This is a genomic window from Lachnobacterium bovis DSM 14045, from assembly GCF_900107245.1.
Lineage (GTDB): Bacteria > Bacillota > Clostridia > Lachnospirales > Lachnospiraceae > Roseburia > Roseburia bovis.
In genome coordinates this window covers 1-57671 of the sequence record NZ_FNPG01000010.1, presented here as the reverse complement: position 1 = coordinate 57671, position 57671 = coordinate 1, and the positions used below count along the sequence as shown (strand labels likewise).

Genomic DNA, 57671 nt, shown 5'->3' with positions numbered 1-57671 from the left:
CAGAAAATAGGTGTTTTTGCTGGTAGAGCAACGTTGTTGATTGCTTCAGCGCAAGAAGCGGCAGTATTATCTGTAGGAATATAAAGAATATCTGAGTTGTCGCAAGCAGTCTTAGCTACTGATGCAACATCATTTGAATCATTAAATAAATAATCCTTTGTTACGTATCCATATTTTTCGATATATTTTTTGAATTCTTTAGCCTGGTATGAAGAATTGGCTTCAGAAGAACAATAAAGAATACCGATTGTTTTGGCTTTTGGGAATAATTCTTTCACACAATCAGCCTGATCCTTGATAGGAGCAAGATCTGAAGTACCAGAAATATTTTTGTTGGTTGTACCAGTCCATTTAGAAGAGTCAATTCCTAAAGCAGTTGCGTAATCTGTAACAGAAGTACCTAAAATAGGAATATCTTTAGTAGATGCTGAAGCAGCCTGTAAAGCAGGTGTAGCATTTGCTAGAATTAAATCATATTTATTAGTAGTGAATGTTGTAGTGATAGATGTACATACTGCAGCATCACCCTGAGCATTTTGTTCATCAAAAGTAACATCTTTTCCCAATTTTTTTGTCAAATAATCCTTAAACCCTTTTGTGGCTTTATCAAGTGCTGGATGTTTCACGAATTGACAAATACCAATTTTGTATTTTGCATTGTTGTTAAAAGATTGTTTTTGAGATGAACCATTTTTTAGACTACATCCTCCAAAAAGTGAACAACTAAGCGTCAAAGCGGAAACAATAGCGATTGATTTAGATAGTTTTTTTATATTCATAAGCTCCTCCTTTTTGCACTTGAAAGCAGTTGCACATCAACGCTTTAAAGTGACGATTTTTTCTTATATTATATGAAAAAAAGTTATAAAAGTCAATGTTGTGTTGTAAACATTAGAAATATGTGGTAATATTCTTATTACTATGAAAAAAACAATAATTAAAGATAAAATGAAGAATCAAGTGACATTTCAAAATCTAAAAGAGTCGATTCTAGACCTTTTGTATCCCCTACGTTGTCCAATTTGTGATGAAATAATTGTTCAGGAAAGTATTTTTCCAGGTTCAAATCGAATAAAAATCCATGAAAAGTGTATGAATAAAATCCAGACAATAGATGAGCCAATGTGTATAAAGTGTGGTCATCAATTATTAGAAGAAGGAGAAGAATACTGTTCAGATTGTAAGAAAAGCCCACATAATTATGAACAAGGCAAAGCATTGTTTGTCTATAAAAGTGAAATGATAAAAAGTATATATTCTTTCAAATATTCTAATAAAAGAGAATATGCCAAATTTTATGCAGAGTATACCTATAAAAAATACAATCAATGGATAAAAAGAATACAACCTGACGTTATAATACCTGTTCCTATGCATAAAAAAAAGAAAAAAAAGAGAGGATACAATCAAAGTGAAGTGTATGCTAAAGAACTATCTTATTTAACAGGCATCCCTGTAGATACAAAATGTCTTAAAAGAATCGTAAATACGAAGCCATTAAAGGAGCTGACAACACAGCAGAGAAAAAATGTCTTAAAAAAAAGCTTTTGTTCTGAAAATTTAATCAACAAGTATAAAAAAATATTATTGGTTGACGATATATATACCACAGGAAGCACATTAGATGCGATTTCTGAAGAATTAAAATTAAAAGGTATAGCAGAAGTGTATTGTATTTCAATTTGTACCGGAAAAGGATACTAGGTGATTATATGGAGATTATAAACTGTAGAGAGTGCGGTAGGTTATTTAATTATTTGTCAGGACCAAGGATTTGTGACGACTGTAAGAAAAAAATTGAAGAAAAATTTCAGGAGGTTAAGGATTACCTTGAAAAGAATCCAAATGCTTCAGTTGATAAGATTGCAACAGAAAATGATGTTACAGTTAAACAAATTAAGCAGTGGATTCGTGAAGAAAGACTTATTTTATCATCGCCAAGTCCAGATGGTATATTATGCGAAAAGTGTGGTAAACCAATTTGCACAGGTAAGTTGTGCGATGATTGTAAAAAAGAAGTTGCAAATGGTTTTCAGGAAGCGTTTAAAAAGCCAGAGGTTGCTGCTGAACCAAAGAGGAAAAAGGATAATAAAAATAGGATGCGTTTCCTCGATAACAAATAAGAAGAAAGGCCCCTTGATTAGTTGGTATATGTACCGACCTCCAATTGTTAGATATAAAGACTTTCTAACTTTTGGGGGTATGCACATTAAAAAGAACTGGTTGGGGGGTTTTTTATGTGTGTTTGAAAGGTTTGTTTTTTGGTGAAAGTTCTGTGAACAAATTCAGTTAGTGTTTTAAATTTTAATTTACTGTGTTATAATAATCTGAAGTGTGGAATAATATAAAAGGTGGAGCTATGATTAACGAAGAAAGAGTAAGAGAGTTGTATCATGTTGCTAAATATGATATGACAGAAGGTAGTAAAAATAGCCAAATGGGGCATTTTTATAGAAGTGATTACATATGGAAAGAATTAATAAAGAGTTTTTTTACAGGAACACTTTCTTTTGTAATTATGATTATTTTGACAGGAATTTATTTTTCAAAAAGAATAATTAAGTTTTTTAGTTCTTTTGATTTGGAACATATAAGTATAATTATGGTAATAATGTATGGAATTTTTATGATTATTTATTTTTTGGTTACGTATGTGTTATATTATCATCGATATACACAAGGAAGACGTCAGTTAAAAGAGTTATATGAACATGTAAAAAGAGCTAATAAATTGTATGAAGACGAAGAATAAACAGCTAGGAGGCTTTATGAAATTACTTGAGATAAGAGATGGTATAATCCGTTTATGTGAGAAACATGATTTTTTTCTAAGAATGTTTGTTAAGTTTATCTTAGCATTTGTCGTGTTTGTTACTATTAATAATTATATTGGTTATTGTGAAAAAATAAGCACAATACCGGTTGCTATAATTTTAGCATTTGTATGTAGTTTACTACCAAGAGATACCATAATGTGGTGCGCAATGGTTATTACGTTAATAGATATGTATGAATTATCAATTGAGGTCGCAGTAATAACAGTACTTCTTTTTGTACTATTTATTATGTTGTATTATAGATTTGCACCTAAAGATGGAATATTGGTTGTGATTTCTTCAATTGCTATCAGATATAAAATGGGATATTTAGTTCCAGTTGGTACAGGTTTGTTAAGAAATATTTTCTCAGTTATTGGTGTGACAATCGGAACTTTGATATTTTATTTTTTAGATGGAGTGCGTAACAATGCCACAAGTCTAAAAAATGTTATTTTGGCTGATTCTGAAGAAAGTTCAACAAAATTGACAATTGCACTTGATCAGATTTTTGGAAATAGAGAACTTGCAGTAGTTTTAGCAGTTACAGTATTTGCTACAATAGTAGTGTGCGTCATTAGAAGAAAATCAATTGATCATTCATGGGAGATTGCAATTGTTGCTGGAGCTTTGACACAAGTAATAGGATATATATGTGGCTATATGCTTATTGGAATGCTGGATAAAGCGGTGGAAGTCGTTGTAGGTTGTGTTGCAGCTACAATTTTTGGATTTATTTTGAAATTTTTCTTTATGAATTTAGATTATTCACGTACAGAAAATGTACAATTTGAGGATGATAGCTATTATTATTATGTAAAAGCTATCCCTAAAAAAATGATAAAACAAGAAGAAAAAACAGTAAAACATTTTGGAAATACTACAAATATTGGAAAAGATTTAACAGAATTAACAAAGAAAGATAGTAAATAATCAGGAGGAAAGGTGAAAGTATATGCAGGATTTTTGGGCAAGCATGGAAGCTTTTAAAGAACGTATATCTTTATACTTGAATTTACCAAGTTTTCAAATGTCAGTGATAGATATAATTGAAATATTAATTATTTCAGTTCTTATTTATCATGTGCTTATCTGGATTAAAAATACAAGAGCTTGGAATCTGTTTAAGGGTATAATTATAATTTTATTGTTTGTAGTAGTTGCTGCTGCTTTTCAAATGAATACTATACTTTGGATAGCTGAGAATACATTCAATGTTGGTGTTGTTGCCCTTGTAATCATCTTTCAGCCCGAGCTTAGAAAGGCCTTAGAAAATCTAGGACAGAAGAATATATTTGCACCTTTTTTTATTGGAAATAAAGATGTATCAGAAAAGTTTTCTGATAAAACAATAGAGGAAATGATTAAAGCATGTTATGCAATGGGTAAAGTTAAAACGGGTGCTTTAATTGTAATAGAGGATGAAATCGAACTAGAAGAGTATGTCAGAACAGGAATTGATGTTGACGGAATTGTAACGCGTCAGTTGCTTATTAATATCTTTGAAAAAAACACACCACTTCATGATGGAGCTATTATTATTCGAGGAAACAGAATAGTATCAGCAACATGTTATTTGCCGTTGTCGGATAGTCCTTCTCTAAGTAAGGAACTTGGAACTAGGCATCGTGCAGCAGTTGGAATCAGTGAAGTAAGTGATTCGATGACATTAATAGTTTCTGAAGAGACAGGAAAAGTATCATTTGCTTTAAGAGGACAGATATACAGAGACGTTGATGAAGATTATCTTCGTCAAAAACTCAAATATGTTCAAAATAGATCACATGAAGCTACTAAATTTGAGATATTAAAGAGGAGGTTAATAGATGCTAGAAAAAATTCTAAGAAAAATAACTAATAACCTCGGTTTTAAAATTTTAGCTGTTTTGTTTTCGTTTGCTTTGTGGATGATAGTATATAACATTAATGATCCTATCAAAATCAGAACATATACAGTTAATATAGAGATGAAAAATACAGATTTTATAACGAATATGGGAAAATGGGCAGAAGTAAAAAACGATTCAAAAACTGTTACATTTTCTGTTACAGCTAAAAAGACAGTTTTAGATAAAATAAGAGATGATGATTTTGTTGCGACTGCTGACTATTCGGAAGCAATGATGAGTGAAGATGGAAAGACTGCAGCAGTTCCAATAAATATTGAAAGTAAAAGATATAATAATCAGCTTAAATATAGTTCACAGGTGAGATATTTAAATCTTGCATTAGAAAAATTAAAATCAAAACAATTTGTCATTACTGCAAATACAACAGGTACTGTTGCGCAGGGGTGTGCACTAGGTGATGTAAGAGTTGAAACACCTACAGTTTTGAAGGTTTTGGGACCAAGTTCTGAAGTGAAAAAGGTACATTCAGTTGTTGCAACAATTGATGTTGGCAATATGAAGATAGATATTGCAGATAGTGTTAAACCGAAATTGTATGATGCTTCAGGCAAAGAAATAAAATCGGATAAATTAACATTGAGCAATAATCAGGTCGTTATTAAGGCTGAAATATTAAAAACCAAAAAGGTAAACGTTCAGATGTCTAATTCAAAAGTGACAAATGGGCAAGGAACAGAAGTTAGTCTTGTTCCTGAACCAAAAGTTGTTACAGTAAAGGGACGTGATGAACAACTAAAAGGTATAGAGAATGTAGTAATACCTTCTAATTCATTAAATATTACAAATGTTACCTCTGTTGAGGATACTTATGTTGATATAAAGGATTTATTGCCAGAAGGCATAAGTTTGGTAAGTACAAAAGAGTCAAAAATTGCAGTACATATGTACCCAAGTGGACAGGAAAATCAATCTGTAACCTTGACAGTTCCAACAAGTAATATTAAAATAAACGGGTTAGATACGAGCAAATATCAAGCAAGTTTTACAACTTCAAATGCTGTTACTAGAGTGACGGCTAGTCCAGATTTGATTTCACAATTAAATGCTGATAGCATAACTGCTTCCGTTGACTTAACTGGAATGGGTGCAGGAACACACAATGTTAAAGTGAAATTTAATATGGACTCATCTCAATATGAATATTCAGAGGTTAATTTGCAGGTTGTTATTAAATCAGTAAATCAAAATCAAACAAATAACAATTCATCGACGAGTGCCTCAGATGCAGGTAATGAGAATGCTTCTAATAACACGAATTAAAAATGTTACACAAAAGTTTAAAAATAATTAAAAATAGTGTATAATATTTTAGTAAAAATACTGACAACGGTGTTGCTTGCTTTATGAGACAAGACAAGGGGGTTATTATGGTTTCACGAAAAGTACAAATTAAAAATCCTACTGGGTTACATTTAAGACCGGCAGGTGAACTTTGCAAGGAGGCAATGTTGTTTAAAAGTAAAATAACATTTGAACATGATAATACAATTTCAAATGCGAAAAGTGTTTTGAGTGTATTAGGTGCATGTATTAAATGCGGCGATGTCATTACTTTTAAATGCGAAGGAGAAGACGAGCAGGAAGCTTTAAAAGCAATTATTAAACTTGCTGAGAATGGCTTTGGGGAATAAGAAACAGTTAGTGGAGTAAGATGGAAAAATGAAAAGACAACGTTACAAACATTTACTAAACTTTGCTGCAAACTTGATTTCGCTTATAGTTTACGGCATTTTGTTTGCAATATTATGGTATAATTATTACGCAAATTGGAACATTGGAGTATCTGGTATTGCACCATATTTTAGACGAGGAAACTGGGCAGTTATTGGTATGTATTTATTGTTCATTTTCTTTTTTACAAAGGTATTTGGAGGATATAGGATTGGATATTTAAGATTAACAGATATTATTTTATCCAATGTATTAGCATTATTACTTGGTAACATAGTGGCTTTTTTTGAATTATGTTTGATTTGCAGAGATTATGTAAAACCATGGCCACTTGTGGATGTTATGTTGATAGAGATGGGCTTTATTGTTCTATGGAATTATTTCATTAGAGAAGCGTATAAAGCATTGTATCCACCACGTCAGATGATTGTGGTATATGGTACATATCCACCAGATGAGTTGATTGGCAAAATCAACACTAGAAAAGATAAATATGATATATGCGCAACAATAAGTTGCGCGGTTGGTAAAGATAAATTATTTGAAAGAATCAGTGAATATCAAGGTGTAGTTTTATGTGATTTACCAGCAGAAACAAGAAATGATGTTATGAAGTATTGTTATCAGAATAGTATACGAGTTTATTGTACTCCAAAGATTTCGGATATTTTATTTAGAGCTTCAGATAATATTCATTTATTTGATACACCGTTATATTTGTTACGTAATCAGGGATTATCGATTACTCAGAGATTCTTCAAAAGATTTTTAGATATTGTACTATCTTTAATCGGAATTGTGTTAGCATCACCATTTATGTTGTTGATAGCAGTGTGTATTAAATTGTATGATTGGGGTCCAATTTTGTATACTCAAGAGCGTTTAACAAGAGATCATACACCATTTAAGATTTATAAATTCAGAAGTATGACAACAGATTCAGAGAAGAAAGGCGCAAGACTTGCTGCAAAAGGAGATGCAAGAATTACTCCAATTGGAAATATAATTCGAAATATACATTTTGACGAGTTACCACAGTTGTTCAATATTTTAAAAGGTGATATGTCGTTGGTTGGACCAAGACCAGAAAGACAGGTTATCGCAGAACAATATATGGAAGAGATTCCGGAATTTGCTTTTAGAACAAAGGTTAAGGCAGGTTTGACAGGATATGCTCAGGTGTGGGGTAAATATAACACAACTCCATATGACAAATTAAAGATGGATATTACATACATTGAAAATTATTCACTATGGTTAGACATAAAGATTTTACTTCTTACTTTTAAAATTCTTTTTGTAAAAGAAAATACAGAAGGTGTAGAACAGAGTCAAACAACAGCCATGAAAAAGCATTAATAAAGTGCCCATGAGTAATTCATGGGCATTTTTTATGAAACAAAACATATATAAAAACACATAAAAGCATTAAAAACACGTATTATGAAAAGCATCAACTATAGAATTACATGAAAGGAAAAATAAGGTACGATGGGAATATCAATTCTTATGTCGGTTTATGCAAAAGAAAAACCTAGTTATTTTAAAGAGGCTCTTTTGAGCGTAATAAATCAAACACTGCAACCAGATGAAATAGTGTTAATAAAAGACGGTCCATTAACTGATGAATTAGAAGATGTTATATTAGATTGCTTAGAAATATATCCTAATATCAGAACGCATCAATTCCAAGAGAACGTTCAGCTGGGACGTGCATTGCAAAAAGGCGTTGAAATGTGTTCAAATGAACTCGTAGCAAGAATGGATACTGATGACATTGCCAAAAAGAATAGATTGCAACTACAATTTGAATTTTTAAGCCAAAATAAAGACGTAGCTGTATGTGGTGGTGCGATACAAGAATTCTATGATGATGGTTCATATAAAAGTGTGAAGAAAATGCCACAAGGTTTTCAGAATGTGAGAAAATATGGCAAGTATAGAAATCCAGTTAATCATATGACAGTAATGTTTAGGAAAGAAGCAATTTTAGAAGCTGGCAATTACAGACATTATCCCAAATTAGAGGATTATGATTTATGGATAAGAACAATGGCTAAAGGATATAAATTAGACAATTTGTCAGATATTCTTGTGGAAGCAAGAACCAATGAAGATTTCTATTCTAGACGTGGCGGGGCAGGTTATGGCCGAAGGTACTTAAAGTTGCGTAAGATGGAACATACACTAAAGATAACGAATTTATTTGAATATATATTAAGTTGTGTTTTGACGATTGGGATGGTGTATTCGCCTTCAAAGATTAGAAAAGTATTTTATCGAAAAGCATTAAGAAGCAAAGGAGATAATTAAAATGGATAAGATTCTTACAATTGTTATTCCTGCATACAACGTAGAAAAATACATAGAAAAATGTTTAGATTCATTTATAGCTGAATCAGTTTTAGATGATATAGAAGTTTTGATTGTAAACGATGGATCAAAAGATTCAACAGCAGATAAAGCAAAAAAATATGAAATCAAATATCCAAATACATTTAGAGTAATTGATAAAGAAAATGGAGGACATGGTTCTACCATCAATAGAGGAATAAAAGAGGCACGAGGCAAGTATTTTAAAGTTGTTGACGGAGATGATTGGGTAAATACAGAAGAATTTCCAGATTTTATAGAAACTCTAAAGAAAGTTGATAGTGATATAGTTGCTTCAAATTATTACTGTATTGAAGATAAAACAGAAAAAATATTAGAAAAAAGATATTCAGCATTAGATACAAATCATTACGGTAGAACATGGAAATTTATAGAAGCTGTTCGAGAACCAATTATCAAGATTCATTCTCTTACAGTAAGAACATCAATTTTAAAAGAAAACAATGTAGAAGTCGATGAACATTGTTTTTATGAAGATGCAGAATATATTTTATATCCAATACCATATTGTACAAACGTTTATTATGATAATCATTTTATTTACATGTATAGACTTGGACGAAATGGTCAAAGTGTTGATATAAAATCAATGCAAAAACGACGTGGAGAGCATGAAAAAGTATTAAATTCATTATTCGCTTTTTCACAAAAAAATAGTGATATAGATGTTTACAAAAAAAGATACATCGATACAGGAATTGCATTATCTGCACAAAATCAGTTCCAAATTTATTTGAGTATGGGTAATAAAAATGGAATAAAACAGGAAATGATAGATTTTGATAAAAAAATGAAGGAAAATTATCCAGGAGTTTACAATGCTGTCACAAAAAAAAGTATTTGGGCTTTGAGAAAGTCTGATTACAAAATTTTTGGGCTCGGATCGTTAATATATAGAATATTGAAATAAACACATAGTAATAGACTGTAAATATTCAAAAAAACACAAAATAAATAGACGGTTTAATGTCGCAAATACGTTAGATTTGTGTTATATTATTATCATGTGAAAGTTGAGGTTAGAGAAAATTATGGATAAATTATTATCAATTGTTATACCAACATATAATGCAGAAAAATTTTTAGACAAGGGTCTATCAACATTTATTTTAGATGACGAAGACAAAATGAATAAGTTAGAAGTGCTTATCGTAAACGATGGCACACCTGATAACAGTGTTGCTGTTGCACAGAAATTTGTTGATAAGTATCCAGACACTTTTAAAATTATCAATAAAGAAAATGGTGGACATGGTTCTGCTATTAATGAAGGTGTTAAACACGTTACTGCAAAATTTTTTAAATGTGTTGATGCGGATGATTGGGTTATTACTAAAAATTTAGAAAAACTAATGGATGCCTTAGAAAAATCTGATGCAGATGTTGTATTATCAAGTTATGTTGATTATGATATTTCAACTAAAAAATATACAAAAAGAGATATAGTAAATCGTGACCCTAATAAGGACAGAATTTATACATTAAAAGAAATCATGGATATTTGGCCAGATATTTTTAATGGTGTTCAGTATCACGGTATCTTATACAAAACAGATTTTTATACAAGCCAGAATTATGAATTATCTGAAGGTATTTTCTATGAAGATCAAGAATATGCCACAATGCCAGCATGTATGGCAAAGACTGTACAGTTAGTTGAAGAAGAAGTATATGTTTATAGAGTAGGAGATGTAAATCAAAGTATTGCTGCGGAAAATCAGTTAAAGAGATTGCCACATTTCCATCAGGTAATAGACAGTATGCTTCGCTATGAAGAGAAGCTTGCACAGTGTCCTGATCCAGAAGGTGCTAAATTATTCTGGGCTAAGAAAACATCTATGTTTATTGGAAGTTACTATCAGGTCGCTTTAATTAAGAGTCCTGATAAGAAGAAATATAGAAGAGTTGTAGAACAGACTAATAATAAGATTCAGGCAAAGAGTCCATATATGTATGGCTGTGTAAAAAATAAATATAAAGTATTTACACTTTTTAACAAAATGCATATGAGTGATGAATTCTATAATAGCAAATTCTCTAAATTTCTATTTGATATTAAACGAATTTGGAAGTTAGATAAAAAAGTATATTATTAGAGGTAAAGATTAATGGAGACTAAAAAGAGACATGATTATTGGGAGATAGGTTTTTTACTTGTGTATGGACTTATTTTGTTACATGATTTCTTGGATACTACCATGTTTATTGATAAATGGCCACCCAAATTTGGATTAATTTTTTATGGTCTGATAGCATTGTATACGACTATGAAATTATTTTTTCAGAGAAAATATATTTCAAAGAGTGATGCAATAAAATATGGTATAATTTTTGTGATTTTTACAGCGGCCGGATTGATAAGCGGTTACTCGGTGTTGATTGAGATTGCTTTTCTAATGATAGGCGCATCTAAGAGTAATATAGACAAAATTTTAAGAGTTTATTTTTGGGTTGGAACAGCAGTGGTAGGCGCAGCATTTGTTGCAAGTATTACAGGCTTTATACCAAATCTTGTTTATGAGCTTTTAGAAAAAGGAACAAGAAGATCGTTTGGAATAATATATCCAACGGACTTTTCGGCGCATGTATTGTTCCTTGTAGTTGTGGGATGTTGTATCCAAAATAGAATTGTAACGACTATAGATATATTTTTAACGCTTATGTTTGCAAGATTTATTCTTGTCGAAAGTGTGGCATATACTAATTATGCATGCATGTTATTGTTTGCATGTATATTAATTTTTGTAAAAATATATGAATTATCAGATAAATACAAAAATATGAACGAAGGATCAATGACTTATAGAGAATTTTTTGATATAAGAAAATTTCCACTATTTAAATTAGTGGCATTGGTACCGATTGCACTTAGTGCCTTGATAATAATGATGTCGATTAAATTTAATCCAAAGATTTCAGGCTGGGCAAGCCTTGACAAAAAATTAAGTTCAAGATTAACATATTCATCACAAGGAATTAAGAAATATAAAATAAGTTTATTTGGTAAATTTATTAAAGAGTGGGGCTTTGGTAAATCAACGGTTTATCACAAAAATTATTTCTTCTTAGATGACTCATATATAAGGATATTGCTTATGTATGGCGCGATAATGTTAATTACGATTTTGGCACTATGGGTTATTATTGCTAAAAAATCATTAGAGGCTAAGAGATTAGTTCTTCTAGGAGCAATAGTGGTCGTTGCGTTGTCTTGTTTTATGGAACATCATATGTTAGAGATGGCGTATAATCCATTGTTGATATTGGTTTTTGCAGATTTTAAATGTGATACTAGGAAAGAAAGTGTTTTTCTAGTTAAAACAGATAGCGGAAACATAATATAAAAAACGGAAAGGTTTAAGGAGGAAATTATGTATCGCAAGAAAAATATGAACTGGATGAAACACTGGGATTTCGAAATCCTAGATATTATATTCATGGAAATTGCATTCTTTTTATCATATTCTATTAGACATAAAGAGAGTTTATTGCAGGGCGAACATATGTATACAAGACTTGCTATAATTCTTGTGGCATTAGATATTGTTGTAGTCTTTTTCTCACAGAATTATAAGCATATTATTCAAAGAGATGCCTTTACAGAGATTTTGTATACTATAGAACATGTTACTATTATTCAGTTGCTTCTTTTGTTGTATGAATATGTTTTAAAAGAATCATACCTTTTATCAAGAACAGTATTCTTGTTAAGCTGGGGTGTTTCGATCGTTGCATGTAGTTTTGGAAGAATTATTTGGAAACAAATAGTTAGAAAGATTCTTACTAAAGAAAAAAATCAGTCAAATATGCTCATTATTTCAACACCAGAGCATGTGGATAGTTGTTTAAAAGGTGTTTTAAATAAAAAATTTAGACAATTTAAGATATCAAGTATTTCATTTTTAGAAGATGATAATAATGCTCCAAACGAAGTTATGGGCATTAAAACACTTAAAGGTAAAGAAAAATTAGTAGAATACATTAAGAAAGATGTCGTAGATGAGGTTTATATCGATACAAGCGGAGAAAATTATGCTATCGACGATTTAATTACTACATTCCTCAGTATGGGTGTTACTGTGCACGTTGGAATGGGATTTTTACCAGATGATCTTCCAAATGAATTCGTAGAAAACATAGGTGATCAGCATGTGATTACAACTGCTGTTAATGCAGCAACAGGCTGGCAGATTGCACTAAAAAGATTAATCGATATTACTGGAGCGTTAGTTGGCTTACTTATTACAGGAATTGCACTTATTTTTGTTGGACCAGCTATCAAAATTGCATCTCCAGGTCCTATTTTCTTTAAACAAAAGAGGGTAGGAAAAAACGGTCGTATTTTTTATATGTATAAATTCAGATCAATGTATTTAGACGCTGAAGAAAGAAAAAAAGAATTAATGGCTCAAAACGAAATGAGTGGATTAATGTTTAAAATGGAAAATGACCCAAGAATTATAGGTTCAGAAAAAGGACCAGGAAAAGGAATCGGTAACTTTATTCGTAAAACAAGTATCGATGAATTACCACAGTTTTGGAATATTTTATTAGGTGATATGAGTTTAGTAGGCACTAGACCACCAACAGCTAATGAGTACGAAGAATATGATTTACATCATAAAATCAGACTTAGTATGAAACCTGGACTTACTGGAATGTGGCAGGTAAGTGGTAGAAGTGATATTACCGACTTCGATGAAGTAGTTCGATTAGATACTAAATATATTGAAAACTGGTCACTTTTATTAGATATAAAGATTCTGTTCAAGACATTCAAAGTTGTTTTTGAAAAAGAAGGATCAAAATAAATAAATCAGAGGAAAAAAATGAAAACATTAACTTTATCAATTGTAGTATACAAAAATTATGGTGAGGTTGTTGAAGCAATAGAATCGCTAGAAAAATACACTAGCGGTTCTATTGATAAGACGGTATACATCATAGATAATACAGATTGTTCGACAGACGAAGAATTTGCAAAAAGAGAAGAATTTAAGAAACAGCTTAAGAGATTTGAAGACGTTCAATTTAGAACAAACAACACAAATCAAGGCTTTGGTAAAGGACATAATATGATACTCGATGAAATAGATTCTAAGTATCATGCTATCGTTAATCCAGATATTTTATTCAAAGAAGATGCTTTTAAAGAGATTATTACTTTTATGGATGAAAATCAGAAAGTAGGAATGGTTATACCAAGACTTGAAGATGAAAAAGGTAATCTTCAGGCAGTTTATAGAACAGAGCTTACAATTTTTGATATGTTTATCAGAATGTTTATGAAAAACAAATTCAAAAAGAGACAGGCAAAACATACTATGCAAGATATGGATTACACAAAAGTTTTTGATGTTCCGTTTGGTCAGGGAAGTTTTTTGGTTATAAGAACAGATTTGTATAGAGAACTTGAAGGCTTTGATGATAGATTCTTTATGTATTTAGAAGATGCAGATTTATGTAAGAGAGTGAATAAAGTATCTAAACTTGTGTATTATCCAGGAGCTACAGTAATCCATAAATGGGAAAAAGGTTCACATAAGAATAAAAAATTATTCAAAATCCATGTGCAATCAATGTTTAAATACTTTTTTAAGTGGGGTTTTAAATTATTCTAGTTAAAAAGATACAGTATGAGTTAGATTAGCGAGGTTATTATGGTATCAGTATGTATGGCCGCTTATAATGGCGAAAGATATATAAAAAAACAAATAGAATCAATTATGGACAATTTAACACAAGAAGACGAATTGATAATATCGGATGATTTTTCAACAGATAACACAAGAAAAATAATCGACGACTTATCAAAAGAGTATTCTAATATCAGATTGATAGATGGTCCTAAGGCAGGCGTAAAGAAGAATTTTGAAAATGCACTATCAAATGCTAAAGGTGACTATCTTTTTTTGTGTGATCAGGATGATATTTGGGAGCCAACAAAAGTAAAAGATGTTTTAGAAGTGTTTAATAAAACTAATGCATCAGTAGTAGTTCATGATGCTGAAGTTTTCAATGAAAAAAACGAAGTTACAATACCTTCTTTTATTGAATATAGAGGCTCAAAGAATGGTGCTTTAAAGAATATTGTAAAAAATTCATATATCGGTTGCTGTATGGCGTTCAAAAAAGAGCTTTTAGAGTATGCACTTCCTATTCCAAATTACATTGAAATGCATGATCAGTGGATTGGAGTACTAGGAGATATGCATGGTGGTTCGTATTTTTATAAAAAAGTATTATTCCATTACAGAAGACATGGTGATAACGTATCATCAATGAGCCATTATGGAGTAGGCAAAATGATAAAAAATCGAGTATTTTTCATTTGGGCTATCTTAGGAAGAAGTATTAGAGGAAAAAGAAAGAATAAATAGCTTATCAGAAAAGATAAAAATAATATGTTACTAAAAAATGATTTCATAGGAAACAGAGGTGAAAGAATGACAGTTGCTGGTATTACTTTATTTAATCCGGAAAAAGGTAGATTAAAAGAAAATATAGAAGCTGTAATTAACCAAGTTGATGCAGTTGTATGTATTGATAATGGATCAAATAATATAGATGAAATAGAAAATGATCTTTTAAAAAAATATAATAAATTGTCATTAGTAAAAAACAATAAAAACGTTGGTATAGCTAGAGCTCTTAACCAGATGTTTGAATTTGCAAAAGACAATAATTATGAATATGTTTTAACCTTAGATCAAGATTCAGTCGTACCGGAAAATCTAATGTCAGAATATCTAAAATATATGACATCTTTAGATAAAGTTGGTTCACTTAGTCCACTTATTTTGGACAGAAATTATGCAGAAGTTGATGGATATAAAGGTGATATTGATGTATTAGATAAATGTATAACATCGGCTTCTTTAACATCAGTTAAAACATGGGAAGAAGTTGGTGGTTTTTATGAGCCACTGTTTATTGATTTAGTAGACCATGATTTTTGTGCAAAATTAGTAGAACACGGTTATAAGATTTATAGAATTAATACAGTACATTTGATGCATGAGATTGGCCATGGCAAAACAAAAAATGTCTTTGGTAAGAAATTTACTGTATTAAATCATTCAGCTTTTAGAAAATACTATATCGTTAGAAACAGAATAATTTATATGTATATGCATAGAAATTCCATTGATTTAAAAGAAGAAAAAGGTAAATACTATAAGTTTTTCATAAAAACAATTGTATGTGAAGATAAAAAAATTAAAAAATTATCGGCTATGATCAGGGGAGTTAAAGACGGTAAAGCTTTTGTGAAAAGTCTTAGACAGCAAGAGAAAGGAGAATAATATTGGGGAAAATAATTGAATGGTTATTCTATGTATTACTGTTTTCCTTTGTGCTACCATCGGGATCAATTATAGGAATTCCTGTGAAAATTTTATTAGTATTGGCAATTTTCGGATGTATATTTGTTGAAATGCTAAGACAAAATAAAATCGTAGTGGATCGGTATACAATAAGATTAATCGAAATAGTAGTAATTATGATTTTGTGGGGAATATTAAGTGTTGCTGGAGGATTTACACCAGGTTTAAAGACATTCCTTAAATCATTCTTTTCATTAATAAGTGTAATTATAATTACATTAATATGCATTCAAAATAAATGGGTTGATATAGACAAAGCAATTAAAGTTTTGTGGATGGCAGTTATTTTTTATGTAGGACTAAAAATACTTATTGAGATGGCTCTTATAGTTCATGTTATTTCATATGATGCAGTAGGAGTAATTTTTGAAAAATTATTAAATGCAGAGTGGATGAGTCTTGAATTTAGAATGGGACCAATAACATGCTATAGAATTACAACTTCAAACGATACAATACCGTTGATTTTGATGAGTATTGAGTTGGCATGTGGAAAGAAAACAATAATCAGAAAATTCTCGTTAATCGGCGTGATGGCTGTTTACTCCATGATTGTATATTCAAGAGTTGTTATTGTTCAGTTCCTTGCAATGGCATTAATAGGAATTTTCTATTATTTCAAAAAAGAAGGATTAACATATAAAAATATGTTGATTATTCTATCAGGAATTGTATGTCTGCTTTTGGCGGTAGCATTTTTATTCCTTTACAAAGATGGAAAGATAATAGATAACGTATCAGGTGCATTAGAATATAGATTCTCAGGAACACAAGTTGAGGCATCTGATGGTGTTAGAAATGATCAGTTTGAGCACTTATATGAAGGATTCTTAGAATCTCCATTTGTAGGACATGGATTAGGGTCTTATGTTAAAGATTTTATTCGTTCAGAATCAAATCCTCATAGTTATGAGCTAGAATATCTGTCATACATGTATCAATTTGGTGTAATCGGATTTTTCTTGATAATATGTGGAATGATATATACATTCTATGAGATAAGTGTTAAATGGTGTAAAGACAGAATAGCACAAATTATATTACTATTGAATTTTGTGATTTGGCTAATTAAACCATTTTTCAATCCTGGATTTATGTCAAGTAGTTCAGGAATGACAATAGTATCATTTGCGCTTTTGGCACTATATTATACCAAGTTGAAAGAAAATAGCATGTTGAAGGAGATTTAATCTAAATGAAATATTACGTAATTAGCATATGTAATTATGGAATAATCAGTAATTACATGCTAGATGACCTAAAAAAATTAGATAATGTTGAATTTTTATATGAAACTAATCTTAGTGCAACAAAAAGTAATAGATATGTCAGAAAGATTGATTCAATCATAAAAAACTTATATTACAAAGTTATCTATAAAAAGAAAATGATAAATGCAATCATTAAAGATAATACGTGTAGTAACGATGAAAAGACAGTATTGTTTACGAATGAGGCTTTGCAAAAGATAAGTGTAACTGAGTTAAATTTGTTAAAGCAAAACAATATAAAAGTTGTTATGCTATTGATTGATCCGATGTCAGCTAACTATCCAAGTGTGGCGGTTGCTAAATCCTTAATGCAACAGTTTAAATTTGACGAGATTATAACATTTGATCCCAAAGATGCTAAAGAGTATGGGTTCAGATATCAAAATACACTATATTCAACTTTTGAATTCGATTCAAAAAATGATGCGACAAATGATTTGTTTTATTTAGGATGTGTAAAAGACAGATTTGAAATGATGCTAGACTTAAAGAAGATGATTAACGATAATCATGTCAATTCAGATGTGAAATTGTTAGGATTAAGTCAGGATCAAATCAATAAGATAGGTGCTGAGTATTCTATGAATACATATTTACCATATGATGAGATGTTAAGTAGAATGCAGTCTTCTAAGTGTATTTTGGATATAACACAAAAAGGACAAAGTGGAGTAACTCTAAGATATTATGAAGCAATAGTATATAACAAAAAATTACTTACAAACAATGAGAATATCAAAGAGCTTCCGTTTTATGATGAACGTTATATGAAATTCTATTCAGATTTAAGCGATATCGATTGGAATTGGGTAAAAAATGAAGACAAGCCAAACTATAGATATAATAATGAATACAGTCCTATTCATATATTAGAAACATTGGAGGCAAATAATGAAAAAGAAATCAGTTAAAATAAATGCTTTAATGAATACGATTCTTTCGATGTCTGCATTTATTTTTCCATTGATAACATTTCCGTACATAGCGGATACACTAGGTGTAAGAATGAATGGAAAAATCAATTCAATTTCGACAATCGTTACATATTTTTCGATGTTTGCACAATTAGGTATTCCAACGTATGGCGTTAGAATTTGTGCACAAAACAGAAATAATAAAGAAGAATTGACTAGAATTACGCAGGAAATCTTATTTATTAACTTAGTAACTGCAGTTTTAGCATATGTTATACTCGCAGGAACAACAATTTTTGTGCCGGAACTTAGAAACGATAAATTGCTTATTGTAATAATGAGTTCAATAATTGTTTTAAATGCAATTGGTGTGGAATGGTTATATAAAGCATTAGAAGAATACACTTATATTACAAAGAGGTCGATATTCTTCAAATTTGTTTCAATTATTCTAATGTTCCTTTTGGTTCATACACCAAAAGATTATATGTGGTATGGTGCAATTTTAATTTTTGCATCATCTGCATCAAACATAATGAATTTCATTAATTTGAGAAAGTATGTTTACTTAAAGCCAGTTGGGAATTATAATTTTAAGAGACATTATAAACCGATTTTTATATTTTTTGCATTAACAGTAGCTACAACAATTTATACTAACCTTGATATTGTTATGCTTAGATTTATGAAAGGTGAAGATGCCGTAAGTTATTACAGTACAGCCGTTAAGATAAAAATAATTCTTGTAAGTATTGTAACATCAGTAAGTGCAGTATTATTACCTAAGGCTTCAATTTTTGTAAAAGAAAAGAAAATGAAGGAATTCTATGAAATAATTGAAAAAGTACTTAATTTTTCTTTTTTAATAGCATTACCAGTAGTTATTTTCTTCTCATATTTTTCAAGAGAAGGTATATACTTCATTGCAAATTACAAATTCGCTGATGCGGTAATGCCAATGGTTACGATTATGCCAAGTATAGTATTTATTGCTTTTACAGCGGTTATTGGTTATCAGTTGCTTGTTCCATTGGGCAAAGAAAAAAATGTATTGTATTCATCAATCGCGGGAGCTTTGGTAGATTTGATTTTGAATATGATTTTCATTCCAAAGTTAGGACCAACAGGTGCTTCAATAGGTACATTAGCAGCAGAAATTGCAGTATTTATAGTACAGTTTGGAGCTATGACAGAAGTAAATATTATGCTTTTCAAAAAAATAAGTTATGGTAAGATAATACTTGCAAATGTATTGGCGTTTGTAGCAGTATTTTCAGTAAAAAATATACCATTAGATATAAAAAGTAGAGTTCAGGATTTTATATTAATGGCAATTGCTGCAGCAATATTTTTTGGGGTATATGGTATTGTTTTACTTGTTACAAAAGAAAAACTTACCAAAGAATTAACAACTCAATTATGGGGTATGATACGTAGGAGGAAAAGATGAAAAAAGAAGTAGTAGTAAATGTTAAAGATATGCTTATGCGAATAGCATTAAAATGGAGAACAATTATTGTTTGTGCAATAATTGGTGTGCTTTTATTAGATGGTGTAGGAATTTATAAATCATACAAAGAAGTAAAAAGTGCCAAAGAGATGCAGAAAATTGCTCAAAAAGGTGGCAAAATTTCGTATGATGATGTAACAGCAAACTTAACAGAAGCTGAAAAGAAAGATGCTGAATGCAGATTTAATGCATACAAAATGTATTTAAACAGATATAAAAGATATGTTGATTATTCTAACAAATCTATTTTAATGAATTTAGATCCCAATCAGGTATATCAGCATAAGTTTGCCTATAAAGTATCTCAGCCACTAGAAAAGGCTGATGTTGAGGCTACAATTAAAAACATTTTATCAGATAACGATATTTACGAATCATTTGTAAAAGAATATAAATACAAAGATTCAAAAGAATACATTTCAGAATTAGTAAGAGTTGGAAATCAACCTAAAAAAGTTACAAAAGGTGACAAAGTAGAAGTTAACGTTAATAATGATAATTCAAAATTAATTCAGATAACAGTAGTAGCTTCAACTGATAAGCAGGTAGAAGATTTAGCACAAATCGTAGAAGATAAGTTAAAAAACAGCTCAGAAAAAATCAAAAACCAAAACGATGGAGCAACTATAACAAAGGTAACAGATAAGTTAATTAAGACTGTAGACGATGAGATTTTAGCTCAGCAGGAAAACGTTGCAGAAAAAGTAGATAAGATTAATACATCAATTGTTAATAATTTAAATAATTTAGATGAAGCAGGAAGAGAATATTATAAAGCAATGGTAAAAAATCTTTCTTTAGACGAGAAAGATGATTTAGTTTACATTGATACAACAGATGGTACTCTTTCAGCAAACAAACAGAAAAATAAAAAAGTGGATGTAGAAATACCTTCAATTCGTTTAGTTAGCAAAAAGATGATAGTTCTTGGAGCAGCTGTTGGTATTTTCTTAAGCTTAATAGTTTTAGCTTTAAGATATTTATTGGATAAAACTCTAAAAAATGAAACAGAATTAAGAGATTCATTTGGTATTCCTGTTTTTGGAGTATTAAGTATTAATGAGAAGAAAATTGGAAAAATTGATAATAGAATTATGGAACTTTTTGGAAGAAAAATGTTACCACAACAAGAAGTTCTTAAAAATATAAATCAAAAATGTGTTGCATTAACTAAAGCAAAAGGTTTAGGTTCCATAATATTTATTAATGATAATGAAAATGTAAAAATGCAAGATATTATTTCTAAGGATTTATTTAAAGGTGCAGAAGTAAAATTCATGAATAATAATGAATTTATTGATGAAGTAGCAGCTTCAGAAGTTCCTTTAAACGTTGTAGTTACTGAAGAAGTAAATAAAACAGCATATGTTGACATTGATGAACAGATTGATTTCTTTGAACAATTAAATGTTAATGTATTAGGTAGCATAGTTCTTGAATAGTTAATGCCTCAGAGGGAGGTCGTATGACTCATAAGATTATTACTAGTTTAAAAGAGAGGAGGAAGATGCTATTATTTGGTATTGCGATAGCTATACTTGTTGTTGTAGCAGCAGGTATAGTGTTGTCCAATACTAAAAAGACACAATGTACAGCACAAGTTGATGACCCACAGTATGGTATCGAGCAGGCTAAGAACAGTCTTGCTAAAAAGCAGGCAAATTCTAACAATAAGATAGTATTTGACAGTTTTAACAACAAGAATACAGCTAACAAGCCTTGTAAAAGCTTAAAAAAAGGTGTCGATGTTTCCGTTTATCAAGGAGAAATCGATTGGAAGAAGGCTAAGGCATCAGGCGTTGAATTTGCTTTTATCAGGGTAGGTTATCGTGGAAAGACAGCACAAGGTGTTCTAGGAGAAGATAAGAATTTTAGAAAAAACATACAGGGCGCAATTGATGCACATATTCCTGTAGGTGTATATATTTTCTCACAGGCTATTACTCAACCAGAAGCTGTTGATGAAGCTGAATATGTACTAAAGAGAATAGCTAATTATAATATAACATTACCAGTTGTAATTGACTACGAATATGCAGCAAATAATACTGGTAGATTATATGAAGCTAAGTTATCTAAAGAACAAGCAACTGATGTTTGTAATGCTTTCTGTGAAAAGGTTGAGAGTTTAGGATATACTGGAATGGTTTATGCTAATTCTTCAATGCTAAAAAATCAGCTAAACGCTTCTAGCTTAGCAAAAAAGCATAGAATTTGGTTAGCAAATTACGTGAACAAAACTACATATGATGGAGAATATGATTTCTGGCAATGTAGTTCAACAGGTAATGCAAAAAGCTATGGTATGAGTTCTACGTATGTTGACTTGGATTACTGGTTTGATGACGGCTTAAAAGTAAGACGTGATTATTCATTGGTTTTCGATGCACAATATTATGCAAATAAATACGCGGACTTAAGAAATGCTTTTGGATATGATTATATAGCATTGTACAGACATTTCTTGAATAACGGAATGGCGGAAGGACGTCAGGGTAATGCAATTTTTGATCCAAAATTCTACAGAGATAAATACTATGACTTATTAGCCAATTTTGGAATAGACTATACAAAATATTATGAACACTTTATAGATTTTGGAATGAGAGAAGGACGCCAAGGCTCAGCAGAATTTAGCGTCATTTCTTATAAAAATGCAAACCTTGATTTAAGAAATGCTTTTGGTAAAGATATTGAAAAGTACTATAGACATTACCTTTCAATAGGATGTCATGAAGATTCAAGAAAGAATACCTTAGTTGGTTATGAGAATCAATTAGTGGGAGCTGTTACAACATTTAATGGTAATGATTATTCTAGAGTATATGATTTTAATTATTATAAAGAGCATAATTCTTTAATTAAATCAAAATACAGTCTAGATGATATAGGTGCTCTTGAATACTTTGTTACAACAGGTATGGCAAATGGAGACCAGGCAAAAGATAGCTTTGATCCAGTGTCATATAAGAATAGATGGCGTGATTTAAGAGTGGCTTATAAAAACGATTATAAGCAATACTATACACATTATATTTATTGTGGATTTGATGAAAAGAGAGAAGCGGTTGGATATAGGGACAAAGTAGTAGATGCGACAACAGTGTATAAAGGAGTAGATTACTCTAAAGTATATGATTTCAATTACTATATTACAAAATATCCAGATATAAAAGCTGCATTTAACTTAGACGAGGATAAAACAATTGAACACTTTGTTAATAACGGAATGTCAGAAGGACGTCAGGCTATTGAATCGTTTAATGTTAAGTCATATAGAAACAGATATGCAGATTTAAGAAATGCATTTGGTGATAAATTAAAAGAATACTATATGCATTATATAAATTCTGGTGCTAAAGAACAGCGCGTAGGAATTGGCTTTGAAAATGAAGTAGTTGATTATGCAACTGTTTTAGATGGCGTAGACTATAGTTCGGTATATGATTACAATTACTATGTTGCAAACAACCCTGATATTGCGAAAGCTTATGAAAATAAGAGTGATAAAGAAGTACTTAGTCATTTCGTAAATTGTGGAATGAAAGAATGCAGACAAGCAAAGAAAGATTTTAATGTTATCTCTTATAAGAACAGATATGCAGATTTAAGAATAGCATTTCATAATGATTATGTTAAATACTTCAAACATTATATGGAATCAGGAAAGAAAGAAAACCGTTTGACAACAGGTTTTGAAAAACAAGTAATTGAACCTGTCACAGTATTAAATGGAGTAGATTATTCAAAAGTATATAATTATGATTATTATATGCAGAATAATCCTGATGTAAAAGCTGCATTTGGATTTGATGATATTGGAGCTTTAGAGCATTTTGTTAATAATGGTATGAATGAAGGCAGACGAGCATGTGAAAACTTTGATGTTAACGCTTACAAAGCTGCTCATCCAGAATTATATGTAAAATGTGGAGATGTTTTAAAGAATTATTTCATGGAATACATGAATAGCTAAAAAGCATAGTAAAAATAATAAATTAATAAACAAAAAAACAATTAAGAAAAGATGACTCTTCAGTGTGGAGAGCCATCTTTTTGTCGATATAAGGATAGTATAAAATGTGTTTTTTTTGTGAATATTAACCAATCGTAATGACAAAAAAATACATAAATGTTATTATATAAAGTGAGATAGAGTCCTATTTACTAGGATTCTTGACAAAAACTTAATACTTCATCCACGCAGCAGGGGATAGCTAAAAACTATACGAAAGAAGGGAATGATGAAAAAAATGAAAAAAAGATTATTAAAAGTAAGTTCTTTACTTTTAACATTGTCTCTTGGTGCAACATTTGCATGGTATGAGAATTCAGACAGCAATGTGAATAGTGGACAGTTAAAGAAGCAAGTTAAAGAACAAGCGGCTAATTTTGTGACAACGAATAATGAGGCATATAAGGATATAAAAAAGGCAGCAGATGATGAATCATCTGAACCCCCAATTGCCAATATGAATATGGGCACAAAAGTAGACAATTCAAACAAAGAAGTTAGTAATAATGCTAACAATAATGCTACAAGCAGCGTTACTAACAAAGTGACAAATAACGTTGTTACGATGGATGAAGATGGAAATACTATAACAACAAATAGCATCGAGGAGGCATTAAAGGATGCTGATCAGAATTTAGATAAATATACTCTAAATCCTAATGAAAGCAAACTTCAAACCTTCAAGAAAACTTATCAAGCTAACAAAAACATAGTAATAGTCTTAGATCCAGGTCATGATGCTGTTCATGGAGGAACAGGCGCAGGCGGCGTACCTGAAGCTGAAATCAACTTAGATATTGCATTAGCTTGTCGTGATGAGTTAAGAAAGTATTCAGGAGTAACGGTCTATATGACAAGAGAGACGGCAGCATGTCCTCATCCAGGTACTTCTTCAGGTGATGATAATTATAGAAGAGTACAGTATGCAAAGAGAGTTGGAGCAACAGCATATATTGCATTACATTGTAATATGTCATCAAATACTAATGCCAATGGAGCTGAGGTCTATTGCCCAAATAGAGGATTAAATCCGACAATTGGACAAATTGGATATGACTTAGCCAGATATTCAGTACAGGAATTAGCAGCATTAGGACTTCGTAATGGTGGAGTTCATACTAGAGATTCAGAGACAAATACAAGATACGCAGATGGCTCACTAGCTGATTATTATGCTGTTATTAAAAACAGTAAGTTAAATGGTTTTCCAGGAATTATCATTGAACATGGATATCAATCAAACGCATACGATATGAATAATTTCTTAAGACCAAAATCAGGTAGAACAAGAGTAGGTATAGCTGATGCAACTGCAATTGCTAAGTATTATGGTTTGACTAAAGGTTTAACATATGACGGAGTTGATATGAAACCTGTATTCAACAAAGACTATTATGCACAGCATAATCCAGATGTTGCTAAGGCACTTGGAAATGATGAAATGGCATTATTTAGACATTTCATTGATAATGGAATGAAAGAAAGAAGACAGGCCAGTGCTAACTTTGATGTTAAATCATATGTTAACGAATATTGCGATTTGAGAAATTCATTTGGGCAAGATTGGAGCAAGTATTACAAGCATTTTGCTCAATTCGGAAGTCGTGAAGGTAGACATGGTACTGGATGCAGTACTAGAAAAGGATATGTAACTGTCTATAATGGTAAGGATTATTCAAAAGTATACAATGGCGCATATTACGCAGATCATAATTCAGATCTTAAGAGTGCATTTGGCACAGATGATTTGAAGCTGATTGAACATTTCGTTAATAATGGAATGAAAGAAGGAAGACGCGCAAGCGAGAACTTCGATGTTCATTCATATAAGAATGCAAACTCTGATTTAAGAGATAGTTTCGGAGATGATTGGACAAAATACTTTGAACATTATTGTAGAATAGGATACAAAGAAGGAAGAACAGCAAAAGACTGTGATAAGGTTTTAAGAACTACAACATATAATGGAGTAGATTATTCTAGAGTCTATAACTATGATTACTATGTAAGTAAATATCCAGATTTAAAACGCGCCTTTGGTGATGATGACCTTAAGACATTACAGCATTTTGTTAATTATGGAATTAATGAGAAGCGTCAGGCAAGTGATAATTTTGATATTCAATCATATATTAATGCCAATAAGGACCTTAGATTAGCGTTTAGAAAAGATTGGAAAGCATATGTAAAACATTATATGAGCAATGGTTATAAAGAAGGAAGAACTACTACAAATTGTAGTGAAGTAAAAGATCCAATTACAACATATAATGGAGTAGATTATTCTAAAGTTTATAGTTTTAAAGATTACACTTCATTATATCCTGATATTCAAAGAGCATTTGGAAATGATGATGTTGGAGCAATCGAGCACTTTGTAAACAATGGTATGAATGAAAGACGTCAGGCAATTTCTACATTTGATGTTGTATCATACAAGAATGCAAATGCTGATTTAAGAGCAGCATTTGGAAATGATATGAAGAAGTACTATATGCATTATATTAATAATGGATATAAAGAGAATAGAAAGACAACAGATTGCAAAACAGTTCAGAATCCTGTAACTGTATACAAAGGAGTCGACTATTCTGCAGTTTACGATTATGACTATTATGTGACAAATAATAAGGATGTAATGAATGCATTTGGCGGAGATGACCTATTAACTCTTGAACATTTTGTAAAATGCGGAATGAGAGAGGGACGTCAGGCTAGTGCAACATTTAACGTTCACACTTATGCAAACAATTATGCTGATTTAAGAGCAGCATTTGGTAATGATTTAACTAAATATTATATGCACTACATAAACAATGGAAAAAACGAAAATAGAAAGGGAGTATAAATACTTTGAAGAATTTTAAAAGAAAACTATTTAGTATTTTACTAGTCTTTACTTGTTTAGTTTCAGCTATGTTTATGAACGGCTCAACCGAAGTAGTTAAGGCCAATTTATCAGACAACCTATATCCGATAATGGGAAGTTCAAGTGTTACAATTAATCAGATGATTAATTATTATGAAAAACATGCGAAGTACCCAGCAGATTATCAGAGATCGGATGCACCAACTATTTATCATTTTTGTAAGATTTATATGGAAGAATGTGATGCTGAAGGCGTAAAGACAGAAGTTGCTTTCGCACAAGCAATGAATGAAACAGGATTCTTAAGATATGGTGGAGATGTTCATCGTGATCAATATAATTTTGCAGGAATAGGTGCAACAGGTGGTGGAAACCCAGGAAACAGATTCAGTAGTGTAAGGGAAGGTGTAAGAGCTCAAGTTCAGCATCTTAAGGCTTATGCTTCTACTCAAAGGATTAGAAATCCAAAGGTTGATCCAAGATATGATTATGTATATTCAAAAGATAAACCTAAAGCTCCATACGTGCAATGGTTAGGAATTCAAGAAAACCCATATCATCAAGGATGGGCAGCAGCATCAAGATATGGATATACATTAGTTGATCGTTATATAGCAGAGATGCTAGGAATATCTACATTTAGTACTTGGTATAATGGTTTGAATTATGCAGCAGTATATGAACCAGGTTACTATAAGATTCATAACCCAGATGCATCAAGAGCATTTGGTGGCAATTCAGATTCACTTATCAGACATTTCATTAATAATGGAATGAGTGAGGGAAGACAAGCAAATGCTTCATTTGATGTAAAGGCGTATATGAATCGATACGTGGATTTAAGAAATGCATTTGGCGATGATTTAAAGAGTTATTATATGCATTATATTAATTCAGGTAAAAAAGAAAACAGAAATGCTCTTGATTGTCCTACAAGACAGGGCGGAGGAGTGACAAAATACGCTGGAAAAGACTATTCAGCTGTATATAATTATGAGTACTATATTCAAAATAATCCGGATGTTAAGAATGCCTTCAAAGATGATGACATTGCAGTATTAAAACATTTTATTAATAATGGAATGAAAGAAGGCAGAAAAGCAAGTCCTAATTTTGATTTAGTCTCATATAAAAATGCAAATGCTGATTTAAGAGTAGCATTTCAAAATGATAAACAAAAGTATTACTTACATTACATTTCATACGGAAGAAGAGAAGGTAGAAAAACAACAGGAGTAACAACATTACTTAATCCTGTAACAAAGTATGAAGGTAAAGATTATTCAGCGGTTTATAATTATGATTATTATATAAGTCATAATCCAGATGTAGCAAAAGCATTTCCAAATGATGATGTTTCTGTACTAAAACATTTCATCAATTATGGAATGAGTGAAGGACGTCAGGCAAGCGAAAGTTTTGATTTGGCCTCATATAAAAATGCTTATAGAGATTTAAGAAATGCATTTGGTAATGATAAGAAAAAATATTATATGCATTATATCAATAACGGAAAGAGTGAAGGTAGAAAAGCAACAGGAGTAACAAGCTTACAGGATGGAGTTACTACTCTTGATGGAGTTGATTATTCATTGATTTACAATTATGACTATTATGTAAGTCAAAATCCAGATGTAGCAAAAGCGTTTCCAAATGATGATGAAGCAGTGCTTAGACACTTTGTAAACAACGGAATGAAAGAAGGAAGAGCTTCAAGTGAATCCTTTAACCTTAGCGTTTATAAAGAGAATAATGAAGATTTAAGAGCTGCTTTTGGAGATGACGATGCTCAGTATTATATGCATTATTTGAGATTTGGTCATAATGAAAACAGAAAATGTGTTTAGTTTTAAGCTGACAAAATGAGTAAATTAAGTAATATGGCTAAATAATAAAGTTTAACATAAATACCGACTTTTACAGTTAGATTACAATTCTAATTAGTGGGGGTCGGTATTTTTTTATTCGAGTTGTAAAGGCTTATATACGCTAACGTCTTCATATAATTTTATTGATAATGCAATAAAGTTGTTAAAAATGAATATAAAATACGATATACTAATATAGGTGATTAATTTGTAAGTAAAAAGACAAGGAGTGGCAAAATGAAAAATGTAATGGAACTTTTTGGAAAAAAGCTAGGTATGCTTTTATTTGCATTTTTTATGCTGTTATTTATTGGATGTGGAGTAAATGCCAATAAAGTTATGGCTGCAGAAAATGAAAGCGGATACAAGCAACCTACATTTGAAAAAGTAGACAACTTAAAGGATTACCTTGCTCCAGAGGATAAAGATGAAAATGGATATGGAGATTTTGGAGCACACTACTATGCAGATCCTTATTGGTCAAAGTTTGGTACTAGAACGTATTATAACAAACTTAATTCAGAAGAAAGAAAGCTATATGACGGTTTATATCAAAAATGTGATGAAGTCTTAAATAGTGCCAATAATTGTGTTGTAGTTGGAAGAAGTTATAGTGTTGGATTAGTATCCTATGATGCAAGTAAAGTTAGTGAAAGCAGAGCACAGGATATAGCGGTTATTTTTACGCTGGATAATCCACAGTTTTTCTTTTTAAATAATAGCTATACGTATGGAGATTATGGTGGAAATACTAAAATAATAACGCCAAATGTCTACAGTGATTTTGCAAATGGTCAAGTTAGAAACAATGCCAAGCAGGCCTTTAAAGCGCAGTTAGATAGTTGGTATTCAATAGCAAAGGCGTATCCAACCAAAATACAAAAATTAAGAAAACTAGAGACTTTGATTGATGAAAGCGTAACATATGTCAACACTGATAAAGATCAGAGCGCGTATAGTGCAGTCGTAGAAAAAAGATCAGTATGCTCAGGTTACTCAAAAGCGTTCGAGATGTTAAGTAATGCTATGGGAATAGAGTCCGTATGTTTGACAAGTAGTACACATCAGTGGGCAGTAGTTAATATGACCATGGGATGGTATGATGTAGACGTAACTTGGGATGATGATAGCAGAAATGACAATGTGGCAAGTTCAGCATCATATTTCTTGGTGCCAGCTATTGGAGGAAGAGAACACAGCGTACAAAGTATGTGGAATGGATTAGCACCAACAAGAAATGGATCGTCTGTATTTTATGCACCAGTGTATTCGTTTAGTTCATACGAAAGATATAATGTTGATGTAGCTAATGCGTATGGATGGAATGAAGGTGCAGTATTAGATCATTTTTTGTTTAACGGAATGAATGAACAAAGAATGGGTGAAGCATCATTTGACGTAAAAATATACAGACAAAATTATTCAGATTTAAGAAAAGCATTTGGAAATAATTATCCATTATACTATGAACATTTCTTATGCTTCGGAAGACGAGAAGGTCGTAATGCTACTTCTTTGATACCGAGAGAAAAGGTTACTAGTGTAGGTGGAGTTGATTATTCAGCTGTATATAATCCAGATTATTATCTTAATAATAATCCAGATTTGAGGAGAGCTTTTGGAGATGACGATATTGCACTTTTAAATCATTTTGTTGCATTTGGAATGAGAGAAGGAAGACAGGCAAAAATAGATTTTAATGTAATTTCGTATAAAAATGAATATCCAGATTTAAGAAGAGCATTTAAAAACGATTTGCCAAGATATTATAAGCACTATATAAGCAACGGAAAACGAGAAAATCGTCACACAACTGGAAAAGAAGATAGAATTGTTGGTGGAATGACAGTTCTAGATGGCAGAGATTATAGTGCTGTATATGATGTTAATGAATATCGAAATAAATATGAGGATTTAAGAAAAGCATTTGGATATGACGATGAGGCTCTTCTTAGACATTTTGTTGATTTCGGAATGAAAGAAGGTCGTCAGGCAAAATCAACATTTAACGTTGAGATTTACAAAGATAACTACGAAGATTTAAGACGAGCATTTAGAAATAATAATAAAGAGTATTATCTTCATTACCTAAATTTTGGAATTAAAGAAGGAAGAATTGCACGTAGAAAAATATAATTCTTTTATAAAAATCATAAAGAATTAATATCAATAATATAAAGAAATATAAAATCTCTATCTATTTTATAAACAAATGGATAGAGATTTTTTTAAATAATTAATAACGTATAAAGGCATCCTTAATTCTATATAAAGTTTATAAATACAGTAATTAAAAAAACTTATGATTCGATATAGAGAGTGAATTCAATGTTACATAAATAAGTTATATAAATTTATAACTTTATGTTTTTTTAAACTAAGGAGGAATAATATGATTAATAGGACGTTTAAGAAAAAAGTTTTTGGGGTGGTTATGGCGATGAGCCTTGTTGTACCTGTAGTTGCTCCATCTGTAGCAGTTAAAGCTGATGACACAAGTATATCGACAGCTGTTGTAAAACATCAAACAGTTTATGCAGGAGTAGATTATTCGCCAGTATATGATTATAGTTATTATACGAAAAACAATGTCGACGTTGCTATGGCATTCCCAGGAGACGAAGAAAAAGTTCTAAAACACTTTGTAGAGTTTGGTATGAGTGAAGGACGCCAAGCAAATACAGATTTCGTTGTTACAGGATATAAAAACAGATATGGTGATTTAAGAGCTGCATTCGGAAATGATTTAGAAAAATACTATAGACATTATCTAGACTATGGTGTAGATGAGAAACGTGATGGAAGTGCATGTGATACCGTTCAGAATCCTATAACAAAATACAAAGGAATCGATTATAAATTAGTATATAATTATGCTACTTATAAAGGCAACTATGAGGATTTGGCTAAAGCATTTAAAGATGATGATGTTGCATATCTAAAACATTTTGTAGAGTTTGGTATGAATGAAGGAAGAGATGCAATAGCAACAGCAACATTTAGCATTAAATCTTACAAGAATGCAAATGATGATTTAAGAAAAGCTTTTGGTAATAATTTGAAACAATACTATATGCACTATATCTATTATGGAAATAAAGAAAATCGTATAGTAACTGGTAAAGATAATGAAATCGTAAATCCAGTGACAGAGTATAATGGCGTAGATTATGCAGATGTATTTGATGCAAATTACTATCGTAATAAATATCTTGATTTAGAGTTAGCATTTAATTTTGATGATCAGGCGTTATTAGAGCATTTTGTAAATATGGGAATGGCAGAAGGACGCCAAGGAAGTGAATACTTTAATGTAAAAGATTATAGAAACAATTATGAAGATTTAAGAAAAGCATTTGGATCTGATTTAAAGAAATACTATTTGCACTATATTAATTATGGAAAAGATGAAGAAAGAACTGCTGTAGGTTCTATTTCAGCAACTCCACCAGCAGGAAACGAAGGCGAATAGGGATAAAGAATCACCAATATACTTAAGCATCTAAATGCTTAAGTGAATGAAATAAAAACTCCATCCGTTTAAAGCGGATGGAGTTTTTTTGTGCATTATTTAGACAAAGTGTTATAATAAAATTTGGTATGAAAAAAATGGGTATAAAGAAGGGTAAAAGGAAAATGAAAAAGAAACTAAACGAATTAACAGAAATAATAAAAAATATCGGATCACTTATAATAAAATACCGATGGTTATTGGCATTGTGTGTATTTGTATTTTGCGTTGCATTAAAAATACATGGAACGTCAATTGGAGTCTATGATGTGATTTTTCCAACTAAAATAAGTGAAGATGCTGCACAAAAGTATAATGTTGCAGGACATTTTCGACCAGTTCGAGGAGATGAACTTGCAGTACATACGCCAACGTATTTTTCACAGTATTACAATGGATATAAAAAATATAGTCATCAAATGTCAGTTGGTAAAACCAACATGATATTAGATTATTATGCACCAGTGAAGGATATTACAGTATTATGTAAACCATTTAATATAGGATATATTCTGTTTGGAAACGAAAGAGGTTTAAGTTTTTATTGGTGTAGCCAAATGATAATGTTGTTTATGGCGGCTTTTGAAATGTTTTATATTTTAACAAAAAAAGATTCATTATTGTCTATAGTAGGTATGTGTATGATAGGTTTTTCTCCAGCAATGCAGTGGTGGATGATTCCGCATATGCCTATAGTTTTTATCTATGCAATGATATTGTTTGATTTAGGTTATTATATGTTTACATATAAAAATAAAAAAATGCAATGGTTGTTTACGGTAATGGAAGGATTTTTGGCCGTGGGGTTTGCATTATCAATTTTCCCATCATGCCAAATTGTAACTGGCCTAGTAGCAGTAGTCTTATTAGTAGTTTGCTTAATTCGTGATAGGACTGAATGTGGTATAGTTGAAGGCATGGATAAGAATGAAATAAAAAAGAATATAATTAATGCTGTAATAAAAGCAGCAGTAGCAGGTACTATAGCAATAGGTATTTTGCTTTGGTTTGTTATAACTTCAAGAGAAGATTTAAGATTATTAACGAATACTGTATATCCTGGTAAGAGGGTTGTTTTAGGTCATAATGCGACTTTGAAAGATTTATTTACAGAATTAAGATCGTTAACATTAGCGTTTAGAGATACAAATATTTTGAATAATTCAGAAATAGCTACATTTATTCATTTTACACCATTGTTCTTGGTTATTTTCCCTAGTTTGGCTAGAAGACTAAGAAATGAAAAGAACAATAAAAAAAATATGGATTTATTAGTAGGAAAGGCTTTGTTTATTTCTCTACTTGTAGAAATAGCTTTCATGGGCTTGGGATTTTCTCCACGATTAGCTAAGTTAACATTATTTAGTTACGTTAATAGAATGCAGATGGGGTACGGATTTACAGGAGTTATATTTAATATATGGTGTATTGATATGTTATGGAAACAAAAAGCAATGTATAAAAAATGGCAATTGATACTATTACCTGTAATATATGCGATAACATACGAAATGATGATAACAATAGATTTGAGAGAATATCTAAGAGAACGTTATTTGTGTATAGAAATAGTGATAATGTCAGTTATTGTAGCTTTTGCAATAATGAAATATAAAAAATTATTTGCATTGGGAATGTGTTCAGTTATGATATTTGCAGGAGCTTTTGTTAATCCAATTTGTAGAGGAATTGCACCAATTACCAATCATCCAATAAGTAGATTTATTAATGAAACATCAAGAAAAGATCCAAATTCTTATTGGATTGTTGCCGATAAGTCTGTTCAAATTGCAAATTTTGCGATGGCGAATGGTGCAAAGAGTCTTACATCAACTAATTTTTATCCAGATTATGCTAAGTGGAATGTCTTAGACAAAAGTGGTAAAAAAGAAGAAGTGTATAACAGATATTTAAATCATAGTATGCTTTTGACAAATGGTAAAACAAATATGCATATTCTTACTCCGGATTCTGTGAGAGTAAACGTAAATCCAAAAGATTTGTTAAAGCTTAATGTGAAATACGTTATGACAAAACCTCAAAATGAAAAGATACTAAAAAAAGCAAATATTCGATATAAAAAGCTTTTTTATGAAGACGGATATGCCATATACAAGATTGAAAAATAAAAGTTCAATAAAAAATGAAATTTCTTAGTAATAATATAAATTCTACCGATATAAAATCTGTGTAAAAAATAAACAGTTTTTTGGGAGGTAGATAATGAAAAGAATACAAAACATAAGGAATGCAGTTCTGAGAAAAATCGTAGTAGCTGTAATTGTATTTGGAATTTATTGTTTGTTTGGAACAATTCAGGTGAGTGCAACTACAAAAGATAATGCAAATTTAGATAAGACATCTGTATCACGAGATGCATATTATGGAGGAGTAAATTATGCTCCAGTATTCGATTACGAATACTATATTGATCGCTATGCAGATATAAATCGTTGCTTTGCTAATAATCCAGAGGGTGCGCTTAATCATTATGTTACTATGGGTATAGATGAAGGTAGACAAGCAAGTGCAAATTTTGATATTACGTCGTATAGATATGCAAATCAGGATTTGAGACTTGCATTTGGAAAGTATAATAAAGGTTATGTTGAGCATTATTTAAAATTTGGAATCCATGAAAATAGACGGACAACAAATGTTGATAAAATTACTGATCCTGTAACAAAATATAATGGGATAGATTATAGATTAGTTTATGACTATGAATATTATAAAGATCATAATCCAGATTTGGTTGGCGTATTTGCAGATGATGATGTTGACTATATCAAACATTTTGCTACATTTGGAGTTAATGAATTTAGATATGCAAGTGCTTCGTTTGAAGCAAGTTCATACAGAAATGCATATCGTGATTTAAGAAGAGCCTTTGGAAACAATTACAAAATGTATTATTTACACTACATTAACAACGGTTGTTATGAATATCGTGATAAAGTAGTAGGAATATCAGAATTATTAGATGCAGTTACAGTTTATAATGGTATAGATTATTCGGATGTATACGATTATTATTTTTATGTTAATAAGTATCCTGATATAAGAGACGCATTTGGAAACAATGATTGTGCTGTTTTAGAACATTTTATTCATTACGGAATGTATGAAAGAAGACAAGCTAATCAAAAATTTGATGTAGTATCTTATAGAAAAAAATACCAGGATTTAAGAGTAGCATTCGGATGCAATATGCCAGAGTACTACTATCATTATATTAATTATGGCAAAGCTGAGAAAAGAGTATGTATTGGAGTGTATACGCTTCAAAATCCATTGACAATTTATTATGGCGTTGATTTATCAGAAGTTTACGATTATTATTATTACGTTTCTCATAACAGATATTTGTTACGGGAGTATGATGAAGATGATGATTATGCAATGCTTAAACATTTTGCACTAGAGGCAATGCCACAAAATAAGCCAGGAAAAGAAAACTACGACCAGAAGAGATATGAAGAATTAAGAGAAACATTAATGTATCGTTTGTTACCACCACTTGCGCAATAATAGTTTGAAATAGATTAGAGCTTTTATTGATATGAAAGAAAATAGAAAAGTTTAGAAATAGAATAATACCGATCACATGAGCTTAATTGAAAGCTATTTATTATTTTTGTGAAAAAACAATAATTGAATGGCTCGATAATAAAGTTGTTGTAGATCGGTATTTTTATATATAACCAAAAAATAAAATCTTTATTAAAAACAATAAAAAATAAACTAAATTTCATAAACTCCTCCGATATAGCTACTATAAATAGATATAAAGAATGTTTATTAATAAATAGTTGTGGAGGTATCAAATGCATAGGAAGAAGAACATAAGGAATGAAGTGATTAGAACAATTCTAATGGCAGCGGTCGTATTTGGAGTTAGTAGTATTGTCGGAGTTAGAGTTCAAGCTGAAGAAAGCCAGATAACAGAAAATCAAGTAAAAGAAAATCAAGTAACAGAAAATGAGTTAGAAGAAAATCAAAGTAAAGAAAGTCAAACAGAAGAGAATACACAAGAATCGCAGCCATCTCAAAACACTAAAGAGTCAAAAGTAGAATATAATACTTCATCAAATTCTAGTAACAATGACGATGAAGAAGACCCTGGTCCGGTTGGTCCAGGTACAGCAGCATTGCCAGAAATGGCCCATGTCTATGAAGGAATAGATTATTATCCAGTATATGATTTTTATTATTATACTAGTCAGTATTCTGATATAAAAAGAGTATTTGGAAATGATCCAGAAGGCGCATTAAAACATTATGTTACCTTTGGAATTAAAGAAGGAAGACAAGCAACTTCTTCTTTTGATATAAAATCATATAGAAATGCAAATCCTGATTTGAGAAGTGAATTTGAATATGATAATAAAAAATATGTGCTCCATTTTATAAGAAACGGAAATTATGAAGGTAGGATAACAAATGGCGTAGACACAATAAGAAATCCAATTACCAAACTTAGAGGAAAAGATTATAAATCAGTATATGATTATGAGTATTACAAAAGCAATAATCCTGATGTTTATAAGGCATACGGGGACGATGATATAGCTTTGCTAAAACATTTTATTGAATTTGGAATGCGCGAAGAGAGACAAGCAAAAGAAGATTTTGATGAAAAATCATATAGGTATGCAAATGCAGACTTAAGATGGGCATTTAAAGCAGATAAAACGAAGTATTATAATCATTTTATAAAATATGGTTATAAAGAAGGACGAGTAACAACAGGTGTAACTGAGTTAAAAAATGTCATTACAAAAGCAGATGGCGTAGATTATTCTTCAGTATATAATTTCAAGTATTATATTCAAAGTTATCCAGATTTAAAGAATGCATTTGGAACTGAAGATGACGCTAGTGCATTAGATCATTTTCTAAAATATGGAATGAGAGAACGAAGAAAAGGCAATGAAAACTTTGAAGTTAATTCTTACAGATACCAGTACAGAGATTTGAGACTCGCTTTTAAAAATAATTTCCCATCGTATTATCGTCATTATATACAACATGGTAGATATGAAAATAGAAATACAAAGGGAGTTACAAGTTTACAGAACCCTGTAACAATTTACGGAGGAATAGAGTTAGCGCCAATTTACGATTATTATTATTATGCTTCGCATTATCCGGATTTAATTAATGCATATGGGGATGATGATGTTTCATTACTTGAGCACTTTGGTGGAATCGGAATAATAGAAGGCAGAGTAGCCAAAGACCAATATGATCAAGCATTGTATGCAGATGTAAAAGAAAGATTGCATCCAACTCCACCTCCACCACCTCCTGTTGTTGCAACAGATTCAATGTTTTATGTGGCACAAAAATATAGTAGTCCATCTCAATATCTTATCCTTGTAGACAGATCAAGACATCAAGTTGGTATTTTTAGTGGTTCAAAAGGAAGATGGGGAGAAGTAGATTATTTCTTATGCGGAGATGGTAAAGCTTCAACACCAACGGTAGAAGGACTATTCCATATTATCAATAAGAAACCTTATTTCGATTCAGGATCAGCAAGATGTTGGTATGCAACACGAATTTATAAAGGATATTTATTCCATTCAGTATTATATACTCAGACATCTACCCCATCACGCATTAAGGATGGCCGACTAGGTGTTGGAGTTTCGCATGGTTGTGTAAGACTTGATATTAATAAAGCAAAATGGATCTATGATAATATTCCAATTGGAACAACAGTAGTAATTTATAGTTAATAAAAAAATGAATGTTTAATATAAAAAAATAATATTAATAAGAAAGATAGGGCACACTCTATAGAATAGAGAGTGCCCTTTGATTATTTTATATGAATTTTAGTTGATAGAACTACATAAGGTATTTTTTTGATGAAAAATATATACAATTTATGTTATAATTATATTTGTTGTGAATTACGTTGAAGGGTTAGTACAGCATAATTTTCAATAATAATGACTATGAAATGATTTAAAAGATAGGTTAGTAGGGAGAAAAAATGAATTATAAAACACTTGAGTTTAAATTCAAAAAGGCCAACTTTTTGTATGCAAAGTACGGTTTGAATGGAACTGTAAAAAAGATATTAAACAAGAAGAAAACATATGAAACATATAATGAATGGTTTTTAGATAGAGCCGTATCAGTTAAAGAGTTAGAAAAACAATGTAAAATGTCATTAAAGATGTTGAATAAACCATCAATAGAGGTTGTAATATTGCCAGGCAGTGATGATGCTACAGATTATAAAGCAATAGTTTCACTTGAAAATCAAACATATTCTGAATGGAAAGGTATTATTTTAGAAAAAGAGTCAAATAAAAAAAGGTATAACATTAATTATGAAAATGTTGGCGATTTTGAAAAAATGATACTAGATAAGCAGATAAATATTTCTGAACAAATCCAAAATATTGTAAGAGCCACAGATGCAGATATTGTATTATTTACTAGATTAGATCAGGAAATAGAACCAAATTATTTATATGAAATGGTAGATAATTACATGAACGAGACATTTGAAGTGTATTATACTGATGCGGATTGTATAAAAGATGGTGTTCATTATGCACCGGACTTTAAGCCAGATTACAGTATAGATATGCTTAGAAGTTGTAATTATATAGGAGAAACATTTGCAGTAAGTAAGTCATTACTTATGAATGCAGAAATATTCTATGATTTGAAATTAGATAGAGTTGAATCAAATATTTATAGTTTACTTTTGCAAGCCTGTGAAAGTGCAAGAGCAATAAAACATTGTCCAAAAGTTTTGGTACATAGCACAGAAAAGAATGTCGATATAAATGCCGTTTTATTTGAAGAAAAAGCAGTATTAGAGAGACATTTAGAAAGAATAGAACAGGCAGCAGACGTGACTGTTAATGAAAAATATAAAGTGTTAGATTTGAAATACAAATTAAATGAACATCCATTAGTATCCATTTTGATTCCTAATAAGGATCAAGTTGAAACATTAGCAAGATGTATAGAATCTATTGAAAAATCTACATACGACAATTATGAAGTTATTATAATAGAAAATAATAGTACAGATGAGAAAACCTTTGAGTATTACGAAGAACTTAAGAAAAAAGGTATAAAGGTCGTAGTATGGCAGAGTATATTTAATTATTCTGCAATTAATAATTTCGGAGCATCATATGCCAAAGGTGAATATTTAGTATTATTAAACAATGATATTGAAATTACATCCCCTGATTGGATGGAAAGAATGCTAGGCAATTGTATGAGAGCTGGCGTTGGAATAGTTGGCGCTCATTTGTATTATCCTGATAAGACTGTGCAGCATGCTGGAATTGTAGTAGGTTTAGGCGGAGTTGCTCAGAATTTATATCCTGGATTAGATGGAAAAGTTGGTGGATATAATAATAGAGTATTTACACAACAAAACTATAGTGCAATTACAGCGGCTATGTGTATGGTATCGCGCAAGATATTTGATTCTGTAGGTGGCCTAGAAGAAAAGTTACAAGTCGCATTTAATGATGTTGATTTTTGTTTAAAAGTGGCCAAGGCGGGATATTGGAACGTATATGATCCAAATGTAACTGCATTACATTATGAGTCTAAGAGCCGAGGCAAAGAAGATACACCAGAGAAAAAACTTAGATTTGCTGGTGAAATTGCTTATATGCAAGAAAAATGGAGAAAAATTTTAATAGAGGGAGATCCATTTTATAATATTAATTTATCAATGGCGAGACCAGATTTTGCATTAGACGGAATAGAAAAAGCCTTATAATGTTTGAAAGGAAAAAGAAAATGGACATTGAAAAAAATAATAATTATATGAAAGAAGATATATTTGATAAGATAATGTCTTTGCCTGTGCTGAATATATTTAATCCATTTTATAAAAAAAATAAGGAAATATTATTGTATTTATTTTTTGGTGGCCTTAGTTTTATAGTAAGTGTTGCAACATATGCATTGTTTAACGTTCCTATGAAAATGGATGCATTAATTGCAAATGTTTTATCATGGATAATTACAGTTATGTTTGCTTTTTTAACTAATAGAGTTTGGGTATTTGCGTCACCAACTGATAATATTAAAGATTTTATGAAGCAAATGTTATCTTTTTATTCTGGACGAATTATTACGCTGGTTATTGAAGAAACAATATTGTTAGTATTTATCAATATGTTAGGCTTTGGAAGTTTATTAGTGAAGATAGTAGCACAAGTAGTGGTTATTCTATTGAATTATGTAATTAGTAAACTATTTATTTTTAAGTAGAGTATGAGATTAAGGGGAAGTAAAATGACAAAAATTAAAATTAAAAAAAAGGATATTTCAAAAATTTTATTTTGGATATGTGTATTATTTTCAATAGTACGTATCTGTGTGAATTTTAAAATGGCATATCTTATACGACCAGATTTTGGAAGTGATGATGGTTTATTATTTAATTATGCTGATTCATTGGCTAAATTTAATTGGTTAGGCGAATATAATTGTCAAACTTTGGTAAAGGGAATGTCATATTCTTTGTTGTTAGCTTTTTGTGCTAAAACATCGATTCCCTATTCAGTTGTTTTAAGTGGTCTTGATATTTTAGCAGCATTAACGTTCGTATTAGCTATAAAAGAAAAAATAAAATCAGATTATATATTAAAAATAGTATATATTTTATTGCTATTTAATCCAATAAGTTTGGATTATTTAGCAAGACAAAGAATGTATAGAAATTCATTAATTCCTGATATGACAGTTATTGTTTTTTCTTGTATGATTGGAGTTTTCTTTAGAAGAAATAAAAGTTTTAAAGAACTTTTGGGATGGAATTTGGCTACAGGAGCAGTTTTGTGTTATTTTTATTATTTAAGAGAAGACTCAATATGGGTAATGCCTTTCGTGTTGGTAGTTACAATTTTAAATCTTATAGATACTTTTTTAATTAATGGCAAGAAAGAGCTAGATATAAAAGGTAAAATTAAAAAAACAGTTTTATTCTTATTACCGTTAATAATGTTAGTATGTTGTACATTTACCATAAAAATTATAAATAAAAAATATTATGGGGTCTTTTTGGTGAATGATAGAACTGGCGGATATTTTGCGGACGCAATGTCTGATTTATATAGAATAGATGGTAAAAATGAAAATAAATCTGTTTGGATTTCAAAAGATGCGATAAATACAGCATTAAAAAATAGTAGTACCCTAAGAACTATAAAAAAAGAAGTAAATGAATCTATTAAGACTTGGGGTGGAGGCAAAGAAGTAAAAGGTGATTTAATAACATGGTCTCTTAGACAAGCAGCAGAAAATAAGGGATTATATAAAGATGCCAATACAGCTAATGATTTTTGGAAAAAAGTTCATATTGAATTAAAGGCGGCAAGAAAAGATGGAAAGATTAAAACTAAGAAAGGAATCTTTTTTACAAAACAAGCCACTGGTGTTAAGTATAATGAATTGCCAAAATATATGATGTTATCGGTAGAAAATATGAATAAAATTTCAAGTTATTCAGAATGTAAGATGCAAGGAGAATTACCATTATACCCTAATCCTGCAAAAATAAGATATTATGAAGTTCGTTATGGTGTTTATGCACCACTTGAATTAAATGAAGAAGATACCAAAATGGTTCAATCAAAAAAATTAGCAATTGTATCAAATCGTGTGATAAAAATGTACAAAAAGACATCTAAAATTATTAATTTAGTTGTAGTTCTGTCATATATAATGATAACTATTTGTGTTCTTTATCAATTGATAAAGAAAAAGTATGATAATTTAGAATGTTGGCTAATGATAACAGGAATCGCATTAAGTGCATATTGTTTAATTTTTGGAGTTTCATTTTTCACATCTTGGTTTACAAAAGATATGGAAGTGTATATTAGACCATTTTATTCATCCGGAGCATATGGATTGATTCAAATTGGTAAATATTTATGTATTCTTTCTGCGGTTGAGTTAGCGGCTAAGGCTTTTAAAAATTTAAAAAATAAAAAGAAGTAGGTATAAATATGTTAAAAAAAGATATGAAATTTAAGGCGCTTCCAAAAAATGGATATCTTTTTGTTATAAAAAATTTATTTGCAATAATGTTTTCTATTATGATAGTTCTTGCAAATAAAATTACAATAACAAGTGATATTTTTTCAAGTAATAAAGAAGCATTTTTTTCAAAATTTGGTGTTTTAGATATATTACTATTTATTTGTTGCTTTTTATTGACTAATGTTGGGATAACAATTATTGAAAAAATCATTAATTTATCACAAAAGAAAAATGAATATGTAGAAAGAACTAAAAATGTAAAAGTGTTTGTTGTTTTTTTTATGCTTCTTATTATATGTTGGTTACCTTGTGTGTTAACCTTTTATCCAGGTGGAGTTTTTGCTGATACAACATATACGTTATTAATGGCAAAAGGAGAGGCAGTAATAAATAACCATCAACCATTATTATATACATGGATTTGGGAAATAATGTATGGAATAGGTGGCTTGTTTGCATTAAGTGAGTACCATGTGATTTTCTTATGCACAATTGTTCAAGCAATAGCGATGGCTTTAGTTATAAGTTGCTTTTTATACAGTTTATATAAAAAAGGTTTTTCAAAAAAATTTATAATTATTTCAACGATATATTTTGGCTTATTTAATTTGATACCGTTGTATGTAGTTTCGTTGTGGAAAGATACATTTTTTTCGATTTTCTTTTTTGCTTTTTCAGTTTTATTATTTAATATTTTTTGGAATAGAGCTGAAGAAAGAAAATTTATTAAATGGCAAACAATACTGTTGTATTCTGTTTTAGCATATTTAATATCTTTTTCAAGGAATAATGGTATATATGCATTCTTTTTCTTTACAGTTGTATTACTAGTTTATTTTGCATATCATAAAGAAAAAAGATTATTAAAATATAGCGCTATAATATCATTTATACTTATATGTGTTTTTTCAGTGATAAGAGGACCTATATATGATTCTTTTAAATATAATGTGGATGATAAAGTAGAAAGTTTTGGAATTCCATTACAGCAAGTATGCTATATTATTGAAAACAATGGTGATGTATCTAATGAAGATATGGAAGTAATTAATAATATTATACCACAAGAAGATATACATAAATTGTATTGCCCTTTAATTGTAGATAAAATCAAGTGGGCGCCATCATTTAACAAGGAATATTTAAATGATCATTATAGATTATTCCTTAGAACATACCTAAATATTGTTAGGAAAAATCCTATTAAAGCTTTAAAAGGCTGGGCATTGGCTAATGAAGGCTTTTGGGATATAAGTAGACAAAATGGTGCAGGCTATATACATAATACTATGTGGTTTACATTGTCATATCCGATAAGAGATGTGGTTAAAGATAAATGTGGTTTTTCATTTCAGAATTTATATTCAGTAGATAAAAAAATAAGTAGTGCTTTGTTTGCTTGGTTTATTTTTTTGTCTGTTGTAATAGGATATAGAAGACGTAGAGGCGGTTCATATTTAGCACTGATGCCAGCAATTGGAATTTGGATAACTATGATTGTGGCAACACCATTAGCGTATAGTTTAAGATATGTGTTCCCACTTGTGTTATTAGTTCCTATGGGAATTGCAGTTATGATTGCACCAAAATATTCTTTGTTAAATACAGAATCGTTTACAGAAATTTAATACTGTTGTATAATAAAGTGATTGTTGTATATTCAAAATTAAAAAATGCAAAAATAGCAAGTAACAATAATTATAAGTTTTATAAAATATGAGTTTTAAGGTGGTAAAAAATGGATAAGATAGCAGTTTTAATACCTTGTTATAACGAGGCAAAGACAATTGAAAAAGTTGTTACGGACTTTAGAAGAGAATTACCTGAAGCAGTTATTTATGTATATGATAATAATTCAAGTGATGGAACTGATGAGATTGCAAGAAAAGCGGGGGCAGTAGTAAGATACGAGTATCAGCAAGGAAAAGGTAACGTTATTAGAAGAATGTTTGCCGAAATTGATGCAGAATGTTATGTTATGGTTGATGGTGATGATACATATCCAGCAGATCAGGTTCAACCATTAGTTGATAAAGTTTTAAATAAAAAAGCAGATATGGTAGTCGGAGATAGATTATCTTCAACATATTTTGAAGAAAATAAAAGACCATTCCATAATTTTGGAAATTCAATTGTAAGAGGTAGTATAAATTTATTGTTTAAAAATGATATCAAAGATATCATGACTGGCTATAGAGCGTTTAGCTATAGATTTGTTAAGACTTTTCCAGTTTTATCAAAAGGATTTGAAATTGAAACAGAAATGAGTATACATGCAATTGATAAGAATATGTATGTAGAAAATTCAGTTATAGAATATAGAGATAGACCAGAAGGAAGTGAGTCTAAATTAAATACTTATTCAGATGGATTTAAAGTAATTAAGACAATAATTCGTTTGTTTAAAACTTATAGACCACTTGCGTTCTTTGGCGTTATAGCTCTTATTTTAGCAGTGATTTCAGGTGCTTTCTTTGTACCAATTTTTGTACATTATACAAAGACAGGATTAGTACCTAAAATTCCTACTTTAATTATGAGTGGATTTGTTATGATAGCAGCATTACAATCGTTGTTTACAGGTTTGATTTTACAAACAATGTATGCAAAAAATAGACAGGACTTCGAAATGGAACTAAATAGAGTTACAAGAGAAGCTAGGGATGATAAATAATATAAAAAGAAGGATAGTGTAATGAGAGTATCAAAATTAAAATTAATAAGAAGCTTTTTTTATTATATTTTTATAGTTGTATCAATTTTTTTGGCGTCTATAATTTTTCCATTAAGTAATTGGTATAAAAAAAATATAAAAGTAAGTATAGATGCTGCAATTTTTACACTTAGATCACCCTTAAAAGGAAGCGATACTGGTATAACAGAAAAGGTTATTTTGGCAGCTATTCCAGCGGCTATTGGTTCGTTATTGATAATTTTTTTAGTGTTTTTTGTTGAATGGTTTTTTACGAGAAAACGTAATGACTTATTGTTTATTAACGAGAAAGCTAAAGTAGCTAGAAAGAAAAAAATATGTAGAATAGTTTCCTTTTTATTAGCGCTTATTTATTTTATAGTATCATTAGTTTACTGTAATAGTAAAATTGATTATATGTCTTATGCTGTAATGCAGTTTAATCATACTAAGATTTATGAAACTGATTATATTGATCCAAAAGAGGCTATAATAACTAAAGATAAAGGCGTCGAGGTTGCATCGGTAGATGATAACGCTGGAGCAGAAACTGTTGAAAAAGCTAATCCTACTAAGAATCTTATATATATATATGTAGAAAGTTTTGAAACAACATATGCAAGTAAGAAGTATGGTGGATACCAACCTAATAATATGAACTTAATTCCTAACATGGAAAAAGTAGCACAAGAAAATATTTCTTTTTCTACTAATTCTAATTTAAGAGGAATTAGGAATACATGTGGTAATGATTGGACATTTGGTTCTATTTTTTCATCAACATCAGGATTGCCATTTAAGTTTCCAAATATGTATAACAAAACTGGTAAACTGAAAAAATTTGCCTCAGGTGTCACAACTTTAGGACAAGTTCTTGATAAAGAAGGATATTATCAAGAATTTTTATGTGGTTCGGATGCTAATTTTGCTGGTAGAAAACAATATTTCAAAACTCATGGAAATTATAATATTTTTGATCTAAATACTGCTAGAAAGAAAAAATTAGTTCCTAAGGATTACCACTCTGGTTGGGGCTTTGAAGATGAAAAATTATATGAATACGCTAAAAATGAATTGACTCGTATATCATCTAAAAAACAACCATTTAATTTTACAATGCTTACATGTGATACACATTTTCCAATGGGAAATAGATGTCGATTGTGTGGTGATACTTATTCTAAAAAGTTCAATCATGGTCAAGAAGAATGTAATAAAGGTTTAACTGCTGATGTTGTTGAATGTGCAGATCGTCAATTGTCTTCATTTATTGAATGGTGTAAGACACAGGATTTCTTTGAAAACACTGTAATTGTAATTCAAGGAGATCATCCTAGAATGGATCAATATCTTGTAAAAGGTGCATCTGACGAAGTTAGAACAGTTTATAATTGTTTTATTAATTCTAGTGTTGAACCTGTTTTAGGAGAAAAAAATAGAACGTTAACTATTATGGATATGTTTCCAACGACGTTGGCTGCGATGGGCTTTAAAATCGAAGGAGATAGACTTGGATTAGGCACTAATGCTTTCTCAAAGAAAAAAACTTTAGCAGAAAAAATGGGATATGATGACTTTAATGCGGAACTAGAAAAGTATTCACAATACTACATTGATAAATTTAGTTAAAGAAAGATTGGACAAAATACATTGTATAATGTGTCAATTTATTAAGAAAAAGTTTATGTAATTTTTATATATTTAATAAAATCCATAGAACATATAGAAAAATCATAGAAAATCTGTTATCATTGTATATTGAATGTTGCTTTGCACAATTAAAAAAGTACCGTAAAACGGCATGTTTTATAGATTGATGTGAGTTTGTTTTATCAAGGAAGATTTACCGACAGAGTTACGTTAGTCTAAGTACTAAATTGAGGAAAGAGAGAAAAAAATGAAAAAGGAAATACTAGAAAAGCTTAATAGTTCTAATCAGAAATATTTAAAAAATTACTTAAGCAATATAGATATAAACAATATCCCAAATAAATTAGATCACCAACTTGACGACATGGATTGGTCTTTACTAGATTTAATAAATGGTAAAGGTCAAAAACGTGGTAAATTCTCACCATTGGGTGCAATGGAGATTTCAGATATTGAAAAAAACAAAGATCATTATAAAGAAATAGGTCTTGAAGCAATCAGAAAAGGCGAAGTTGGAGCAATCCTTCTTGCAGGAGGACAAGGAACAAGACTTGGTTTCGATAAAGCAAAGGGAATGTTCAATATGGGAATCCATAGAGAACTTTACATTTTTGAACAGCTTATCAGCAACTTAAAAGAAGTTACAGATGAAGCAAAAGCTTATGTGCCACTTTACATTATGACTAGCGAGAAAAATGATAAAGAGACAAAGCAGTTTTTTAAAGAGCACGATTATTTTGGATATGATGAGCGATATATTCAATTTTTTGTACAGGATATGGTTCCATCAGTGGATTTCGATGGTAATATCTTATTAGATTCCAAAGAATCACTTGCAATGTCACCAAACGGTAATGGTGGTTGGTTCTCATCAATGGTAAGAGCTGGCTTAGACAAAGATTTAAATAACAGAAATATCAAGTGGTTGAACGTATTTGCGGTTGATAATGTTTTGCAAAAAATCGCAGATCCAGTATTCATCGGCGCAACAATAGATTCAGGTAACGAGTGTGGTGCCAAAGTAGTTCGTAAAGCAGATCCAGAAGAGAGAGTAGGAGCGCTTTGCTTAGAAGATGGTAAACCATCAATCATCGAATACTACGAGCTCACTAAAGAGATGGCATACTCAACAGACGATAAAGGAACACTTTTATACGGATTCGGAGTTATTCTTAATTATTTATTCAGAGTTGATAAACTTTGGAAAATCGTAGACAATAAATTCCCTGTCCACGTAGTAAAAAAGAAAGTTCCATACATGGCAGAAGATGGCCATTTAGTTAAGCCGACAGAGCCTAACGCATACAAATTTGAGCTATTAATTCTCGACATGGTTTATATGATGGATAATTGCTTATCCTTCGAGGTAGATCGTAAAAAAGAATTCGCTCCAGTTAAGAATGCACAGGGCGTTGATTCAGTTGAAACAGCTCGTGAGTTGCTAATCGAGAATGGAATTGAGTTATAGATCGAGAAATATATAATCTAATATAAGATTTAAATTCCCCAAATGAGAGAAATGTTTCCGCAGAAATGTAGAAACATCTCGATAGTTGGGGATTTTTTGTTGCAAAGAATTACCTAGAGTGCGCAGAATACACTACGGGATAGAATAAAGATTGTAGTTTGAAAACATCGATTTTATAAAGATAAAAGAAATATAATTTATAAATCGTTTATTTAGAACAGAAAAAAATCCTATTTTTTTTAGGTAAAATATATTTTTTTAAAAATTTTTTAGAATTCTTTATAAACTTTTTATTGCAATGAAACGAAATACATGATTGTAAAGGTAAACTTAAAAAAGCCTGTAAAATGAACGCTTGTAGGGCACATTGGAAACATCAAACCAGGCACAAAATTGAAAATATTAATTCACAATATTAATAATTCGTTTGTTTTCTCTTAAAAAATAATTAAAAAAGCTATTGACAGAAAAACAAATGTGATTATAATTAATTGTATATTAAATCTAAAGATTTAATAAAGTAAATAGACAAAAAAGTTAGAACTTATTTATTGACTTAATAAAACTTAATTCAAGCTTAATTTCTACTTCATATATGACCACCAAGGTAAACTAAAAGTGAAATGACATTAAATTTTCATTAAAAATTTTAAAAACCTTATAAAAAAAATAAAATTTATCTATAAAGTTTTTAAGAATTTGGTTCGAAAAAGAAAATGTAAAGGTTAATCAACAGCTTAGGAATTACATTTAAGAGTTATTTTAGAAAGCATCAGCTTTAGAAAGTAATTGTATGTAGTACTTAAAAATTGAATGACTTGAATGGGTTTATCCATTGACACTTGTAGTTATCTTGAATCCTAGATTTTTGCAGAGAGCGTCTAGATATAGGGATAAAACCTGATTTTATCGTTATATTTAGACGTTTTTATTTTGGAGAAGGGGAAATATACTTGAAATCCAAAAGCAAAAACGAGGAAAAATAATTTATTTTTAATAATAAGGAGGATATCTAAAATGGTAAGAGGTTTAAAGAAAAAATTACTTATTGGTTTATTAAGTGCTGCAGTAGTTGGCACTAGTTTAGCACCAAGTGTACCACTTGTAGGAAGCTTTGCTCAGGAGGTTAAGGCGACAGACAGTGAATTACCTGAGGGTATGTATAAATATACTAAAATCGAAGTAAAAAAAGAACACACAACAACGCCAGCCACATACAAATGGAAGTTTCCTGAGTTTGCGGTTTACACTGCGGCAAACGATAACGCCGAACTAAATAAGGAGACGTATCAAAAACCTACAGCAGCTAATCAAAAAATACCGGGAACTTTGTATAAAAAAGTAGGAAGTGAGTTTGTTGAGCTACAAGAAGATATTTCATCTGAAGAAGATCAGCCTGCATCAGAAACCTATAGTTGGGACCACAAATTTAAAGAAAATACATATTACAAATTAGAAACAAATGGAAATTACTCATTAATGACCGGGTTTCAAGAAGCTAATGCAGAAGCTCCAGAAAAATTTGATGTCTACACCAAAGAAAAAGACAATACAAAATCTTCTGTTACTGTTGAAGAAGCAACCGACACTGCTTCAACTGTAAAACCAAAGAGCATTGGTTCAACCAATGGCTCTACTGCAACTATCGACAAAAATAAAGCTACAAAAATTACTGTAGATGTTGAAGCTTCAGCAGGTAAAGTTATTAAGAGTGTTGTTGCAAAAGTTATTAACGCTGCTACAAATAAACAAATTGGTTCTGATATTACTGCTACAAAAGTAGACGGAACAGAAAATACTTATGAATTGCTTGTAACTGCAACAGAAGACACCGTAAAAGTTTTGATTTCTACAGAAGAAGAAGACTTATTAATCACTCCTAAACTATCTAGTACTCTTTCAAGTAAAGTAGGTACTGCAGAATTAACATCTACTTCAGCAGTTAAACCTGGTAAAAAAATTGAATTAAAGGTTACACTTGCTGAAGGAGCAACAAAAGCTAATGTTACTGTAAAAGCTGCTGGAAAAGTAATTGGTGGTAGCGATCCAGATGATGGTGTTGTTACATATTCGATTGATACAACTGATGTAAAAGATGAAGAACTTGAAATTGAAGTTTCAGGTCGTCTTGATAATGATGGATTAGAAAAAGAAAAAACTGATAAGGGCTCAACAGCCACTGTTGTAAATGCTGGCGATGCTGCAGCTGACGCAAACGATGTTTTAGATGTTGCAAAATCTGATCAAGATGGTAAATATGTAAATGCAAAATTAAATATTAGTACATCTGATGATACAGAAACTAAAGCACTAAAATCTGAAGTTGCTTTAGCAGAAAAATCTGGTTTGAAATTAGCTGGTTATATTTCAGTAGATTTCTTTAGAACAGTTTCAGACACACCAGGTGCTGCTGTAACTATAACAGGTGCTGAGAATCAAAAAGTAACAAAATTAGGTGCTCCACTTGCAGTAAAATACTTCTTACCTAAGGCTGCAATCGGTAAGACTGGATATAAAGCAATCAGATTCCATGATACTATTGGTGAAATTACAACAACACCTAATGCTGATGGTGAATACATTGAAGTTAAAGGTAATGAATTAATTCTCCATGTTAAACTTTTATCTGATTTTGCTGTAGTTTATAATGATACAGATGCAACACCAGATGTACCAGATCCAGATCCAGTTCCAAAACCAGATCCAGATCCAACTCCAGTTAAGCCAGATCCAACTCCAGTTAAGCCAAATCCAGTTAAACCTTCAAGTGACACTGGTACAAAAGCTGCCAAAGCTACAACATCAACAAAGAAATCTTCAAAGACTTCTTCACCAAAGACAGCTGATTACGCAGTAAACTCATTACTTGCATTATTAACAGGTGCTGCAGGATTATTCGGAATCACTTTAATTAACAAAAAAAGAAAAGAAGATGAAGAATAATTCTTACCCAAAATAAAAAACAATAATATAAAAACCTATTATTAGTAGAAAACTTCAAGTAATCTATTTAATAATAGTACAAAGTATAATATCAGCCCTCCAGAAGCAACTCTGGAGGGTTGGTTTTTGCCATTAAACAGTTTTACTTTTTGTCAATTTTCACTAAATACTTCTCTTATTTTCCCTGGAAAATCTACTACTCATTTCATAATTAATCATTGATAATGCTCCAAAATCCATGTATAATCTTTATTACGACTAAAAATAGATCGGAGATTCAAATGAAAAACAAAAAATATTCTACGCCAAATCATTTGGCTAATAGTCTTGACAATTCTAGTCAAAATGCCCAGTATGACAAACATGCTAAAGAAATTTTAGCAAACAAACAAGTACTTTCAAGGATTCTATCAGCAACAGTTGCAGAGTACAAAGATGTACCACTAGATGTGATTTCATCACTAATTGGTGACGATTTAGAAATAGGCAAGCATTACCTAGAACCTCTAGCAAAAGTAAGAGAACTCAATACAGAAAGTACAATTCCAGGCGAAGGTCGTGTCACTTACGACATTAAATTTTCAGCAAAACTTCCAAATAAAAATGATACAATTAGTTTAATTATTAACGTCGAAGCACAAAGAAAATTTAACACACCGTACGATATTGTTACTAGAGCAGTATTTTATACTTGCAGAATGATTTCAGAGCAGCTTGAAACTGAGTTTTCAATCGGAAAAAATCACAGCTACGACGATATCAAAAAAGTCTATTCTATCTGGATTTGCATGAATACACCAGAAGATATCGCAAATTCAATCACTGAATTTAAGATGACAAAAAACAGTATTTATGGTACATTTAATAGAGAAGTACGTTATGATTTACAGTCTGTAATCATCGTTTGTCTTGGTAAAAATCCACTACAAACAGACAACGATTTTCTAGGTGCACTCGAAACAATCTTTACTGAAGACTTCGATAGTGCAACAAAGAAAAAGAGGCTTAAAGAAAACTTTAATTTTGAATTAGATAACGAAATCGATGGGAGGTTGATGGATATGTGTAACTTAAGTCAAGGTATTAGAGAAGAAGGTATCGATATAGGTGTTAACCAAACATTATTTATGCTTGTTGATGAAAAGACCTATACATTAGAACAGGCATACCAAAAAACTTCTCTCTCCCCTGAAGAATTCAATAAAGCGTATGCTGAATGGCTAGAAAACAACAAACAAAGTTAATAATAATTAAATGATATTAAAAAAATATAATCTAGGTATCACCAAAAACTGGTACCTAGATTTTTTATTTTTTCATTAAGCTTTTATTCTAATTTAAAATTTGATATTTCTTATAATAACCCACAAAAAATAGAATTCACAAAAAATTCACAAAATTTATTAGCACTCACTATTGACGAGTGCTAATAATAGTGGTATAACATAGTTAACAAGAGATGAAGAAACAAAGAGAACTAAGGAGGAATGAAAAATGATGTTAGTACCTAGTTTTTTTAATGATAATTTTACAAATGATGTTTTTGGAGATTTATTTAATTATCCAAAGAGCAACAAGAAGTATGATTCCAACTCCAACATGTTAGTTGATATAAAGGAATTTAAAGATAGGTTTGAGATGGACATTGATTTACCAGGTTTCAATAAAGATGAAATAACTCTTGAATTGGAAAAAGGTTATCTTACAATTTCAGCAGTTCCATCTAAGAAAGAAGAAAATAGTGAATCCAAAGGAAGATTCATTAGATGCGAACGTTTTAAAGGATCTAATCGCAGAGCTTTCTATGTTGGTGAAGAAATTACACAGGCCGATATAAAAGCAAAATTTGAAAACGGCGTTCTCGCAATCACTATTATGAAGAAGAAACCAGTACCTAAAAATGAAAAAGACAACTTTATTTCAATTTTAGGTTAATTTATAAAAATGGTTAAAAAACTTTTCAAGGAGGAATGAACTATGTTATTACCAAGTATTTTTAATGACAATTTTACAGATGACTTTTTCGGGGATATGTTTAGCTATCCACTAAGAGATTTTGATTTTCAGAGATTCTCTGGAATGCACGCAGATGTTCAGGAATTCGATGATAAGTATGAGATGAATATTGAACTGCCAGGATATGACAAGTCCGATGTTACCGCAGAACTTAAAAATGGATACCTAACAATTGCAGCGAAACATTCTGATAATAAAGATGAAAAAGACGAAAAAGGAAAATATATCCGCAGAGAAAGATATCAAGGCGAATGCCGAAGAAGCTTTTTCGTTGGAGATGAAGTTGAACAAAAAGATATTCAGGCCAGATTTAATAACGGAATTTTGACACTTGATATTGCGAAAGTCAAAGAAACACCAAAAGTTGAGGAAAAACAACTTATTGCAATTGAAGGATAATAATTAAAAGGGACCACAGCCTAAGATTTTTTGGGCTGTGGTTTTTAGCTTTTTGATAGTAGCTTTAGTGAAAAGTAAATTCATAAGTAAATTCTATAAAACAGGAGTGATGACATAATATGGACTTAATGTTAAATTTTTCGAATGTGTATGATGAACCAACCAACAAAATAAAGTTTATCGATTGTAAAGACATTAGTGGAACGAACATGTATTGCACTGAATCTGCCAAAAATGAAATTAAGAAAAAACTCAAAAATTATTCACCTAAGGGAATTCATTTTATTGATTCCGGAAATTATCATTATTTAACGACGTTTTTTACAGATAAAATCAACTTTCCGTATTCGTTAGTTTTGTTCGATTTTCATAATGATATGCAAAATGCAATTTTTGACAACATGATAAGTTGCGGAAGTTGGGCCAAGGAATTGTTAGAAAAAGACAAAAATTTGCATCAGCTTTTTCTAATAGGTCCGTTACAAAACACTATTGATGCTATTCATGTCAAAAATCAAAATAAAGTAATACCAATCAGTATAGAAACAATTCAAAATTCTCTTAACAAAAAAGAATTGATTACAAAAGCGTTACAACAATTTGACACAGATCACCCTACTTATGTGTCAATTGATAAAGATGTTCTCTCTGAAAAATATGCTCGAACAAATTGGAATCAGGGGCAAATGAGCCTTGGGACTTTAAAGCATTTTTTGTCTTTTTTCATGCAAAAAACTCAAATTATCGGCATTGATATATGTGGAGAGAATTCTCACAACGAACCATTTTATCAAAAAATAATAGATGAGAAAATAAATAAACAGACTGACGTTGATTTATATAAATTTTTTAAATTACATTAAAAACTCCAAAAGCAAGTCCACCACGTTTGCTTCTAGTGGGCTCGCTTTTTCTTTGTGTAGCAAGGTTTTAATAAACCCCCTGCTATGCAGGGGGACAACAGACGCTTTAGCTTACAGTAAAAACCTCCCGTGATATAATAACTTTGGTTCGCCAGCCAAGTTAAATATTACAGGAGGTGGTCCAAGATGGACATGAATAGTTTATCACATACAAAGTGGGAATGTAAGTACCATATTGTATTTGCGCCAAAATTCAGAAGAAAGGTAGCATATGGGCAATTGCGACAAGACATAGCCAACATTCTCAGCATGTTGTGTAAAAGAAAACATGTAGAGATAATCGAGGCGGAAATATGCCCAGATCACGTGCATATGCTGGTGAGAATTCCACCAAGTATGAGTATTTCGAGTTTCGTAGGGTACCTTAAAGGAAAGAGCACGCTCATGATATTTGAGAGACATGCAAATCTGAAATATAAGTATGGTAACCGACATTTTTGGTGTAGAGGATATTATGTAGACACTGTAGGAAAAAATGCGAAGAAAATTCAAGAGTATATTCAGAATCAGTTAAAAGAAGATTTAGAATATGATCAAATGACACTGAAGGAATATGTAGACCCGTTTACGGGTGAGCCGGTAAAGCAAAACAAATAAAAAGAGCCCATGGGGCTCAGTAGGGAAATGATGTTGCGGCTGGCGAACCTTTCGACGAGTCTTTAGACTCAGTGCCGGTAATATGCCCTTATAGGGCAAGAGCAAACCACCGGCTAAGCCGGTGGTGCTGATTTACTCTATGATGCTTATTTTTATTAATCTTGTTTATTCTCTTTAAGCCTCTTTTTCTTTGTGGCACTATCGAAGTCTTCTGTAAAGATTGTTTCGAGTGCACCTAGAAAATCGTTGTCTGTTTGTAGTGGATTTTTACCAAGACAAACGATGATTACAGACTGTAAATCATAACGTACTTCTCTATTAAATGTACCATAAATACTGTTTTTTGTCATCTTAAATAGAAATGGCACAAAAATAAATTTGCTAAACAGTAAATAATTTAACACAAAACCAACCCTCCAGAGTTGCTTCTGGAGGGCTGATATTACACTTTGCACTATTATTAATTTAATAATAGGTTTTTGTATTATTGTTTTTTATTTTGGTTAAGAATTATTCTTCATCTTCTTTTCTTTTTTTGTTAATTAAAGTGATTCCGAATAATCCTGCAGCACCTGTTAATAATGCAAGTAATGAGTTTACTGCGTAATCAGCTGTCTTAGGTGAAGAAGTCTTTGAAGATTTCTTTGTTGAAGTTGTAACTTTGGCAGCTTTAGCTGTTGCAGGTTTTGTTGCTGTCTTAGCACTTGTATCGGTGATTGTTCCACTTGTACCTTGGTTACCCTGGTTACCCTGATTACCTTGATTATCCTGGTTTTCATTGTTTTCGTTGTTTTCATTATTCTCATCATCAACTGCTGTTGCTTCTTCATCTGAGTAACCGATTGCAAATACAGAGAATTTTGAGGCATGTACCTGAATACTATCACTTGTTACATGTATATATTCTCCATTTGCATTAGGTTCAGTTGTAAGTCTATCTACTACTCCGTTATGAATTCTATATACTTTATATGTTTTTTTGCCACGCTGATCTTCAGGAATTGTAATTGTATATGTAATTAAGTTATTTCCTAAGTCTGTTAATGTTGTAGTAGCTGGATCAGCCGCACCTACCTTATCATACACTTTATTAATTGTGATTACAAAAGAGTAACCTAATTTTAAATCATCATCTTGAATAGCAGTTTTAATACTATCTAAGCTTTCATCCGTTGTAGGCTTAATCTCTGCTGTTACAGACAATACTTTTTCTTCTATAGTTGTTGCTAAATCTTCTAATTCAGTAGAAATAAAACCAGCTGCTTTTACTGCTTCATATACACCATCAGCATTTGCAGAAACTTTAGCAGTACTTTGAACACCTTTATTGATTGTACTCGTTGTACCTTTAGAGTTTGTAGTTTTTTGAGTTTCAGAGTCTGTATATGTTGCTGTACCTTTTATTGTAAGTTTAACGTCATCTTTTGTAAAGTCACCAGCAGGAATTGTTACAACATATTTATCACCATCTGGTTTAAATTCTAAATCACCCTTTACGCCATCTGCTACTATTGTAGGTTTATCAACATCCTCCACAAACTTGCATTTTGCCTGTGGAGAAACAGTAACTGTAACCTGATCATCTTTGGTAATTCCTGTCGTCTTTGATACAGAAACAGTGGCACCACTTAATTTAGAGTCATCTACTTTGATGTTAGACAATACTTCATATTCTCCACCCGTAATTTTTAAATCTGTGGTTTTATCCTCAGTATCATTTACCTCATGTGTGTATTCATATTTGTAAGTAGAATCATCTACTTTTGTAGTTGCTTTTTCATTAACTTTTGGAGCTGTTTTAAATTTACGACCATCTTTAGCTTTAATTGTAAGAACCGCTTTTGTATTATTTATATCTAATTCCGATTTATCTAGTGTATATGTTAAACCATCTGCAATATCTGCGCCTTTAGAAACTGTTAATGTTTCTTTAATTAAAGCAACAGATGCACCTGAATCAAAAGTAGTTTGAGATAATTTACCATCAACAGCAGTTACATCATATATTCGACCAGCATCTACCAATCTATAACCAGCATCTGCTTTAACAACGATTGTTAATTTACCAGCAGCATATGTAGTACCGTTTTCGTCTACAGTTGAATGAGCTGGTTTAGTTATAGTAACGGTATTGGGTACCAATTCACCACCATTATCAACATTAACAGTAACTTCTTTAGATGTTGTTTCATCAGCCTTAACCTCCTGAGCAAAGCTTCCTACAAGTGGTACACTTGGTGCTAAACTAGTGCCAACTACAGTAGCACTTAATAAACCTATTAGTAATTTTTTCTTTAAACCTCTTACCATTTTAGATATCCTCCTTATTCGAGTTTAGATAAATTGCTGATTATTAGTAGTAGTAATGGAAACGATTCTACTCAACAAAACTGAACTGTTGTTTAAAAAGAAGAGTAAGATTAGATACTATCCTAGAGCGATTAATTCTAAAATAATTGCTTTAATTTAAAGATTTGGCATGAAAGAGTGAAAATTTTTATTTTCCAAGGAAATTAGACGAAAAAGCGTGATTAAATAAGTTTGTAATTTATAAAAAGATCATTAAGTTGGAAAGTAATCATATTGAAATAAAAAGGTGATAGGTTAGAATTGAAGCGATAGAAGAAACTTTAATATAGAGATGAGATAGAGTATTACAACATTATTTTTATGAATATCAAGGATGTGATTTCGGTTAGATTTTGAAAATTATTTTACAGAAAAATGTTATTTCCGTGATGTTTTCAAGTCGAAAGATTACTAAATGATTATTAAGAAAATTTGAAATTAGAATAAAAGTTTGAT

At 30.7% G+C, this 57671-nt stretch carries 44 protein-coding genes (1 of these 44 running past the window's edge); 41 read left to right on the top strand and 3 right to left on the bottom strand.

What is annotated here, in order from left to right; all coding sequences use genetic code 11:
• A protein-coding gene (locus BLV79_RS04885) for an ABC transporter substrate-binding protein (protein ID WP_074716786.1) crosses the window boundary here: on the bottom strand, positions 1-773 show its 5' portion. The gene continues 229 nt to the left of window position 1, outside the view; 773 of the gene's 1002 nt are visible here — the first part of the coding sequence; it begins with the start codon at positions 771-773; the stop codon falls past the left edge of the window.
• Between the two features lie 148 nt (positions 774-921).
• Between BLV79_RS04885 and BLV79_RS04880 the strand changes: the two genes are divergently transcribed.
• From BLV79_RS04880 to tnpA, 41 genes are all read left to right on the top strand, one after another.
• The gene (locus tag BLV79_RS04880) at positions 922-1704 is read left to right on the top strand and encodes a ComF family protein (protein WP_083354451.1); all 783 of its coding nucleotides are present in this window, start codon (positions 922-924) and stop codon (positions 1702-1704) included.
• Between the two features lie 8 nt (positions 1705-1712).
• Entirely contained in the window at positions 1713-2123 is a 411-nt protein-coding gene (locus tag BLV79_RS04875) for a flagellar protein (protein ID WP_143470211.1), read from the top strand.
• Positions 2124-2359: 236 nt separating this feature from the next.
• Complete coding sequence (locus BLV79_RS04870) at positions 2360-2752, top strand: hypothetical protein (RefSeq protein WP_074716693.1); 393 nt, start codon at positions 2360-2362, stop codon at positions 2750-2752.
• A gap of 16 nt (positions 2753-2768) precedes the next feature.
• Positions 2769-3749, top strand: coding sequence for a hypothetical protein (locus tag BLV79_RS04865; protein WP_074716690.1), 981 nt, complete (start codon positions 2769-2771; stop codon positions 3747-3749).
• Positions 3750-3792: 43 nt separating this feature from the next.
• On the top strand, positions 3793-4674 hold the full coding sequence (cdaA, locus tag BLV79_RS04860; protein WP_456297739.1) for a diadenylate cyclase CdaA: 882 nt from the start codon (positions 3793-3795) through the stop codon (positions 4672-4674).
• A complete protein-coding gene (locus BLV79_RS04855; protein WP_074716687.1) occupies positions 4643-5986 on the top strand; it encodes a CdaR family protein in 1344 nt (447 codons plus the stop codon). Before cdaA ends, BLV79_RS04855 begins: the two co-directional genes overlap by 32 nt.
• A 107-nt stretch (positions 5987-6093) precedes the next feature.
• Positions 6094-6357 (top strand): HPr family phosphocarrier protein, encoded by a 264-nt coding sequence (locus BLV79_RS04850; protein ID WP_074716685.1) that lies wholly within the window; start codon positions 6094-6096, stop codon positions 6355-6357.
• A 28-nt stretch (positions 6358-6385) separates the two neighbouring features.
• On the top strand, positions 6386-7756 hold the full coding sequence (locus BLV79_RS04845) for an exopolysaccharide biosynthesis polyprenyl glycosylphosphotransferase (RefSeq protein ID WP_074716683.1): 1371 nt from the start codon (positions 6386-6388) through the stop codon (positions 7754-7756).
• A 132-nt stretch (positions 7757-7888) separates the two neighbouring features.
• The gene (locus BLV79_RS04840) at positions 7889-8710 is read left to right on the top strand and encodes a glycosyltransferase (protein WP_074716681.1); all 822 of its coding nucleotides are present in this window, start codon (positions 7889-7891) and stop codon (positions 8708-8710) included.
• 1 nt (position 8711) lies between these two features.
• On the top strand, positions 8712-9701 hold the full coding sequence (locus tag BLV79_RS04835) for a glycosyltransferase family 2 protein (RefSeq protein ID WP_074716679.1): 990 nt from the start codon (positions 8712-8714) through the stop codon (positions 9699-9701).
• Positions 9702-9822: 121 nt separating this feature from the next.
• Positions 9823-10887 (top strand): glycosyltransferase family 2 protein, encoded by a 1065-nt coding sequence (locus BLV79_RS04830; RefSeq protein ID WP_074716674.1) that lies wholly within the window; start codon positions 9823-9825, stop codon positions 10885-10887.
• 12 nt (positions 10888-10899) lie between these two features.
• Positions 10900-12135 (top strand): hypothetical protein, encoded by a 1236-nt coding sequence (locus BLV79_RS04825; RefSeq protein ID WP_074716672.1) that lies wholly within the window; start codon positions 10900-10902, stop codon positions 12133-12135.
• 27 nt (positions 12136-12162) lie between these two features.
• On the top strand, positions 12163-13602 hold the full coding sequence (locus BLV79_RS04820; RefSeq protein ID WP_074716670.1) for a sugar transferase: 1440 nt from the start codon (positions 12163-12165) through the stop codon (positions 13600-13602).
• An 18-nt stretch (positions 13603-13620) separates the two neighbouring features.
• Complete coding sequence (locus tag BLV79_RS04815) at positions 13621-14412, top strand: glycosyltransferase family 2 protein (RefSeq protein WP_074716668.1); 792 nt, start codon at positions 13621-13623, stop codon at positions 14410-14412.
• A gap of 39 nt (positions 14413-14451) precedes the next feature.
• On the top strand, positions 14452-15171 hold the full coding sequence (locus BLV79_RS04810) for a glycosyltransferase family 2 protein (protein WP_200795869.1): 720 nt from the start codon (positions 14452-14454) through the stop codon (positions 15169-15171).
• Between the two features lie 24 nt (positions 15172-15195).
• Complete coding sequence (locus tag BLV79_RS04805) at positions 15196-16095, top strand: glycosyltransferase family 2 protein (RefSeq protein ID WP_083354450.1); 900 nt, start codon at positions 15196-15198, stop codon at positions 16093-16095.
• A 2-nt stretch (positions 16096-16097) separates the two neighbouring features.
• Positions 16098-17366 (top strand): O-antigen ligase family protein, encoded by a 1269-nt coding sequence (locus tag BLV79_RS04800; RefSeq protein ID WP_074716665.1) that lies wholly within the window; start codon positions 16098-16100, stop codon positions 17364-17366.
• Positions 17367-17371: 5 nt separating this feature from the next.
• Positions 17372-18358 carry a WaaS/CpsH family glycosyltransferase gene (locus BLV79_RS04795; protein WP_074716662.1) on the top strand — a complete coding sequence of 329 codons (987 nt, stop codon included), beginning with the start codon at positions 17372-17374 and terminating at the stop codon, positions 18356-18358.
• A complete protein-coding gene (locus BLV79_RS04790; protein WP_074716660.1) occupies positions 18339-19811 on the top strand; it encodes a flippase in 1473 nt (490 codons plus the stop codon). The genes BLV79_RS04795 and BLV79_RS04790 overlap by 20 nt, the downstream gene beginning before the upstream one ends.
• Positions 19808-21313 carry a GumC domain-containing protein gene (locus BLV79_RS04785; protein WP_074716658.1) on the top strand — a complete coding sequence of 502 codons (1506 nt, stop codon included), beginning with the start codon at positions 19808-19810 and terminating at the stop codon, positions 21311-21313. The genes BLV79_RS04790 and BLV79_RS04785 overlap by 4 nt, the downstream gene beginning before the upstream one ends.
• A gap of 23 nt (positions 21314-21336) precedes the next feature.
• Entirely contained in the window at positions 21337-23847 is a 2511-nt protein-coding gene (locus BLV79_RS04780; RefSeq protein ID WP_083354449.1) for a glycoside hydrolase family 25 protein, read from the top strand.
• A gap of 268 nt (positions 23848-24115) precedes the next feature.
• Positions 24116-26734 (top strand): N-acetylmuramoyl-L-alanine amidase, encoded by a 2619-nt coding sequence (locus BLV79_RS04775; RefSeq protein ID WP_074716654.1) that lies wholly within the window; start codon positions 24116-24118, stop codon positions 26732-26734.
• A gap of 5 nt (positions 26735-26739) precedes the next feature.
• A complete protein-coding gene (locus tag BLV79_RS04770; RefSeq protein WP_074716652.1) occupies positions 26740-28602 on the top strand; it encodes a glucosaminidase domain-containing protein in 1863 nt (620 codons plus the stop codon).
• A gap of 258 nt (positions 28603-28860) precedes the next feature.
• A complete protein-coding gene (locus BLV79_RS04765; RefSeq protein WP_074716650.1) occupies positions 28861-30759 on the top strand; it encodes a transglutaminase domain-containing protein in 1899 nt (632 codons plus the stop codon).
• Positions 30760-31015: 256 nt separating this feature from the next.
• Positions 31016-32095: a hypothetical protein gene (locus tag BLV79_RS04760; protein ID WP_074716647.1), complete on the top strand. Its 1080-nt coding sequence runs from the start codon at positions 31016-31018 to the stop codon at positions 32093-32095.
• Between the two features lie 164 nt (positions 32096-32259).
• Entirely contained in the window at positions 32260-34263 is a 2004-nt protein-coding gene (locus BLV79_RS04755) for a DUF7657 domain-containing protein (RefSeq protein ID WP_074716644.1), read from the top strand.
• Positions 34264-34357: 94 nt separating this feature from the next.
• Positions 34358-35665, top strand: coding sequence for a hypothetical protein (locus BLV79_RS04750; protein ID WP_074716641.1), 1308 nt, complete (start codon positions 34358-34360; stop codon positions 35663-35665).
• 296 nt (positions 35666-35961) lie between these two features.
• The gene (locus BLV79_RS04745) at positions 35962-37878 is read left to right on the top strand and encodes a L,D-transpeptidase (protein WP_074716639.1); all 1917 of its coding nucleotides are present in this window, start codon (positions 35962-35964) and stop codon (positions 37876-37878) included.
• 260 nt (positions 37879-38138) lie between these two features.
• On the top strand, positions 38139-39905 hold the full coding sequence (locus tag BLV79_RS04740; protein ID WP_074716637.1) for a glycosyltransferase family 2 protein: 1767 nt from the start codon (positions 38139-38141) through the stop codon (positions 39903-39905).
• 20 nt (positions 39906-39925) lie between these two features.
• Positions 39926-40402 (top strand): GtrA family protein, encoded by a 477-nt coding sequence (locus BLV79_RS04735; RefSeq protein ID WP_242871431.1) that lies wholly within the window; start codon positions 39926-39928, stop codon positions 40400-40402.
• A gap of 24 nt (positions 40403-40426) precedes the next feature.
• Positions 40427-42136, top strand: coding sequence for a hypothetical protein (locus BLV79_RS04730; protein WP_074716635.1), 1710 nt, complete (start codon positions 40427-40429; stop codon positions 42134-42136).
• A gap of 8 nt (positions 42137-42144) precedes the next feature.
• Positions 42145-43806, top strand: a complete 1662-nt coding sequence (locus BLV79_RS04725) for a DUF6020 family protein (RefSeq protein ID WP_074716633.1) — start codon at positions 42145-42147, stop codon at positions 43804-43806.
• A gap of 110 nt (positions 43807-43916) precedes the next feature.
• Positions 43917-44852 carry a glycosyltransferase family 2 protein gene (locus BLV79_RS04720; protein ID WP_027421922.1) on the top strand — a complete coding sequence of 312 codons (936 nt, stop codon included), beginning with the start codon at positions 43917-43919 and terminating at the stop codon, positions 44850-44852.
• A 21-nt stretch (positions 44853-44873) separates the two neighbouring features.
• Positions 44874-46499 carry an LTA synthase family protein gene (locus tag BLV79_RS04715; RefSeq protein ID WP_074716631.1) on the top strand — a complete coding sequence of 542 codons (1626 nt, stop codon included), beginning with the start codon at positions 44874-44876 and terminating at the stop codon, positions 46497-46499.
• Positions 46500-46767: 268 nt separating this feature from the next.
• The gene (locus BLV79_RS04710) at positions 46768-47988 is read left to right on the top strand and encodes a UDPGP type 1 family protein (RefSeq protein WP_074716629.1); all 1221 of its coding nucleotides are present in this window, start codon (positions 46768-46770) and stop codon (positions 47986-47988) included.
• 1017 nt (positions 47989-49005) lie between these two features.
• Positions 49006-50931 (top strand): hypothetical protein, encoded by a 1926-nt coding sequence (locus BLV79_RS04705; RefSeq protein ID WP_074716626.1) that lies wholly within the window; start codon positions 49006-49008, stop codon positions 50929-50931.
• A gap of 281 nt (positions 50932-51212) precedes the next feature.
• Positions 51213-52175 (top strand): hypothetical protein, encoded by a 963-nt coding sequence (locus BLV79_RS04700; RefSeq protein WP_074716623.1) that lies wholly within the window; start codon positions 51213-51215, stop codon positions 52173-52175.
• A gap of 250 nt (positions 52176-52425) precedes the next feature.
• Positions 52426-52866 carry an Hsp20/alpha crystallin family protein gene (locus tag BLV79_RS04695; RefSeq protein WP_074716621.1) on the top strand — a complete coding sequence of 147 codons (441 nt, stop codon included), beginning with the start codon at positions 52426-52428 and terminating at the stop codon, positions 52864-52866.
• A gap of 42 nt (positions 52867-52908) precedes the next feature.
• The gene (locus BLV79_RS04690) at positions 52909-53346 is read left to right on the top strand and encodes an Hsp20/alpha crystallin family protein (RefSeq protein ID WP_074716619.1); all 438 of its coding nucleotides are present in this window, start codon (positions 52909-52911) and stop codon (positions 53344-53346) included.
• A gap of 119 nt (positions 53347-53465) precedes the next feature.
• Positions 53466-54209: an arginase family protein gene (locus BLV79_RS04685; RefSeq protein ID WP_074716617.1), complete on the top strand. Its 744-nt coding sequence runs from the start codon at positions 53466-53468 to the stop codon at positions 54207-54209.
• Between the two features lie 186 nt (positions 54210-54395).
• Positions 54396-54866, top strand: a complete 471-nt coding sequence (gene tnpA, locus BLV79_RS04680; protein WP_074716615.1) for an IS200/IS605 family transposase — start codon at positions 54396-54398, stop codon at positions 54864-54866.
• Between the two features lie 155 nt (positions 54867-55021).
• Here the strand turns inward: tnpA and BLV79_RS04675 are convergent, their stop codons facing one another.
• Positions 55022-55270, bottom strand: a complete 249-nt coding sequence (locus tag BLV79_RS04675) for a hypothetical protein (RefSeq protein WP_074716613.1) — start codon at positions 55268-55270, stop codon at positions 55022-55024.
• Between the two features lie 106 nt (positions 55271-55376).
• Positions 55377-57176, bottom strand: coding sequence for a hypothetical protein (locus tag BLV79_RS04670; protein ID WP_074716611.1), 1800 nt, complete (start codon positions 57174-57176; stop codon positions 55377-55379).
• Positions 57177-57671: the final 495 nt, after the last annotated feature.

Bases quoted from the DNA above. Each gene is read 5' to 3' on its own strand.
- BLV79_RS04880 (WP_083354451.1), top strand. From the start codon at position 922: ATGAAAAAAACAATAATTAAAGATAAAATGAAGAATCAAGTGACATTT.
- BLV79_RS04875 (WP_143470211.1), top strand. From the start codon at position 1,713: ATGGAGATTATAAACTGTAGAGAGTGCGGTAGGTTATTTAATTATTTG.
- BLV79_RS04870 (WP_074716693.1), top strand. From the start codon at position 2,360: ATGATTAACGAAGAAAGAGTAAGAGAGTTGTATCATGTTGCTAAATAT.
- BLV79_RS04865 (WP_074716690.1), top strand. From the start codon at position 2,769: ATGAAATTACTTGAGATAAGAGATGGTATAATCCGTTTATGTGAGAAA.
- cdaA (WP_456297739.1), top strand. From the start codon at position 3,793: ATGGAAGCTTTTAAAGAACGTATATCTTTATACTTGAATTTACCAAGT.
- BLV79_RS04855 (WP_074716687.1), top strand. From the start codon at position 4,643: ATGCTAGAAAAAATTCTAAGAAAAATAACTAATAACCTCGGTTTTAAA.
- BLV79_RS04850 (WP_074716685.1), top strand. From the start codon at position 6,094: ATGGTTTCACGAAAAGTACAAATTAAAAATCCTACTGGGTTACATTTA.
- BLV79_RS04845 (WP_074716683.1), top strand. From the start codon at position 6,386: ATGAAAAGACAACGTTACAAACATTTACTAAACTTTGCTGCAAACTTG.
- BLV79_RS04840 (WP_074716681.1), top strand. From the start codon at position 7,889: ATGGGAATATCAATTCTTATGTCGGTTTATGCAAAAGAAAAACCTAGT.
- BLV79_RS04835 (WP_074716679.1), top strand. From the start codon at position 8,712: ATGGATAAGATTCTTACAATTGTTATTCCTGCATACAACGTAGAAAAA.
- BLV79_RS04830 (WP_074716674.1), top strand. From the start codon at position 9,823: ATGGATAAATTATTATCAATTGTTATACCAACATATAATGCAGAAAAA.
- BLV79_RS04825 (WP_074716672.1), top strand. From the start codon at position 10,900: ATGGAGACTAAAAAGAGACATGATTATTGGGAGATAGGTTTTTTACTT.
- BLV79_RS04820 (WP_074716670.1), top strand. From the start codon at position 12,163: ATGTATCGCAAGAAAAATATGAACTGGATGAAACACTGGGATTTCGAA.
- BLV79_RS04815 (WP_074716668.1), top strand. From the start codon at position 13,621: ATGAAAACATTAACTTTATCAATTGTAGTATACAAAAATTATGGTGAG.
- BLV79_RS04810 (WP_200795869.1), top strand. From the start codon at position 14,452: ATGGTATCAGTATGTATGGCCGCTTATAATGGCGAAAGATATATAAAA.
- BLV79_RS04805 (WP_083354450.1), top strand. From the start codon at position 15,196: ATGTTACTAAAAAATGATTTCATAGGAAACAGAGGTGAAAGAATGACA.
- BLV79_RS04795 (WP_074716662.1), top strand. From the start codon at position 17,372: ATGAAATATTACGTAATTAGCATATGTAATTATGGAATAATCAGTAAT.
- BLV79_RS04790 (WP_074716660.1), top strand. From the start codon at position 18,339: ATGAAAAAGAAATCAGTTAAAATAAATGCTTTAATGAATACGATTCTT.
- BLV79_RS04785 (WP_074716658.1), top strand. From the start codon at position 19,808: ATGAAAAAAGAAGTAGTAGTAAATGTTAAAGATATGCTTATGCGAATA.
- BLV79_RS04780 (WP_083354449.1), top strand. From the start codon at position 21,337: ATGACTCATAAGATTATTACTAGTTTAAAAGAGAGGAGGAAGATGCTA.
- BLV79_RS04775 (WP_074716654.1), top strand. From the start codon at position 24,116: ATGAAAAAAATGAAAAAAAGATTATTAAAAGTAAGTTCTTTACTTTTA.
- BLV79_RS04765 (WP_074716650.1), top strand. From the start codon at position 28,861: ATGAAAAATGTAATGGAACTTTTTGGAAAAAAGCTAGGTATGCTTTTA.
- BLV79_RS04760 (WP_074716647.1), top strand. From the start codon at position 31,016: ATGATTAATAGGACGTTTAAGAAAAAAGTTTTTGGGGTGGTTATGGCG.
- BLV79_RS04755 (WP_074716644.1), top strand. From the start codon at position 32,260: ATGAAAAAGAAACTAAACGAATTAACAGAAATAATAAAAAATATCGGA.
- BLV79_RS04750 (WP_074716641.1), top strand. From the start codon at position 34,358: ATGAAAAGAATACAAAACATAAGGAATGCAGTTCTGAGAAAAATCGTA.
- BLV79_RS04745 (WP_074716639.1), top strand. From the start codon at position 35,962: ATGCATAGGAAGAAGAACATAAGGAATGAAGTGATTAGAACAATTCTA.
- BLV79_RS04740 (WP_074716637.1), top strand. From the start codon at position 38,139: ATGAATTATAAAACACTTGAGTTTAAATTCAAAAAGGCCAACTTTTTG.
- BLV79_RS04735 (WP_242871431.1), top strand. From the start codon at position 39,926: ATGGACATTGAAAAAAATAATAATTATATGAAAGAAGATATATTTGAT.
- BLV79_RS04730 (WP_074716635.1), top strand. From the start codon at position 40,427: ATGACAAAAATTAAAATTAAAAAAAAGGATATTTCAAAAATTTTATTT.
- BLV79_RS04725 (WP_074716633.1), top strand. From the start codon at position 42,145: ATGTTAAAAAAAGATATGAAATTTAAGGCGCTTCCAAAAAATGGATAT.
- BLV79_RS04720 (WP_027421922.1), top strand. From the start codon at position 43,917: ATGGATAAGATAGCAGTTTTAATACCTTGTTATAACGAGGCAAAGACA.
- BLV79_RS04715 (WP_074716631.1), top strand. From the start codon at position 44,874: ATGAGAGTATCAAAATTAAAATTAATAAGAAGCTTTTTTTATTATATT.
- BLV79_RS04710 (WP_074716629.1), top strand. From the start codon at position 46,768: ATGAAAAAGGAAATACTAGAAAAGCTTAATAGTTCTAATCAGAAATAT.
- BLV79_RS04705 (WP_074716626.1), top strand. From the start codon at position 49,006: ATGGTAAGAGGTTTAAAGAAAAAATTACTTATTGGTTTATTAAGTGCT.
- BLV79_RS04700 (WP_074716623.1), top strand. From the start codon at position 51,213: ATGAAAAACAAAAAATATTCTACGCCAAATCATTTGGCTAATAGTCTT.
- BLV79_RS04695 (WP_074716621.1), top strand. From the start codon at position 52,426: ATGATGTTAGTACCTAGTTTTTTTAATGATAATTTTACAAATGATGTT.
- BLV79_RS04690 (WP_074716619.1), top strand. From the start codon at position 52,909: ATGTTATTACCAAGTATTTTTAATGACAATTTTACAGATGACTTTTTC.
- BLV79_RS04685 (WP_074716617.1), top strand. From the start codon at position 53,466: ATGGACTTAATGTTAAATTTTTCGAATGTGTATGATGAACCAACCAAC.
- tnpA (WP_074716615.1), top strand. From the start codon at position 54,396: ATGGACATGAATAGTTTATCACATACAAAGTGGGAATGTAAGTACCAT.
- BLV79_RS04670 (WP_074716611.1), bottom strand. From the start codon at position 57,176: ATGGTAAGAGGTTTAAAGAAAAAATTACTAATAGGTTTATTAAGTGCT.